This window comes from Fluviirhizobium alvei, assembly GCF_030551875.1.
In the GTDB taxonomy this organism is placed as follows: domain Bacteria; phylum Pseudomonadota; class Alphaproteobacteria; order Rhizobiales; family Rhizobiaceae; genus Rhizobium_E; species Rhizobium_E alvei.
Genome location: NZ_JAUOZU010000018.1, coordinates 57672 through 115342, shown reverse-complemented (window position 1 = coordinate 115342; position 57671 = coordinate 57672). Strand labels below are relative to the sequence as shown.

The window sequence follows — 57671 nt, the reverse complement described above, 5'->3', positions numbered from 1 at the left end:
CAACCGATTCATAAATCATGTTGAGGCCGGAGAGGCCGGCCATAACATTGAGGATGCCCTGTTCCCAGCCCGCCTGCATATCCGGCAGCTTGGAATCCGACATGCCGCCGGCAGCCCCGCCGGGCAGGCCATAGAACTGGTGCATCTGGGCACAACCCGCTGTCAGCAGGCCCTGCTCGCCCGAACCGCCCGACATGGCGCCGGTGCGCAGATCCGACACAAAGGGCCAAGTGCCGAAGATGGCCGGGAAGCCGGGCGACATGGCATTGACATAGACCACGCCCGCCAGGCATTCGGCAACGGCCTGCACAATGGCCGTTGCCAAAGGCGCCGGCGCTGTGGCGCCGGCCTGACCCGCTGACAGCAGCAGGACAGGCATGCCCTCGCGGATGCAATGTTCCATCGTCTGGCAGCTTTCGGTCGCGAACTTCATCGGCGGCACGACAAAGCAGTTCGAGTTCGACACGAAGGGCCGCGCCCGCCACTTGTCCTCGCCGCCGGCGATCATGTGCAGCATGTCGAAGCCATCGGCGACATGGCTCGGATCCGAGAAGCTGGTGCCGACATGCTTGGTCGTGCCCGCACAGCAGGCATAGAGCGTGTTCATGTCCATCAGCAGATTGTCGGTCACGTCGCGGCAAACCATCGCTCGCTGGAAGAAATGGATGTTGTCGAGGTGGTGGACGAGCTTGGAGGCCGCCAGCAAGTCATGTGAGGTCGATTCACGGTATTCGCGCTTCTCGACATCGACGATATGGACGGCGGCGCCGGCGGTACCGAAATAGGTGTTGGTGCCCGAAAGATGCATGTCATATTTCGGATCGCGCCCGAAAAGCGTGATGTTGCGGGCCGCTTTCGCCAGCATGTCCTCGACCAACGCACGCGGAAATCTCAGCCGTCCGTCATCGCCCAGTATGGCGCCAGCCTTCGTCATGATCTCGACGCCCGACTCGGGTGCCTGACTGAGACCGATGACCTCGAGCGCCTCAAGAGCTGCCTCATGGATGCGCTTGACGCCTGCCTCCGTCAGCGGCTTGTACTGGCCGCCCGGCAGACCGGGACGGATGGGGCGCAAATTTTCGGCAAGCGGTGCCGAGCGAGCGGCGACGCGGGCTGCGCGACCGCCGGATCGGCGGCTGACGGGGGAAAGTTCGTTCATGGCTGCTCCTCACCTCATCTGTTGGTCCCGCACCTCAAGGCGCAGGACATTAGCACTGTCTGCATGGGGACCTCCCCCTCATCCGGCCCTGCGGGCCACCTTCTCCCCAAGGGGAGAAGAGGCAAGACGCGACCCTTTCCTGCCTCCTCTCCCCCTGGGGAGAGGTCCGCCGAGCGCAGCGGAGGCGGGGTGAGAGCGTGACCCCCCGCCCTACATCCGCACCCGTTCCGCCTTGGGATCGTACATCGGCACGAGCGAGGCGGTGGCCGGCACACGCCGACCGGCAATTTCGATCTCATAAGACGAGGCAAGCAGATCCGCCTCGGTTTGACCTTCGCAGGGCACATAGCCCATGCCGATGGCACCACCGAGGAAATGGCCATAATTGCCGGACGTGATCGTCGAAACGATCTTGCCATCGCGGACCACAGCCTCGTTGTGGAACAGGAGCGGCTCCGGGTCGTTCAATCGGAACTGTACCATGCGGCGCTTGAGGCCCTCTTCCTGCACCCGAAGCACCGCATCGCGACCGAGAAAATCGCCCTTCTTCGTACGTACGGCAAAGCCGAGGCCCGCTTCCAGGACGTGATCCTCGTCGGTAATATCGTGGCCGAAATGGCGGAAGGCCTTCTCAATACGGCAGCTGTCGAGCGTGTGCAGGCCGCAGAGCTTCAGCCCATGGGCAATCCCTGCCTCCTCGATCGCCTCGAACACATGGGCGGTCTGATCGGACGAGACATAGAGTTCCCAGCCCAGTTCGCCGACATAGGTGACGCGATGGGCGCGGGCGAGGCCCATGCCCACTTCGATCTCGCGCGCGGTCCCGAACGGATGGTGCGCGTTGGAAAGGTCGTTCGGGCTGACGGACGCCATCAGATTGCGCGCCTTCGGCCCCATGATGCAGAGCACCGATTCCGCCGCCGTGACATCGGTGATCACGACGAACTCGTCGCCGGTCAGGTTCTTGCGCAGCCAGGCCAGATCGCGCTGCAGCGTGGCACCGGGCACAACGAGGAAGAAGGCCGTTTCCGAAAGCCGCGTCACGGTCAGGTCGCTCTCGATACCGCCGCGCCTGTTGAGCATCTGGGTATAGACGATACGACCGGCGGGCACATCCATCTGGTTGGCACAGAGCCGCTGCAGGAAAGCGAGCGCATCGCGGCCTTCGACACGGATCTTGCCGAAGCTCGACATGTCGAAAAAGCCCACACCGGTGCGGACCGCCATATGCTCGTCGCGCTGGTTCTCGAACCAGTTCTGACGCTTCCAGCTATAGCGATATTCGCGCTCCTGACCTGGCTTGGCAAACCAGTTGGCCCGCTCGTTGCCCGCAACCTCGCCGAAGACGGCTCCTCTCGCCTTGAGATGTTCATGCAGGGGCGAACGGCGGACACCGCGGGCCGTTGCCATCTGGCGGAAGGGAAAGTGATCGGCATAGAGCAGGCCAAGCGTTTCGGAGACGCGCTCACGCAGATAGGTGCGGTTCTTCTGGAACGGTTGCACGCGACGGATATCGACCTCCCAGAGGTCGAACGGCGGTTCGCCATCGTTCATCCATTGCGCCAGCGCCATGCCGGCACCGCCGGAGGAAACGATGCCGATCGAGTTATAACCGGCAGCGACCCAGTAGCCCTTCAACTCGGGTGCCTCGCCGAGATAGTAGCGATCATCGGGCGTGAAGCTCTCGGGCCCGTTGAAGAAGGTGTGAATGCCGGCCGTTTCCAGCATCGGCATACGGTTGACCGCCATTTCGAGGATGTGCTGGAAATGGTCGAAATCTTCCGGCAGCTGATCGAAACAGAAATCGGCCCGGATCGCTTCCCCCTTGGCCGGCCAGGGTTTGGCCTTCAGTTCGAAAGCGCCCACAAGCATCTTGCCGGCATCTTCCTTGTAGTAGGTCGCCTCGTCCGGCACGCGCAGCACCGGCAACTGCTTGAGCCCAGTGATCGGTTCGGTGACGATATAGAAATGCTCGCAGGCATGCAGCGGCACGGTCACGCCCGAATGAGCAGCGAGATTGCGGCCCCACATGCCGGCCGCATTGACGACATTGTCGGTTTCGATCGTATAGGTCTCGCCATCCTGCTCGCAGGTCACACCGGTGACGCGGCCATCTTTGGTGCTAACGCCGGTAACGATGACCCCTTCGATGATGGTCGCACCGTTCTGGCGTGCGCCCTTGGCCAAGGCCATGGCAATGTTGGCCGGATCGCACTGGCCATCGAGCGGCAGATGCACGGCCGCCTTGATATCCCCGACATTGAGATGCGGGTACATCTCCTTGACTTCCTGCGGCGAAATCTCGCGCACATCGACATTGAAGGCCCGCGCCAGCGATGCCTGACGGTAGATCTCCTCCTTGCGCTCGTCGGTCAGCGCAACCGTCATTGAGCCGTTCTGCTTCATGCCGGTGCCGATACCGGTTTCGGCTTCAAGCCGGACATAGAGATCGGCGGAATATTTCGCGAGCCGGGTCATGTTCTGGCTTGCGCGCAACTGGCCGATCAACCCGGCCGCATGCCAGGTGGTGCCGCAGGTGAGCTGCTTGCGCTCGAGCAGAACGACATCCGTCCAGCCGAGTTTCGCCAGATGATAGGCGACGGAACAACCCGAAACACCACCGCCGATGATGACCGCGCGGGCCTTGGAGGGAATGGGCTTTTTCATGCGCGCAGCCTTTCATTGGCGGGATCCCACAGCGGCTTGTCTTCCTGCACCACTGCCTTGAAACGATCCCCGAAGATTTCAACCTCGATTTCGGTACCCGGAACGGCCAGATCGGCACGCAACATGCCAAGCGCCACCGATTTGCCGATCCGGAAGCCCCAGTTGCCGGAGGTGGTTTCGCCAACCACCTTGCCATCGTGCCAGAGCGTCGACATGTAGGGCGCATCGCAATCGCCGGCATCGACCACGAGCGTCACGAAACGCTTGCTGACGCCCGCCTGCTTTTCGGCCAACAGGGCTGCCTTGCCCTTGAAACCATCCTTCGACCAGTCGACGAACCGTTCGAGCCCGCCCTGCAGGATCGTGTAATCGGTCGAGAGATCGCCCTTCCAGGCGCGGTAGCCCTTTTCGATGCGCAAACTGTCGAGCGCTTCCATGCCGAAAGGCTTGAGACCATGGGCCTGGCCGGACGCCCAGACAGCATCGAATACCGCTTCGGTATCCTCGACCTTGGTATGCAGTTCCCAGCCCAGTTCGCCGGCAAAGGACACGCGAACGAGTTGCAGCCAGCGACCGGCAATCTGGCACGACTGATGCGTGAGCCAGGGCTTGGTGAGATCGGCATCGGTGACAGCCGCCAGAATGTCGCGCGATTTCGGACCGGTCAGGATCTGGCAGGAGAACGCTACCGTCACATCCTCGATCGTAAAGGCGGCATCCTTCGGCATGTGCTTCTTGAGCCATTCGAAATCATGCCATTGCGCCGTTGCAGCCGTGATCAGGAAGAAGAAATCCTCGGTAATCGCCATCACCGACATTTCGGTGACGATGCGTCCCTTGTCATCGGAGAAGTAAGCGAGGCCGATCCGGCCCGGCTTCGGCAGCTTGCCGGTGATCAGACCCTTGAGCCATTCGTCAGCACCCGCGCCCTTGACGCGATAGCGGGAAAAGCCGGGGAGGTCGAGGATACCGGCGGCATCGCGCACCGCCAGGCATTCCTCCTCGATGCGCGGGCTCCAGGGGCCCTTGCGGGCCCAGGTCTGGGTGGCTTCTTCGGAAATGTCGTCACCCGGCTTGGCATACCACATCGCCCGTTCCCAGCCATTGTAGGGCTTGAACTGGGCGCCGAGCGCCTTGATGCGTTCATGGATTGCCGATTTCTTGCGGTCGCGGCCTGCGGGCCAATAATGCTTCGGAAAGTGCATCGCATATTCATGGCCGTAGATTTCCATGCCCTTGGCGACGCAATAGTCCTGATCGGTGTAATCGGTGTACCGGCGTGGATCGCAGGACCACATGTCCCATTCGGTCTCGCCATGCATGACCCATTCGGCCAGCACCTTGCCGGCGCCACCCGCCTGGCAGATGCCGAAGGTAAAGACGCAGGCCTCGAAGGCATTCGGCACGCCGGGCATCGGGCCGATCAGCGGATTGCCATCCGGCGCATAGGGAATCGGGCCATTGATCATCTTCGAAAGGCCCGCCGTACCGAGGATCGGCACCCGCTCGATCGCATCGTTCAGATACCATTCCAGCCGCTCGAGATCGTCCGGAAACAGCTGGAAGGAGAAATCCTCTGGCATCGGGTCGTCCTTGGTCACCCAATGCGCCTTGCAATTCTTCTCATAGGGGCCGAGATTCATGCCGTACTTCTCCTGGCGGAGATAGTAGGAACTGTCGACGTCGCGCAGGAGCGGCAGTTTGTGACCGGCCTCCTTCGACCAGGCTTCAAGCTCTGGAATCGTGTCGAACAGCATGTACTGGTGGCTCATCACCATCATCGGCACATCGCGACCGAACATCTTGCCGACTTCGCGGGCATAATAACCGGCAGCATTGACGACATATTCGCAGCGCACCTCGCCCTTCGGCGTCACGATCACCCACTCGTCATTCTCGCGGCGAACCGAAGTCACCGGGCAGAAACGGATGATCTTCGCACCGAGATCACGCGCACCCTTGGCAAGCGCCTGGGTGAGCTGGGCCGGATCGATATCGCCATCATAGGGATCGTAAAGCGCACCGGTCAGGTCATGCGTTTCGACGAAGGGATATTTGCTGCGGATTTCATCCGGCGACAGGATATCGAGATCCATGCCCTGGTAACGGCCCATGCCGACCACGCGCTTGAATTCCCGCAGCCGCTCGTTGGAATGGCCGAGGCGAACGGACCCAGTCACATGGTAGTTCATCGGATAATCGACCGCTTCACCGAGCGTGCGATAGAGTTCTGCCGAATAGCGCTGCATGTTCATCAGCGACCAGGACGCGGAAAAGGTCGGCACATTGCCGGCCGCGTGCCAGGTCGATCCCGCCGTCAGTTCGTTCTTTTCGAGAAGAAGGCAGTCGGTCCAGCCAGCCTTGGCAAGATGATAGAGGCTGGACGCACCAACCGCGCCGCCACCGATGATCACCACCCTCGCCGTACTCGGCAATTCAGACATACGAACCTCCCTTTCTCAGCCTGGCAATGAGCTTAATTCTACATTTGTGAAATTCCAACGAGTTTCACGGTCGCAACGCTGGCTGGCAAACAAAGGATATGAGGCCAATGCACAAAGAAATTTTGTGCGAAGACGGGACCACTATTGAAAATTGGCGATTGTCACAAAATAATCGACCCCTCAGCTTGGAATTTCTTCGTTTGTCTGGCGATGCGCGGCTTGGGAAAACGGTGCATCGACATTTTCGCGAGGGATAAAGCATGCGCTACGGTTTCATCGGTCTCGGCAATCTCGGCCAGCATCTGGCAGGCAGCCTTATCCGCGAGGGCTTTGACGTGACGGTCAACGATCTCGATCGCGGCAACGCCGAAGTGCTGATCGCCAAGGGCGCCAAATGGGCCGATGATGCCCAGTCGGTCGCCGAGGCGGTTGATCACGTGATCACCTGTCTGCCGTCGCCGAAGATTTCCGAAGCCGTTCTCACGGGACCGCGCGGCATTCTCGCCGGTTTGAAATCGGGCGGAACCTGGATCGAAATGTCGACCCTAGATCATAACGAAGTGGCCCGCCTGTCGGCAGTGGCCGCTTCGAAGGGCATTCGCATGATGGAATCGCCGGTCACCGGCGGCGTTCATCGCGCCGCAGCCGGCGATATCACGGTGATTGCCGGCGGCGACAAGGATCTCTTCGAACTGCATCGGCCTGCGCTCGAAGCCATGGGCGGCGAGATTTTCCATGCCGGACCGCTCGGCAAGGCAGCGATCATCAAGGTCATCACCAACATGCTCGCCTTCATCCATCTCCTGGCAACCGGCGAAGCGCTGATGCTGGCCAAGAAGGGCGGCATCGACCTCACGGATGCCTTCAACATCATCAAGGCTTCCTCAGGCAATTCTTTCGTCCACGAGACGGAGGGCCAGGTCATCCTCAACGGCTCCTACAACATCAACTTCACCATGGATCTCGCCGTCAAGGATCTGGGTTTTGCCCTTGGCTTCGGCAAGGAATTCGGCGTCCCCCTCGACCTTGCCGGCCATACGTTGCAGACCTTCATTCGTGGCCGCAGCACCTATGGTGGCGATGCCTGGTCTTCGAAGATCGTCAAGCTGCTTGAGGATGCGGTGGGGACGGATCTGCGGGCCCCGGGCTTCCCGGCGGAACTCTGACCCATGGTCGAAACGCTTGCCACTTTCGATTACGTGATCGTCGGCGCCGGCTCCGCCGGCTGCGTTCTCGCGGACTATCTGACGCGAAGCGGTCGACATTCCGTCGCGATCATCGAGGCAGGCGGATCCGACCGCAAGCTTTTCGTCCAGATGCCGCTCGGTTACGGCAAGACCTTCTTCGACCGGTCGATCAACTGGAACTATAGAACTGAACCGGACCCCGGACTGAACGGTCAGCAGGATTTCTGGCCGCGCGGCAAGATCCTCGGCGGGTCCGGCTCGATCAATGCCATGGTCTGGATCCGTGGCGATGCGCGCGATTTCGATGACTGGGCCAGCGAAGGCAACAGCGGCTGGTCCTATCGCGATGTCCTGCCGGTCTTCAAGGATCTGGAGGATAACGAGGCCGGTGCCGATACCTGGCGTGGAAAGGGTGGACCGCTTCATATTACCGACCAGAGCCGCCGTTGCCATCCGCTTGCCAATCGGTTCGTCGCGGCGGGTGTCCAGGCCGGGTTTCGCCATAACCGGGATTTCAACGGTGAGAGCCAGGAAGGCGTCGGCATCTACCAGATCAACACCAAGAGGGGTTTGCGCCATTCCGCAGCGCGCGCCTTTCTGCGCCCGGCACTCAAGCGAAAGAACCTGACGCTCTTCTCTGAGGTTCTGGCGACCCGCCTCGTTTTTGAAGGACGCCGCGTGACCGGCATCGAAGTGGAACGAGCGGGCATCCGCCAGTTCATCCGGGCACGGGGCGAGGTAATTCTGGCCGCCGGCGCCGTCAATTCGCCGCAGTTGCTGCAATTGTCGGGCATAGGGCCTTACGCGCATCTTGCCAGTGTCGGCATTGAACCGAGGCTCGACAGTCCGGCGGTTGGCCATCATCTTCAGGATCATCTCGGCATCAACTATGTCTTCCGGGCCAGGACACCGACTCTCAACCAGACACTCGGCCCCTGGTGGGGCAAGGCACGCGCCGGCATCGAATATCTGCTCGGCGGCTCTGGCCCTCTCAGCCTCAGCCTCAACCAGGGTGGCGGTTTCGTCAAAACGCGTCCGGAGGCCGAAAGGCCGAATATCCAGCTCTATTTCCAGGCCATCAGCACGCACGAGGCCAAGAAGGGCACTCGCCCGCTTCTCTATCCCGATCCCTATCCGGGTTTCGCGATCGGCCTCTCAAGCTGTCGTCCGAAGGCACGCGGCTCCATCCTGATCCGGTCGTCGGACCCTTGCGATGCACCGGCCATCCGTCCCAATGCCTATGGTGGCGAAGGCGATCTCGAGGATATGCTCGATGGCGTGAAACTGATCCGCCGGATTGTCAGCCAGCCGGCACTCTCCGAGATTACCGATGAGGAACTTGCGCCAGGCAAGGCAATCGTCAGCGACGAACAGCTGATCGATGATTTCCGCAGCCGTTCCGGTACCGTCTATCATGCCTGCGGAACCGCCCGCATGGGCAAGGACCCGCGCCAATCCGTCGTCGATGATCGTCTGCGGGTCCACGGCTTTTCCGGATTGCGGGTGGCGGATGCCTCGGTTTTCCCTTCGGTGGTTTCCGGCAATACCAACGCCCCCACCATGATGGTGGCAGCAAAGGCCTCAACCATGATCCTCGAAGAGGCCGACGGGCGTTGAAGCCGGCGGGCTGCAGGGCTGTTTTGCAAAAGCGCCGGACTTGTGCTTAGAGTCTGGCCCTATTGCAAATATCCCTCCGGCCAAAATGACCGATCACAATCCTTTTTCCGGCTATCAATTACCGCCCCTGGCCTGGTTGCGCGCCTTCGAGGCAGCCGCACGCCATCAAAGCTTCACGCTTGCGGCAACCGAACTCAACCTCACGCAGGCAGCCGTCAGCCATCAGGTTCGCACGCTCGAGAAGCATCTGGGCGTCACCCTGTTCAAGCGCTTGCCGCGGTCCCTGATGTTGACCGAAAAAGGTGCCGCCTACCTGCCGCCACTGCGCAACGCCTTCGACGAACTGGCAGCCGCGACGGCCGGCCTCTTTGGCCCGGTGGGAAAACGAACCCTGTCGATCCGCGCACCGATTTCCTTTGCTGCCCTGTGGCTCGCACCAAGGCTTGACGATTTCATCAGCCGCTGGCCCGATATCTCGCTGCGCATGTCGACCGTCGTCTGGGCTCCATCACTCAACGATGATCCGGCCGATGTCGATATCCGTTACGGAGATGGCAACTGGAGTGGTGCCCGATCGACCTTGCTGTTGCGGCAATCGGCAGTGGCCGTCTGTTCACCCGGCATGGCAACAGGCGAGACGGACCGCGACCGGCTGGCGAGCCTCTTCACCGGCAGGCCGCTGATCCATGTGACGGGCTACGACAATCTCTGGAAGAAGATGGCATCCGCCCATGACATCCACGTCCTGAACGCCACCAGCATCAACATCGATACTACCATCTCCGCGCTGGAAATGGCCGCTTCCGGCGTCGGCCCGGCAATCGTTCTTGAAGCGCTGGCCGAACCCTATATCCGCAAGGGCGCGCTTGAGCCTGCCATTTCAACGCGGCTCACGATCGACGAATCGCACTATCTCGTGCAGCCCGAGGGCCAGAAGCGGCTGACCGCTGAAGCGATGCTTTTTTCGGACTGGCTGAAATCGCAGGCGGCCGATCTCGTCTGATCATCGCTTTCATGATCCCGTTTCCGGATCGTCTGGCGGCCGCTGAACGGCCAGAAACGGCGGTCTTTCAGGCCATCTCCTTGATCCTGCTTCCGGAATTTCCGTTTTTCCGACACGAACGCGCACAAAAACAAATTTCCGTCAACCTATTCCAAATAAACGATAATTGTGATTATATTGAATGGATATTCAGCAAATACGGAGGCCGCGATGAACGAAATGATCAGGGACCTCACCATTCCCGCCGACTGGGATCGACGCGGATTGCCCGGATGGACCTACCATTCGGAGGCACTTTTCGAGCTCGAGAAGCAGCATATTTTTCGCGAACATTGGCAGATCGCCTGCCATGTGTCCGATCTGCCCGAGCCGGGAAATTACCTTTCTCTGGATATCGTCGGCGAACGGGCTTTGATCCTGCGCGGACAGGATCATGTTGTCCGCGCCTTCCACAACATCTGCAAACATCGCGGCTCCCGCTTGGTGGCGGACGAGAAGGGCGCCTGCCGCAATGCGCTGGTCTGTCCCTTCCATGGCTGGGTCTATAATCTTGACGGAACCCTGCGCGGTCCGGCCCGGCCCGACAGTTTCCCGCCGCTCGACAAGAAAGCCTTCGGCCTGACCGAGATCGATTGCGAGGTCTGGATGGGCTTCGTCTTCATCCGTTTCGAAAAGGGACCGCAGGCGAGCATTGCCGAAACCATGGCGCCCTTTGCCGAGGAACTGGCCCATTACAAGCCGGAGATCGCAATCCCAACTGCCGGAACCTGGACGCAACTGTCGCCGGTCAACTGGAAATCGGTGCGCGATGTCGACAATGAGGGCTATCACGTTGCCATGGCGCATCCGGCGCTGCAGGATCTCTATGGTTCGACCTATTATGACGAGCCGTTCGTCAACGGACTCTGCCGGTCATTTGCCACTTACAACCCGCATGCCGGCCGCCGCTGGAGCGTGCGCCAGTATGTCAAGATCACGGAAGAACCGGAACGGCTGCCGGAAAAGCTCAAGAAGGCCTGGATCTACTATGGCCTCTTCCCCAACACCGTGATTGCGGTGACACCGGAAACAATTCAGTTCTATCAGGAGTTCCCGCTCGCAAAGGACAAGACCCTGCTCCGGGGCGCTGTCTATCGCTATCCGGAAGAAACCCGTCGCCAGCGACTGGCCCGCTATCTCGCCGCCCGTATCGATCGCGATACCCAGGCCGAGGATGTACAGCTGACCATCTGGTCCAATGAGGCGATGGGCTCGAAGAATTACAGCCACTTCTACCTCTCGGATCTGGAATACGGCGTCCGCACCCATCATGACCATCTGCGCAATGTCCTGCCGGTGATGACGTTGGACAAGGCGCCGGAGGAAAAGGAAATGGCAACACTGAACGACAGGATGCGGCTGGCGAAATCAGGCTAGCCGAAATCGTCGGATGAGCCTTCACCCGACTTGTCGGCAGTGCGGAGCGTTTGCTACCAACCGCAATCGACGGATTGGAGAGCAGGATGGTTTCGTTCGGATTTGCGCTGGTGCGCCTCTTAAAAGGGCTGATCCGGGGGTTTCGAGACCCGGATTTTCGCGCCTTGCTCTTCGTTCTGGCGCTGGTGCTGCTCGGCGGCACCCTCTTCTATCATCAGGCGGAAGGCTGGAGCTGGGTCGATTCTCTCTATCGCTCGACGATGATCCTTGCCACCATCACGCCGGAAGGCTTCGTACTCACATCGGACATGGCGAAGCTTTTCACCGTCGTCTATGTGATCGCCGGTCTCGGCGTCATGATCAGCTTCGCGGTCACGCTCGGCCGGCATATTGCCCAGCCGAGCGCTATCCGCAAATATCTTTCCGAGAAGATGGACCCGTCCGACGAAGGCTGAGGTTGCCTCATCCCTTCCAGAGACCTTCGCGAACCAGTTCGTCCTGTGTCAGCCGGATGCTGCGATCGAGAATGTCTGCCATCTCGTCGATCTGGTTTTCGGAAATCGTCAGCGGCGGGCTCATCACGCACATGTTGATCAGCGGCCGCACAAGCAGACCCATTTCCTGGCAATGCTTGTCGATCCGCTTTCCGACTTCAAGATCGAGCGTCAAAGGATTGTTGGAAACCCGGTCGGCCACGCATTCGATGCAGGCCATCAGGCCAAGGCCGCGAACCTCCCCGACCAGCGGCAACGCCTCGAGCGCCTTTAGCCGTGACTGGAAATGACCGGAAATCGTTCGTGCCTGCTCCAGAAGCCCGTCTTCCAGAATATCGAGGTTCTTGAGCGCGACCGCACACCCGATCGGATGGCTGGAATAGGTCAGACCATGCGCAAACATTGCATCCGAATGGTTCGACTGCCTGAGATCGGAAAAGAGCCGCGACGCAATCATCACACCGCCGAGCGGAAAATAGCCGGATGTCACGCCCTTCGCGAAGGTGATCATGTCCGGCTTGATGCCGAAGACATCATCGGAAGCAAAGACCTGGCCGAGCCGCCCGAAGGCGGTGACGACTTCATCCGAAATATAGAGAATGTCATGCTCGGTGCAGAGCGCACGCATGCGCTTGAGATAGTCACCGGGCGGAACGATGACGCCGCCGGAGGCCTGGATCGGCTCGGCAACGAAGGCGCCGATCCGCTCTGCGCCAGTGGTTGCGATCAATGTGCGGAACTCCTCGACCAGACCGTCACAGAACGCCTCGACGCTCACGCCCGATGGCCGCCGGAACGGATTGGGCGATGAGAGCTTCAGCACAAGCTGGCTCGCGGAATCCATCCAGTCATGATCGCGCGGCCGCCCGTTGAGCGAAGCGGAAAGATAGGTCGAGCCATGATAGGCTCCCTCCCGCGAGACGATCAGTTTCTTTTCCGGTCGCCCCCGGACATTGTTATAGAACTGCATGAAACGCAGCGCGGTCTCGACCGCCGACGAGCCGCCGGTCGTATAGAAGACGTGGTTCATACCCTCGGGCGCATGGCCGGCGAGACGCTCGGCAAGAACCGCCGAGGGCGCATTCGTCGTGTACCAGGGTGAGTTGTAGGAGAGATCCATCGCCTGATCATAGAGAACCTGCGCCAGTTCCGGCCGGCGATGGCCGACATTGACGCACCACATGCCGGCAGGACCATCGATCAGCCGGCGCCCGGTGTGATCCGTCACGTAGATGCCCTCGCCGCTCTGGATCAGTCCGCGCGCTTCCGCTCCGATCGAACCCGAGGTCGGCCAGGGCTGCACCAGATGGCGGGTCGCAATATCCTCGATTGCAGCGGCGCCCGACGGACTGACATCAGCCTCTTCACGTATTGCCGCCATTTTCAATCCTCTCAAAAACGTTTCCAGACAGCCCAATCAATTGGGCGTAAACGGAAAATCAAAATTATTTTGAATATCCGTTCAATCAATATTGCAGAATTAGCTCTTGATTTCAATCCCGATTTGCGCTCATCCTAACAGCATAACAAGGGGAGAACGGCGCATGCACACCGAACTGTGGCAAGCTCCGGCGCGCACGATGCGTGAACGGTGTCCGATCTGATGGCGGCGGAGGCGATCAGCGTCCGAAACCGCTGGGACCTCTTTCGGGGCGGGTCTCTCACCGGCCTGCTTCTGATTTCGCCGACCTTTCTTTATGCGCTTGCGCTCCTTGCCCTGCCGATCCTGATCGTCTTTCTCTATTCTTTCTGGACACAGGATTATCTGACGATCGACCGCACCTTCACGCTTGCCAATTATGTGCGAGCGCTGACGGACCCGATCTATCGCGATCTTCTCGGCCGTTCGTTGTGGATCTCGCTGCTGGTCAGCCTTGCCACTGTCGTCTTTTCCTACCCGATCGCCTGGTACATTTCCTTCCACGGCGGTCGTCGAAAAGGCCTGTGGCTGTTTCTCGTCACCGTGCCCTGCTGGACCAGCTATCTCCTGCGCGTCATGGCCTGGAAGGTCATTCTCGGCTATCAGGGCGTCCTCAATTCCGGCCTGCTCTCGGTCGGCATCATCGACCAGCCGCTGACCTCTATCCTTTACAATTCGAATGCGGTTCTGATCACGCTCGTCCATTCCTGGGCAGCCTTTGCGATCCTGCCGATCTTCGTGGCGCTTGAGAAAATCGACCGCTCACTCGTTGAAGCCTCGCGCGATCTCGGCGATGGTGCGATCCGTTCCTTCCTGCGGGTGACTTTGCCGCTGTCGATGCCAGGGGTGATTTCTGCCTTCCTCATCGTAATGATCCCGACAGTCGGCGATTATGTCACGCCGAAACTGGTGGGCGGCAAGGATGGCGTCATGATCGCCTCTGCCATTGAATCGCAGTTCGGCAAGGGCAACAACTGGCCCTTGGGCGCGGCCCTGTCGGTTACGACGATGATCGTGGTCTCGCTGACCGCGGCCTTCTGCGTGCTGGCCTTCCGCGGCCTGGTCCGGAGGATCCGGTGATGCGGGGAACGATCGGCAACGCGTCACGACTTCTGCCGGCCTATGTCGGAATCTATCTTGTCTTTCTCTATCTGCCTGTGCTGCTGCTGCCGATATTCTCCTTCAACAACGCTGCCGCACCGACCCTGCCGCTCGCGGGCTTCACAACCAAATGGTACGCCTCGCTGTGGGGCAATTCGCAGATGCTGCAGGCAGCCACCAACAGCCTGATCGTCGGCATTTCGGTATCTTTGCTGTCGACCTTGCTCGGTATCCTCGCCGCTCGTGCCATCACCCGCCATCGCTTCATCGGCCAGCGACCGATGTCGGGGCTGATCATGGCGCCGCTCTTCCTGCCCGAGATCATCGTCGCGGTATCGCTTCTGACCATTCTGTTGTCGACCGGCATCGGAACCTCGCTGCTCTCGGTCATTCTAGGTCAAACCGTCTTCTGTCTGCCCTATGCGATGAGCGTGCTGATATCCGGCTTTTCCGGTTTCGACCGTTCGCTTGAAGAAGCCTCGCTCGATCTCGGCGAAACTGCGGCCGGCACCTTCCGCCGGGTCGTGTTACCCGTTGTGTCGCCGGCGATCATTTCAAGCCTTCTCGTCTCTTTCACCATTTCGCTCGACGAGTTCATTCTCGCCTTTTTCCTTTCGGGAACCCAACCGACACTGCCGGTCTATATCTGGGGTCAGTTACGGTTCGCCGCCAAATTGCCCGGAGTGCTGGCCCTCGGCACCATCATTCTCGCCATTTCAGTCATTCTGCTGGCCACGGCAGAAATTATCCGCCGCCGCGCCGAAAGCCGGATCGGCAGCGAAGGAGCCCTGACATGACCACCATGATTTCGATCGATACCGTCAGCAAACATTACGGAATCTATAAAGCCCTCGACGCGGTTTCGCTCGATATCGCCCAGGGAGAATTCTTCTCGCTGCTCGGCCCCTCCGGATGCGGCAAGACCACGCTTCTTCGCTCCATTGCCGGTTTCGAGACGCCCAGTGACGGCACGATCCGGATCGATGGGCAGGAGATGACTGGCACGCCGCCGAACAAGCGCCCGGTCAACATGGTCTTCCAGTCCTATGCCATCTTTCCGCATCTCAATGTCGAAGCAAACATTGCCTACGGACTGAAAAAGCTGCGGCTTTCCACCGAGGAAGAGCGTGCCCGTGTCGGCGCCGCGATCGAGCAGGTGCGTCTCGGCAATCTCGGCAAGCGCATGCCCAACGAACTGTCGGGCGGCCAGCGCCAACGTGTGGCGCTTGCCCGCGCGCTCGTCATGAAACCGAAAGTCCTGCTGCTCGATGAGCCCTTGTCGGCCCTGGACAAGAAACTGCGCGAGGAAATGCAGATCGAACTGCGCCTGTTGCAGAAGGCCGTCGGCATCACCTTCGTGCTGGTGACCCATGACCAGTATGAGGCGCTGGCCCTGTCCGATCGGATCGCCGTGATGTTCGATGGCAAGATCGCCCAGATTGCCACACCCAAGGAGATCTACCAGCGCCCCCTGACGCGGCGCGTGGCCGACTTTCTCGGCGGCATGAATTTCCTTTCGGCCCGCGTCACGGGCGAAAACGGCAACCGTCTGACGGTGGAAACGGCAAAATTCGGTGTCCTCAACATGGAGAAGCCATCCGGCTACCAGGGCAATGGCAGCCAGGCCACGATCGGCATCCGGCCGGAACGTCTGCGTTTGCTGTGGGAAGGCGAAACGGCAGAACACGAATTGACCGGCAAGGTCCACAACCGTGCCTATTTCGGCGAAACGACCCATCTCGAGGTCGCCGTCGAAGGGTTGGAGCGCACGCTGTCGATGATCGAAACCAACAATTACGGCGCCGATGACCTGCCGATCGGCGCCGAGATCCGGCTTGCCTACGACCCCGACGCCATGGTGCTGCTCGGCGAAGATCGGGCTGCCGAACGAATCGTCGCCTGATCGGTTGGTTCAACGCCCGTGAAGCCGCTTCCGCGTGTCCGATGGGCTCTCGCGAAACTGGGTCCGGTAGGATCGCGAAAAGGACGAGGCCGAATTGAAACCCGTCTGCGCCGCGATCTCTGCAAAGGTTGCGCGCGTCTCGATGACCTTTCGGCGCGCCGCGTTAAGCCTCAGCGCCAGATAATGAACATGCGGCGACACGCCGAAGGCATCGGCAAACAGGCTTTGCAGGTGACGCGCCGACACTTTGGCCCGGCGGGCCAGCCGCTGGAGTGACAGAGGCTGATCGACAGTCTCCTCCATCAGCCGGACAGCCTCGGTCAGACGGCGATCCATGGTCCCCGGACTGTTGTGAGGGCTCGGCAGCAGGTCACGCCCACCGCCATCACGCTCATAGATGAAGGATCGCGCGACCTCGAGCGCCATCGAATAGCCAAGGCGCCGGCGGACAAGTTCAAGCATCAGGTCGAGCGTCGGAATGGAGCCGCTGGTCGTCATCCGTCGGCGATCGATGACAAACCGCTCGCGCACGACATCGAGGGCGGGATAGCGTGCCGAGAATTCCTCGTTATCCTCCCAATGGACCGTGACCCGATGATCGGCAAACAATCCGGCCTCGGCCATCAGCCAACTGCCGGATTCGATGCCAACGATCAGCGACCGGTAGCGGGCGGTGCGGGACAGTGCCATTTTCATTGCGGTCGTCGCACTGCGACGCCAGTTGTAGCTCGAAACCACGAAAAGCGGTCGGGAATCCTTGTCGGCCTCGAACCTGCCATCGACCGGGATCTGGATCCCGGCGGTCGTTTCCACTGGCCCACCATCGGGACTCAGAAGCCGCCAGGAATAGAGCGGCTGGCCGGAAATGCGGTTTGCAGCGCGCAAGGGTTCGATGACCGCAGCAAGCAGTATGAGCGTTGTTTCCGGGAAGGCGAGAATGTCGATCTCGACCGTCTTGTCCTGTGATTCCAGCATGCAGCACTTTCCGATTATGTATGAAATATTGCCGATAATGAAAAGCATGGCAAGCAAACCTGCCTCTTAATTGCGCAATCGAATAACGGGAGAGGCCCATGCCGCTGAACATGAACCGCGAAGTTTTCATCACCTGCGCCGTCACCGGCTCCGGCGACACGGCCGGCAAATCACCCCATGTTCCGCGTTCTCCCAAGGAAATCGCAGCCTCGGCAATCGATGCTGCCAAGGCCGGTGCAGCCGTGGTTCACTGCCACGTTCGCGATCCTGAAACCGGCGCGCCCTCGCGTCTCAAGTCACTTTACAAGGAAGTCACCGACCGCATCCGCGATTCCGAAACCGACGTGGTGCTGAACCTGACCGCCGGCATGGGCGGCGACATGATTTTCGGCGATGTCGAACATCCATTGCCGCTCAAGGATATCGGAACAGACATGGCGGGTGCCACAGAGCGTGTCGCTCATGTCGCCGAATGCCTGCCGGAAATCTGCACGCTCGACTGCGGCACGATGAACTTCTCGCTCGGCGACTATGTCATGACCAACACGCCGTCGATGCTGCGTGCCATGGGCAAGATGATGACCGATCTCGGCGTCCGTCCGGAGATCGAAGCCTTCGATACCGGCCATCTCTGGTTCGCCAAGCAGCTCGTCGAGGAAGGCGTGATCGAGGATCCGGTTCTGATCCAGCTCTGCATGGGCATTCCGTGGGGCGCACCCGATGACCTCAACACCTTCATGGCCATGGTCAACAACGTGCCATCGAACTGGACCTTCTCCGCCTTCTCGATCGGCCGCAACGCGCTCGCCTATCCGGCCGCAGCCGTGCTCGCCGGCGGCAATGTCCGCGTCGGGCTTGAGGACAATCTCTATGTCGGCAAGGGCCAGCTCGCCACCAACGCGCAACTGGTCGAAAAGGCTGTGAATGTGATCGAGGGCATGGGTGCCAAAATCATCGGCCCCGAAGAAGTCCGCAAGAAGCTGAAGCTGACGAAGCGGTAATCTGGAGGGGATCTTACCCCTCACCAAGTTCATCCAGCCAATCGCCTTCGGCTCTTGGGGATGAACTATCCTCTCCCGCAAGGGGAGAGGTAGACAGCCATAAGCTCGGCCTCACTTGAGGCACCAGAGCGCCGCGAGTTTACCTCTCCCCTTGCGGGAGAGGATACGAAGGCCGGGAGAGCGTAGCGAACCCTTGGCCGAAGTTGGTGAGGGGTAAAGCGCCCTTCCAGACAAATTTGAAGGGTATGAACCAAAATGACCACGAAAATCCAGAAAGCAGCATGTATCGGCGGTGGCGTGATTGGCGGAGCCTGGGCGGCCCGCTTCGTGCTCGCCGGAATCGACACCAAGATGTTCGATCCGCATCCGGAAGCCGAACGGATCGTCGGCGAAGTCATGGCCAATGCCGAGCGCGCCTATGGCCTGCTCACCATGGCGCCGCTGCCCAAGAAGGGCAAGCTGACCTTCGTCAAGACGATCGAGGAGGCTGTCGAAGGCGCCGACTGGATCCAGGAAAGCGTTCCCGAACGCGTCGACCTCAAGCGGAACGTCATTACCCAGATCGACGCAGCCGCTGACCCTAAGGCGCTGATAGGCTCCTCGACATCCGGCATCATGCCGACCGAACTGCAGCGCGACATGAAACATCCCGAGCGGATGTTCGTCGCCCATCCCTATAATCCCGTCTATTTGCTGCCGCTCGCCGAACTGGTCGGCGGGGAAAAGACGGCTCCGGAAACACTGGAACTCGCCAAGGCGCGACTGGCACCGATCGGCATGAAGGGCGTCATCCTCAAGAAGGAAATCGAAGCCTTTGTCGGTGACCGCCTGCTCGAAGCCGTCTGGCGCGAAGGCCTGTGGCTGATCAAGGACGACATCTGCGATACCGAAACACTCGATGACGTGATCCGCTATTCGTTCGGCATGCGCTGGGCGCAGATGGGCATGTTCGAAACCTACCGCATCGCCGGTGGCGAAGCCGGTATGCGGCACTTCATTGCCCAGTTCGGTCCCTGCCTCTCCTGGCCCTGGACCAAGCTCACCGATGTGGTCGATCTCACCGATGAACTGATCGACAAGATCGCCAGCCAGTCCGACGCGCAGTCGGGCGCCTACGGTTTCCGCGAACTGGAACGGATCCGCGACGAAAACCTCGTCGGCATCATGCAGACGCTGAAGGGGTCCAATGGCGGCAAGGGTTGGGGCGCGGGTAAGCTGCTCTCTGAATTCGAAGCGCAGCTCTGGGCCAACGCACCCAAGCCGGAAGCCAAGGCCAGTGCCGACCTACTCAAGCTGCTTGAGCCGAAAGTGCATCCGTCCTGGGTCGATTACAACGGCCATATGACCGAGTTCCGCTATAACCAGTGCTTTGCCGATGCGGCCGACGCCTTCCTGCGCCTGATCGGCGTCGACATGGATTATGTCGCGGCAGGTCACAGCTACTATACGGTCGAAGCGCACAATCAGTGGCTCGACGAGGCCAAGCTGGGCGATGCGCTCTTTGTCGAAGCCCAGGTTCTGCCATCGGACGGCAAGCGCATCCACACCTACATGTGGCTGCGTCGCGCCTCTGACAACGCACTGCTCGCGACCTGCGAACATATGATGCTGCATGTCTCCTCCAAGGAAGGCAAATCGGTGCCGCCGCTGCCGGCAGTCCTTGAGAAGTTCAATCAGTTCGCCGATGCCCATGCCAGCCTGCCGGTTCCAGAAACAGCCGGTCGGACTGTGGGTCAACGGAAATAGGCTGGATCGCGCGCTGGGAACCCCTCATCCGGCCCTTCGGGCCACCTTCTCCCCAAGGGGAGAAGAGGGAGACCGGGTTCGGCCTCCAGGGGAAGTCTGGAGCATAGAGAACAAGCCGAGAGGGCGCGGCAACCGCCCTCTTCTCCCCTTGGGGAGAAGGTGGCCGAAGGCCGGATGAGGGGTTCCAACCCTGATCGGCAGAGATTTTGGGAGAACCACACCATGAATTTCGGACTGACCGAAGAACAGGACATGATCGTCAACACCGTGCGGAGCTTCGTGGAAACGGAGATCTATCCGCTCGAGGACGAAGTAGAAAAGCTCGGCTTCGTACCGCCGGAAATGGGACAGGAGATTGCCCGCAAGGTGAAGGATCTCGGTTTCTTCGGCTGCAACATGCCTGAAGATGTCGGCGGCGCCGGCCTCGATCACCTCACCTTCACGCTGGTCGAGCGCGAACTCGGCCGTGGCTCGATGGCGCTCACCGTTTTCTTCGGCCGCCCGTCTGGGATTCTGATGGGCTGCAATGACGAACAGCGCGAAAAGTACCTGATTCCGGCGACCAGGGGAGACAAGTTCGATGCGCTCGCCATGACCGAACCGGGCGCCGGCTCTGACGTGCGCGGCATGAAATGCTTCGCCCGCAAGGATGGCGACGATTGGATCGTCAACGGCACCAAGCATTTCATCAGCCACGCCAACATTGCCGATTTCGTCATCGTCTTCATCGCGACTGGCGAAGAACAGACGCCGAAGGGACCGAAGAAGCTGATCACCTGCTTCCTCGTTGATCGCGGCACACCGGGCTTCGAGATCCGCGACGGCTACAATTCGGTCTCCCATCGCGGTTACAAGAACTGCGTGCTGAATTTCGACGAATGCCGCCTGCCCTCTTCGCAGATCCTCGGCGAAGTACACAAGGGCTTTGACCTTGCCAATGACTGGCTCTATGGCACCCGCCTGACGGTGGCTGCCAATTGCGTCGGTCGTGCCCGCCGCGTGTTCGATTATTGCGTGCCCTATGCCGCCGAACGCAAGCAATTCGGCAAGCCGATCGGAGCCAACCAGGGCGTTTCCTTCAAGCTTGCCGACATGATCACCGAAATCGACGCCGCCGATTTCCTGACATTGCATGGCGCCTGGCTGCTCGATCAGAAAAAGCCGTCCAACCGCGAAATCGCCTCCGCCAAACTCTACGCCTCTGAAATGCTCGCCCGCGTCACCGACCAGGCGATCCAGATCTATGGCGGCATGGGCCTGATGGACGATCTGCCACTCGCCCGCTTCTGGCGCGATGCCCGCGTCGAACGAATCTGGGATGGCACCAGCGAAATCCAGCGCCACATCATCAGCCGTGATCTCCTCCGTCCGTTCGGAGCCTGACCATGACGGACGAAAGTGCGGGGCAGTTTGAAGAACCTGATGGACCTGCGGCACCACAGCTGCTGCAGGACCTGTTCCCCGCATGGCGATTTGACATACCGGCACCGTCGCGCCTCCTGCCCGACGTTGCCAAGATACGTCAGGCCCAGTTTTCCCTGCTGGAAGCTGGCTTCTTTCTCTCCAGGAGATGGCTCGGATGAAAACGCTCTCGCCCAATTCCCTTTCCCGCCTCATCCGCCCGAAATCGATTGCCGTCTTCGGCGGCAAGGAAGCCGGCCGTGTCGTCGAGCAGTCGAAGAAGATGGGTTACAAGGGTGAGATCTGGCCCGTGCATCCGACCAAGGATGAGGTGCATGGCTATAAATGCTACCGATCCGTCGCTGATCTGCCTGCAGCCCCCGATGCGGCCTTCGTCGGCGTCAATCGCATGCTGACAATCGACATCATGCGGCAGCTGCGCGACAAGGGTGCGGGCGGCGCCATCTGTTATGCCTCGGGCTTTTCCGAAGCCGTGGCGGAACTGGCCGATGGCCATGACCTGCAGGCGCAGCTCGTCGAGGCGGCTGGCGACATGGCTGTCGTTGGTCCCAACTGCTACGGCTTCATCAACATGCTCGATGGCGCGCTTCTATGGCCGGACCAGCATGGCATGGTGCGGACGGAGAAGGGCGTAGCGGTTCTGACGCAAAGCTCCAACATTGCCTGCAACATTTCCATGCAGATGCGCGGCCTGCCGCTCGCCTATCTGATGACTGCCGGCAACCAGGCGCAGACGGGTCTTTCTGCACTCGCCGTGGCAGCGCTTGAAGATCCACGCGTCACCGCCGTCGGTCTCCATATCGAGGGTTTTGATGATCTCGAGATGCTGGAACTCTTGGGCAAGCGGGCCCGCGAACTCAAGAAGCCCGTCGTCGCCCTGAAGATGGGCAAATCGGAAGCGGCCCAGAAAGCCACCGTCTCCCACACCGCCTCGCTGGCCGGCAATGACAAGGTCTCCGGCGCCGTGCTCGAGCGGCTCGGAATCGGTCGCGTCAGTTCGCTACCGGCCCTTCTGGAGACACTCAAGCTGCTGCACCTCGTCGGCCCACTCGCGACCAACGAAATCTCCTCGATGAGTTGCTCGGGTGGCGAAGCCTCCCTGATCGCCGATTCCGCCGTCGGCCTCGATGTGAATTTCCGCGATCTCAAGCCGGAACAGCTGCCGGTGCTGCGCGAAACGCTCGGGCAGATGGTGACGCTCTCCAATCCGCTCGATTACCACACCTTCGTCTGGGGCAATGGCGAAAAGCAGACGATTGCCTTTTCGGAAATGATGAAGGGCGGCTATTCCCTCAACCTCGTCATTCTCGATTTTCCCCGTTCCGATCGCTGCGATCCGGCCGACTGGATGACCACGGTCGATGCGGTCATTGCCGCCCACAAGGCAACCGGTGCCAATGCCGGTATCGTTGCGTCGATGGGCGAAAACCTGCCGGAAAACGTCGCCTTCCGTTTGCTGGACAATGGCGTTGTGCCCTTCATGGGCATCGATGAGGCCCTGGTCGCGGCCCAGACCGCCCATGCGATTGCCAAGGCCTGGGCGCGGCCCGAGCCCCTGCCGCTTCTGAAATCGGATGTGAGAGAGGGCGAAGCCAGAACATTCACCGAATTCCAGTCGAAGGACCTGCTCAAGGATTACGGATTGCCGGTACCGAAAGGTCGCCTGGTGGCCTCTGTCGATGAAGCCGTCGAAGCGGCAGCCGAAATCGGCTTTCCCGTCGTGCTCAAGGGATCCGGCATCGCCCACAAGACCGAGGCTGGCGCCGTCCGTCTCAACCTGACCTCGGCAGAGGCCGTACGGTCAGCCCATACGTCGATGCAAGACATTGCCGACGAATTCCTCATCGAGAAGATGGCGTCCCGACCGGTGGCGGAACTCATTATCGGTGCGTTGCGCGATCCGGTGGCGGGTCCGGTGCTGACGGTTGGCGCCGGCGGCATTCTTGTCGAATTGATGGATGACAGCGCTGTTATCACCCTGCCCGCGACCAAGGCTCAAATCGAAGAGGCCCTTGCGGGACTGAAGATCACGAAGCTTCTGACCGGCTATCGCGGCCAGGCAAAGGGCGACATGGAAGCACTGGTCGCAGCCATTGCCGCTGCAGCCGATTTCGTCATTGCCCATGCCGACTCGATCGAGGAACTGGACATCAATCCGCTGATGGTGCTGCCGGAGGGGCAAGGTGTTGTCGCGGCGGATGCGCTGGTGAGGATTAGGAGATAAGCAGGCTTGCTGAGGGAAAGTCACCCCTCACCAAGCGCGCCCATGCCTTCGACCTCCGGTCTCATCCGGGCTTGCTATCCTCTCCCGCAAGGGGAGAGGTAGGGTGCCACAAGCACCGCCCATTTAAGGCACTGTGGGCTCCACGGGTTTACCTTGCCCCTTGCGGGAGAGGATACGAAGGCCGGGTAAGCGTAGCGAACCCTGGCCGTAGTTGGTGAGGGGTAAAGCCCTCTAACAGGATAAGAGGGAGAACCGATATGACCGATACGCCCATCAAGACCCGCCGCGAAGGCGGTATTCTCGAAGTCACGATCGACCGGCCGAAGGCCAATGCAATCGACCTGATCACCTCCCGCATCATGGGAAAGATCTTTCAGGATTTCCGCGATGACGACACGCTCCGCGTTGCCATCATCACCGGATCAGGTCCCAAATTCTTCTGCCCCGGCTGGGACCTGAAGGCAGCAGCAGCCGGTGATGCGGTCGATGGCGATTACGGCGTTGGCGGTTTCGGCGGCATGCAGGAATTGCGTGATCTCAACAAGCCGATCATCGCCGCCATCAACGGCATCTGCTGCGGCGGCGGGCTCGAGATCGCCTTGTCGACGGATCTGATCCTGGCTGCGGACCATGCCACCTTCGCGCTGCCCGAAATCCGCTCCGGCACGGTGGCTGACGCCGCCTCGATCAAGCTGCCCAAGCGCATTCCCTATCATATCGCCATGGACATGCTGCTGACCGGCCGCTGGCTCGATGCGCAGGAGGCGCATCGCTGGGGCTTCGTCAATGAAATCCTTCCCGCCGACAAGCTGATGGAACGCGCATGGGAGCTTGCCCGCCTGCTCGAAAGCGGTCCGCCGCTCGTCTATGCCGCCATCAAGGAAGTGGTCCGGGAAGCCGAGGGCAACAAGTTCCAGGACACGATGAACAAGATCACTCGCCGGCAGCTGAAGACAGTCGACGTTCTTTACGGGTCGGAAGACAATCTCGAAGGTGCGCGCGCCTTTGCCGAAAAGCGCGACCCGGTCTGGAAAGGTCGCTGACCTTGAGCGGAAAGGTGATCAGGCGCGCAGAAGCCTGATGCCCTTGGCTTCGAAGCCAGCCAGCCGGCTGGCTTCGACTGTATTCGAAACCACCAACCCGGTGATCTGATCGCTTGCCACCACATTGGCCGGCGATGCGGCATCGAGCTTGTTGGATGTCAACAGGATCCAGGTCGATGCCGCCTGCTGCACGATCTGACGCTTGATCGCCGCTTCCTCGATATCGCCGGTCGAAAAACCCTCGGTCGGATGCGCGGCCGTCACCCCGAGGAAAAAGAGATCGGGCCGTAGCCGACCGATCGCCTCGGCTGTCATCGCCCCCACAGCCACCATCGAGTGTTTGTAAAGGCGGCCACCCAGCAGAATGACCTCCGCGGTGGGATGTTGCTCGAGTTCGGCAGCGATGGTTGGACTATGCGTGACCACGGTGAAGGCGAAATGGCGGGGCAAAATCCGCGCGAGCGCCGCATTCGTTGTTCCACCATCGAGAAACAGCATCTGCCCGGGAGAGACCAGCGTGACCGCGGCAGACGCCAGGCGCTGCTTTTCATCTGACTCGATCCGAGTACGCGTGGCAAAATCCGGCAGATCCGGTGAAATCGGCAACGCCCCGCCATGGACACGATTGAGCAGGCCTTCTGCCGCCAACTCCCTGAGATCGCGACGAATCGTGTCTTCTGACAGCATGAATTCTTCCGCGATCGCCTTCGCCACGATGCGGCCATCCCGCCGTAACCGGTCCATCAGCAGCGCCTTGCGTTCCGTGGTCAGCATCTTCCCTCCTTGACGAAGTCATGAAATTGCACGAATATGCACGAATAAATCTGAGATGACATGCGTATCGGGAATATTCGGGCAGTTACGGTGGATTTATCGGCGATACGCCTGGCGAACCTACCGAACCCGAATGGGCAAGGCAACCATTCAATGAAATTCGTGCAACTTCATGCAATCAGTCTATGACGGAAAGGAGAAGGCAATGGCGAGGCACTTTACCAACGAGGATCGCACCAGCACCTGGAATATCACCAAGGGTGGAGATCTCTGGGTCGTGGGGCAACAGGCTCACTTCCAGATCGATGGAACCGGAATCGATACCAACGGCTTTTCAAATACCAGGATCAAGATCTTCGGAGATTTAACGACCAGCAGCAACGATGAGTGCGGCATCAATGCCACTGGTGGCAAAACAAGCATCTTTGTTGGTGCCACATCGAACATCACAGTCAGCGGCGCAGCAGCAGTAGCCATTGGCGGCGATGGGAAGAACGTTTCGATCGTCAACCACGGCCACCTCGAATCCGGTGAGTGGGGAGTCAACCTCAACAATGGCGGCAACGTTTTCAACGATGGCACAATCCGTGGAGAGACAGGGATTGAAATTGCCTGCAAGGACCAGAACGCCGCTGGCAGAGTAACGAACGAAAGGCTTATCGATGCAGATAGTGTCGGCGTCGACATGACCGGACTTTCCAGCTCAGCGACGGATACCGCAGCTGGTGCCAAGACAACCGCGACGATGATCAACGGCGAGGATGGGATCATTCGGTCGGACAATATCGGGATCATCTTCAGAGGCACGGACGGCAATCGTCTGGTGAATGATGGCATCATTCGCGCGCCGCGCGCCATGATAGACGAAGATGTTTCCACCACCGTTATCAATCGCGGCAAGATTTTCGGAAACGTTCTCCTGGAAGGCGGGAACGACACATTCATCACCCGTGGCGGATCGATTGATGGCAAAGTCTATGGCGGCGCGGGAAGCGACACCTACATCATCACCGGGATCAGCCCCCTGCAGGGATTCCAGATCGTCGAAGGAATCTTCAAAGGTGTGGACACAGTCAAAAGCAGCGTCTCCTACACACTTGGTGACTACGTCGAAAATCTCGTGCTTCTTGGCAATGCACAGGAAGCCACAGGAAATGCGCTGGACAACAGATTGGTGGGCTCAAACAAGGAGAACACGCTCTCGGGCTACCAGGGAAATGACATTCTCGATGGACGCAAGGGTGACGACATCCTCCATGGTCACCTGGGCGATGACATCTTCGTCTTTTCCAGAGACTATGACCGCGACACTATTCTCGGCTTCGAAGATGGCGCCGACAAGCTCAAAGTCGAGGGCATGGACTCGATCTACGACTATTCTGCTTTTTCCACGAAGATCCACCAGGTTGGAGTAAATGTCGAGATCGATCTCGGCAATGGCGATGTCCTTATCCTGGAAGGTATGAGCAAGGCCAACATATCCGTCTCGGACTTCGAGTATTGAGGGGATCAGAACATGTTGATTTTGACAATCCTGAACCAGCAAGCCTTGCAGAACGTCCTGCGACCGCGACCCTTTCGCACCGCAATCTCGCGGATCGTGGAATGGCGGCGTTGGCAGCGTTTCAGAGCCGAGTTGAATGGCCTCGCCGCAAAGGATGACCACCTGCTGCGGGACATCGGACTTACCCGAAGGGATATTGCATTGGCAATGATTGCAGCCCATCCGACGGAAGGCTGGCAGATCATCATCAATGCGTACCGCAGGGCCCACTTACCAGGCGACACGAACGTTTTGACCGGAAGGCAGAACCGTCAAAATGCAATTTGTGAAACCGACTGGCACGGTATCCAAGGTCGGGTAAAGGCTTCAAGTCCCTGAAGAACCATCAGGCTGGGCGACCAAGACTAACCGCATCCTCTCGACGCGTTCGATCCACGCGGCGCCCATCCTGTAGGCCCGGAGCGCATCAATCGCGTCTTCGTTGTCGATGCGTGAACAGATGCGGTAGATCTCGAGCACATCGAGCGGCATCTCGCCGCGGCGGTTGAAAAACATCGCCGCGGCATAGCGGGCGCGTCCGGACCATTCCTCGCCGGCAGGCGTGAGAATAAGCCTCCAGTTGGCGACCTCCTCCGGATCCACCGCCCCGGGAATGGCTTGATCCGATGGCATCAGAGCAACCCTGGCGGATTGGCGCCGCGCCGGTCGAGTTTCAGGAACGGCCGCGGCACAATCCGAACCCGCTTCATCAGTTTCTGGTACTGAAGCTCGCGCAACACATAGATCTCGACCCACAGATCATCATTGCGGCTGATACCGAAAGGACGCGACAGGCTGGCAATCGCAATCGATTTCTTGAGGATGGGCGACCAGGTGGCAGCCGTCACTATCCCCACCTCCCGCTTCTGGCGATGATAAATCAGCGACAGCGGGCCTGCGACATTGCCGTCGACCTCCAGTCCGACGAGAACATGGCGGAGAGACCCGGTCCGGCGCGCCTCCATCATGGCATGGCGACCATTGAAATTCGGCTTTTCGAGATCGACCATCCAGTCGAGCCCGATCTCGTCGGGCAACCGCAACCGATCCTCGCGCAAGGCCGTCTCGGCAGTGACAAAATCGGCGTTGGCGACAATGAAACCCGCCTCGATCCGGGCCCGGTTGAGGGCCGAATAGCCGATCGCTCTCAGGCGATTGCGCTGGCCGCTCTGCCAGATCCGGTCCCAGAGAGACAAGGCCAGATCGGCAGACACGAACAGTTCGTAGCCGAGATCGCCGGTAAAGCCGGTCCGCGAGATCGTCACGGTTCCCGCTGCATGCGGAAAATCCGCCAGCTGGAATGGCCGCAGCTTTTCGACGCCATCGAAACCGGCATCCCTGAGAACCGCATAGGCACAGGGCCCCTGCAGCGCGAGCCCCGCAACAGCCTCCGTTTCATCGGTGATGCGGACATCGAACCCCACTGCGCTATCGAGCAGCCATGGTAGATGCCGTTCCTGCGAGCAGAGCCGGAACCGGTCCGGCGCCAGCCGGAAAAGCGTGCCATCATCCAGAACATGGCCCTCATCGTCGCACCAGGCGGTATAGTGGACGCGACCGGGCGCGAGCTTGCGGACATCGCGGAGCGTCAGCCGATTGAGGAAGGCTTCGGCCCCCGGCCCCTCGATGCGATACTTCGTCATCGGTGAAATATCGAAGAGGGCCGCCGTCGAACGGATGGCGAAATATTCGAGCTCCTCGTCGTAGAGCGAATGCGGTGCCTTGAAGCCGGACCAGGCATACCAGTCATTGGCATGCGCAAGCGCTTCCAGTCGCGGATGGAACGGCGTCTGGCGAAGCTCCTCGCCGATATGGCCATGCTGGATGGCCGCAAGATTGCGGGATCGTGCGGTCGGGATCATGAGCGCCTCCGCTTGAGAATTGCACGCGCGGCATTGCGGCCGGCAAGACCGGAAATGCCGCCGCCCGGATGGCAGCCGGCGCTGGCCAGAAACAGTCCGTCGATCGGCGTGAAATAATCCGAGAGGGCAAAGACCGGACGATTGAGAAGCATACGATCGGCCTGCAATTCGCCATGGTGCCAATGGCCGCCGGGCATGCGGTAGCGCGCCTCGATATCGGGCGGCACGAGCAGTTCGGACCCGACGATCCGTTGGCTGAGGCCAGGAACTGCCCGCTCGAGCACCTTGAGGACGTTCTCGAGGAAGGTTGCCCGCCCGGTATCCCAGCCTCCCTTGAGATCATAGGGCGCAAACTGCACGAGTGCGGAAAGCACGGCTCCGTTGCCCGCCGCCAAATGCGGATTGTGCAGGCTCGGGAAACTGAATTCCATAACGGGATCCGGCGAAAACGCACCGTATTTGGCGGGATTGAAGGCATTTTCCACCTGATTGACGGAAGGCGCGATCACCATTCGTCCACGCAGGTCATTCGGTGTGAGGCCGGCAATCTCCGGCAAACGATCAAGCGCCAGCGACAGGCGGGCGACGTTGCCCTTGCTACGGATTTTTCTGATGGCAGAGGAGAGACCGGTGTCGACTTCGCCCGGCGCGAGCAACCCCTGCAGCGCTGAACCGGGATGAATGGCCGCGATCAATTCGGTCGCGAATATCTCTTCACCATTTTCGAGCCGGACGCCTGAAACCCTGCCACCCGCCGTGAGAATGCGCGCCACCGGCGCAGAAAGCCGCACTGATCCGCCGGCGCGGGCAAAGGCCGCTTGCAATGACCCGGTCAGGGTCTGGAACCCACCCTTGGGCACCATCTGGCCCCCAATCAGCCCCGCCGCTTCACCAGTCAGCCGATAGTAGAGGCCGAGAAGAGAGGTCGGAGATCGAGGTCCGAGGTGAATTCCGAGCGTTGCATCGAACGCAAGCAAGCCCTTCAGCCGGTCATCGGTCAGATACTCGTCGGCAACGTCGGTCACATTCATCAGCAGCATGCGGGCGAAATCGCGCGCCGGTGCCCGCCCATGCCGGATCAGCTCGAAACCGGTGCCGGCGAGACCAAGCATTTCCATCGGGCCGATCGCGCCCGGTCGCGGCGGCGCTTTTGCCAGAAACCGCCTGAGGATGGAGGCCTGTCGCAGGAGCGTCTCCCGAAGCACCGAAAAGCGCTTTGCTTCTTCAGCATCGATGCCTTCCAGGCTCGCACCATAGGCGCCACGCAGGATGACGGGCGCCTTTCCCTCCGACAACAGCACGGTCGGGAGATTTTCCGAACCAAAACTGTCGGCGGAGATGCCAAGATCGCCAAGCGCTTCCCGCGAAAGCCGGTTGAGCATGTGGACTAGCCCGCCGGACCGGAAGCCGGGGGCGAATTCATGATCGCGCAGCGCGCCGCCGAGCGTATCGGACGCCTCGAGAAGCAGGGTACGGCGGCCTGCCTTCGCCATCAGGCCAGCGGCCACCAGACCGTTGTGGCCGCCGCCAATGATGATCGTGTCAAAGGATGTCATGGGCCGGGCTCATGTGATGACGGGATTTGCCGAGGTCACGGAGAATTTCAGCGGCGGCATTGTAGCCGGGCGCGCCCATCACGCCGCCTCCGGGATGGGTGGACGAACCGCAGATATAGAGATCGCGGATCGGGCTGCGATACTGGGCGTAGCCCGGTACCGGCCGATTGAACAGCAACTGGTCGAAGGTCAGTTCGCCTTGGAAGATATTGCCCTCGGTGAGCCCCACTTCCGCTTCGAGCTCGCGCGGGGTGCGCACTTCCATATGCAGGATGCGGTCGCGGAAACCGGGGGAATATTCGGCGATCTGGCTGATGACGGACTCGGCAAAACCATCCCGGTCCGCATCGGTCCAGTCGCGACCCTCGACCTTCGGCGGGCAATATTGCACGAAGCAGCTCATGAAATGCTTGCCGGGCTCGGCCATGGTCGGATCGAGCGTGGTCGGAATCATGGCATCAAGGAACGGATCGGCAGACCAGCGCCCCGCCTTCCAGTCGTCATAGGCGCGCTCGATCCGCTCCACCGTATCGGTAAAATGGAGATCGCCCTTGATGCAGCTGGATCCGGCCGGCAACGCCGGAAATTCCGGTAGGCCGTCGAGCGCGATGTTCACCTTGCCGGAGGAGCCGCGCATCTTGAAATGCTTGACGCGGTGGACGAAATCGTCGGGCAGTTCCTTTTCCTCGACCAGTTTCAGGAAGGTCCGCTTAACATCCGCATTGGAGATGACGCGATTGCCGTGCACCTCATCGCCATTGGCGAGCACCACGCCCTCCGCCTTGCCATTGCGAACGAGGACCTGGGAAACCTCGCTTTCGGTCAGGATGGTGCCGCCGGCCGCGCGGAAGGAGGCCGCGAGCGCCTGGGTGACAGCGCCCATGCCACCGCGCGCATAGCCCCAGGCGCCGACGGAACCGTCAACCTCGCCCATATAGTGGTGGAGCAGCACATAGGCCGTGCCCGGCGACATCGGGCCAAGCGCCGTGCCGATGATGCCGGACAGCGCCAGATAGGCCTTGATGACCTCGGTCTCGAAATACTCGTCGAGAAAATCCGAAATCGACATGGTCCAGAACCGCAGCGTCTCGGCCAATTGGCTCGGGCTGAACTCGCCGAACTTGCGGGCCAGGAAGAGCATTTCCGAAAGGTCGCGCGGCTTGAAGGAGAAGGGATCCGGAGCGGTGCGCAGGAGGAAGGGCTGGATCAGGCGGCACTGCCGCGTCACATCGCGGGCATAGCGCTCATAGGCTTCCGCATCGCGGGCAGAATAACGGGCGAATTCACGCCGATGCCGGTCGTGGTCGCGATAGGATGCGAGATAGCCGCCTTCCCGCGTCATCACCGCACCGCCTTCATAGGCGACGATCTGCAGCCCATGCCGCGGCAGTTCGAGATCGCGCATGATCTCCGGCCGGAACAGCGAGCAGACATAGGAACAGTTGGAATAGGCAACGCCCGGCGTCAGTTCGCGGCTGGTCGCAGCCCCACCAACCCAGGGGTTCTTTTCCACAACAACGACATCCAGCCCAGCGCGCTGCAGATAGCCGGCCGTTACCAGGCCATTGTGGCCACCCCCGATGATCACCGCGTCGTACCGCTTCATTCCGCTCTCCCGGTTCACCGGTAAAAACTGGCACGGAAAGCGCAATCCTGTCCAGAGATTTTGAATGAATATTCAGCAAGCATATTGCAATCTGCGGAATTCGTTATAGGATTTCATATCAAGGAACATGTTTTCCTGACCATTTCGGGGCCCGACATGACAGCGGAAATGCAGCGTGACGCCGAATATGACGACGAACATATGCGCTTTCTGGAGCTGATCTGGGGCGATGGATATCTGTCGCCGGGCGGGCCTTCGGAAGTGGAACGCATCCTCCATGGCATCGATCTTGCCGGTTTGCGCGTACTTGATCTCGGTTGCGGCTCGGGCGGCATCACCCTCTTCATCGCCGAGCGCTTTTCACCGCGTCACATGACAGGCTTTGATGTGGAAAGACCGGTGATCGAACGGGCCCGCGAACGTGCCGCGAAGGCGGGCCTGTCCGATCGCGTCGATTTCGTTCAGGCTGCTCCGGGCCGTCTGCCCTTCGACGATGGTGAATTCGACCTCGTCTTCTCCAAGGATGCGATGGTGCATGTTCCCGACAAGGACGCCGTCTTTGCCGAAATCTTCCGGGTGCTCAAACCCGGCGGTCGTTTTGCCGCCTCCGATTGGCTGATCGGCCACGACGAACCGCCCTCGCAGGACATGCTCAATTATATCGAGGCGGAAGGATTGAGCTTCGGCATGGCATCGCCCGCCCGCTATCGACAGGCGATGGCGAAAGCGGGATTTGTCGACATCAGGACCGAAAGTCGCAACGAATGGTACCGCAAGGAAGCCGCTGGCGAACTCGCCCAGCTGACGGGTCCGCTCTACGATCAGGCCGTCGCCCTGACCAGCCCCGCCTTCATTGACAAGAATATCCGCACCTGGACGGCCATGCAAAAGGTCCTTGACAGCGGCGAACATTGCCCCACTCACTTGGCCGCAACCAAACCAGGGGCAGGCTGAGATGGCTATGGTGCTTGCCCGAGAGACCAGGGAGATGGCGGCCAGTATGGGCACCGCGCGGGCAATCGAGAATGACAAGAAGAGCCGCAAGGCTTCCAAGGAAACACGTCAGCAGCAACTGATCGAGGCAACGATCGATTCGCTCGCCAAACGCGGCTATGCAGAAACCACGCTCGCGAATGTGGCCGATGGTGCCGGGCTTTCCCGCGGCATCGTCAATTTCCATTTCGAGAGCAAGGAAAACCTGCTGATTGCGACCCTGCAATCCATGGCAGACGAATATGCCAACCATTGGAACGCTGCCCTCTCCAAAGCGGCAGCCGACCCGGCGAGCAAGATCTGGGCGCTGGTTGCCGCCGATTTCGATCGTCGCATCTGCACCAAGCGCAAGCTCGCAGCCTGGTGCGCCTTCTGGGGTGAAGCCAAGTCGCGTCCCACCTATCAGGCGCTCTGCGGCGCCCGTGATCTCAAATACCAGGAAACATTCGAAAATCTCTGCGCCGAGATGAAGGCCGAAGCCGGATATGATTACGATCCGGAAGCGGCGTCGCTGGCCCTTTGCGCCACACTCGAAGGCCTCTGGTTCCGGCTGATGATGAATGACGGATTGTCGCGCGAGACGGCGCATGCGGCCGCCATCGCCAATCTCGTTGCCCTGTTCCCGAAACATATCGAACCAGGCGGGCCAAAGCCGCGCTAGAAAAAGCTGAAAAGGAGAGAGTGCATGACAAAGCCGAACCGGACCCGAACCCTCTTTGCATCCGTCTGCCTCTCGACCTTGGCCCTGTTTGGCCCAACAGCAGCCTCGGCCGCCGACCTGACCATCTTCGACTGGTCGGGCTACGAGGATCCGGCCTTCCATCCCGCCTATACCGCCAAACATGGCAGCGAGCCGGATTTCAGCTTCTTCGGCGATGAAGAGGAAGCGTTCCAGAAATTGCGCTCCGGCTTCAAGGCCGATCTCGCCCACCCCTGTTCGCAGAGCGTTGTGAAATGGCGTGAGGCCGGCCTGCTGCAGGAACTTGATCCCGCCAAACTGACCAACTGGAAGGATGTTCTGCCGGGCATTGCCAAGATGAACAACCTCATGACGTCATCGGATGGCAAGGCCTGGTTCCTGCCCTTCGAATGGGGCAATACGCTTGCCATCTATCGTAGCGACAAGGTCACGGATGCCGAGGTCGCGTCACTGAAAGCCTTCGCCGATCCCAAATTCAAGGATCGGGTATCGATCGGCGACAATGTCGATGATGCCTATGCCCTTGCGAGCCTCGCGATCGGCCTCAAGGACTGGACGAAAATGACCGACGCACAATTCGCCGAGGCCTCGGCCTTCCTGCGCGAGGTGCACAAGAATGTCCGGCTCTACTGGACGGAAAACACCGATCTCAGCCAGGCGATGGCGTCGGGCGAAGTGGATCTGGCCTGGGGCTGGAACGAGACCGGAACGACGCTGCAAAAGGACAATATTCCCGTCACCATGAAAAAGGACACCGCAGAAGGCCATTCGACCTGGGTCTGCGGCTATGTGCGCCTCAAGGACAGCAGCGCCACCGACGAAACCGCCTATGACTTCCTCAACGCGATCTCCAACCCGGACATTGCCACCTATATGGTGGATTCCTGGGGCTACGGCCATGCCAACGGCAAGGGCATGGCCGCGGTCGATCCCGCCATCCTGAAGGCAAAGGGCTACGACAACATCGACAAGTTCGTCGACAACACGCTCTTCCAGTCGCCGATGCCAATCGCGCTCCGCGAAAAGATGATCGCCGAATTCGAGAAGATCAAGGCCGGCTATTGATCATCGCCCGCAGGAAGACGAGGCCAGCGAACTGGCCTCGCTTCAACGCATGGCGGCGAGTTGATCGCAAAGACGACGCGTAATATCCGCCGACTTCCAGTTGCCCTTGAGATCCGCGCTCAGGCAACCTTCAGCCAGAGCCTTGTTGGTGGCGGCGCGGATATTGGCTGCCGCGTCCGACAGCCGGGAATCCGCGTACTTGCTACCGAGCCAGTCAAGCATGGCAGCGGCTGACAGAACGGTGCCATAGGGATTGGCGATGCCCTTGCCTGCGATATCGGGCGCCGAACCGTGCGCCGCCTGGAAGAACCCGTTCCGCTCCCCGAGTTCGGCCGAGGGGGCGAGACCCATGCCGCCGATCGTGGCCGCACCAAGATCGGAGATAATGTCACCGAACATGTTCTCCGTCACGATGACGTTGAAATGGCCCGGTCGCAGCACGAGATGCATGGTCATCGCATCGATGAGCACATGCTCGACCTCGATATCTGGATAGTCAGGCGCCACCTCGTCGAACACCGCGCGGAAGAAGGCATAGGATCGCAACACATTGGCCTTGTCACAGCATGTCACGCGCTTGACACCGTCCTTCGGCGCGCCGTTGGAAGCGCGTGCCAGCTCAAACGCCTTGCGGACGATCCGCTCCACACCCACCCTTGTCTGGACCAGGGTATCGACGGAAAGCTCGCCACGAAGCTGCACGCCTGCGCCGCGGGCGGCATAAAGGCCTTCGCTGTTCTCCCGCAGGATGATGTAATCGATCTCGCCGGCCTTCACGCCAGCGAGCGGGCATGTCACGCCTTCGAAGAGCCGGATCGGCCGGATGTTGGCGTAAAGATCGAGCTCGAACCGAAGGCGCAGGGTAAAGTCAAGCCCGGCTTCGGTCCCATCCGGATGGACGACACCCGGAATGCCACCAGCGCCATGCAGGATGGCATCGGAGCTTCGGCAGGCATCGAATGTTGGCTCCGGAAAACTCTCGCCCGTCTTGAGGAAATGCTCAGCCCCGGCCGGATATTCGCGGAAATTGAGCGGCGAGCCGTTGCCCAACGCTGCCTTCACCACTTCGACGGCAGCCGAGCAGACCTCCGGTCCGATACCGTCGCCATGGACGACCGCGATCTCATAGATCTCTTTCATCCCGGCCTCTTCAGATGCACTTGCCGCCATCGACATTCAGGTCGACGCCGGTGATCATGCTGGCTTCATCCGAGCACAGGAACGCTGCGGCATTGCCCATGTCGGCCGGCGTCGACAGACGACCGATCGGGATGGTCGCAACGATCCGTGCACGGCTTTCCTCGCTGTCGGAACCGATGAAGGTCGACAGGAGCGGCGTATCGCCGGCCACCGGATTGATGGCATTGACGCGGATGCCGAATGGCGCCAGTTCCACGGCCATGCCGCGCGTCGCTGCGATATCCCAGCCCTTGGAAGCGTTGTACCAGGTCAGATTTGGGCGGGGCGACACGCCGCCGGTCGACGCCACATTGAGAATGGCGCCATATCTTTGGGCCTTGAAATGCGGCACGACGGCGCGCGCGCCGTTATAGATCGAGCGAATGTTGACATTGAAAAGGCGATCGAAAAGCGCCTCGTCCATCTCTTCCATGGGCATCGGCAGCTGGCCGACGCCGGCGTTGTTGACCAGGATATGCAGGCTCCCGAAATGGGAGAGCGCGAGATCACGCGCCGCGATGAAACTGTCGAGGACGGCGACATCGCCGGAAATCGCTGCCACGGCATCGCCGAAAGCGGCTGCTACACGCTCCGCTGCCGCAAGATCGCGATCAACCAGAACGACGCGAGCGCCTTCTTCAACGAATTTGCGAACGATTCCCTCGCCGAATCCCGAACCGCCACCGGTAACGATGGCCACTTTGTTTGCCAGACGCATAAAGACTCCTCCATTTGCCCCAACATCCGACAAGTCGTCCGCATTTCACAGTCCGATTATCTGAACGCCCTTTTAGGTTTCTTTATTTGTGCCCGACCGGGTAACTGGTGAATATCGCGCTCGGAATTGGAATGGGAGGAGATCGCCATGACACTGAATTTCGACGCCAAGAAGCTGGCGGGCGACCTGTATGATGGCGGCTTCCGCCCGATGTTCATCGGCGGTCAGTGGGTCGCGGCCCAATCCGGTGAGGTAAGTGAAGCTTATAACCCCGCAACGGGCGAAGTGCTGGCGACTGTTCCGCTCGCCGGTGCGGCCGATGTCGATGCCGCCGTGGTTGCTGCCCGCAAGGCATTCGAAGGCCCGTGGTCGAAATTCACGCCGTATGAACGACAGGTGCTGCTCCTCAAGATCGCCGATCTCTTCGAAGCGAACTGGGAAAGACTTTCGGTCTCCGATACGCTCAACATGGGCATGCCGATCAGCCGGACAATTGCCAACAAGCGCCGCGTCATCGGCATGTTGCGGTTCTATGCCGGTATGGCAACTTCGCTGCATGGCGAGGTGATCGACAATTCGTTTCCGGGCGAGATCGTCAGCTTCACCCGCAGGGAGCCGATCGGCGTCGTCGGCGCCATCATTCCGTGGAACGCGCCAACGGCGGCTTCGATCTGGAAGATCGCGCCAGCGCTCGCGACCGGCTGCACGGTTATTCTGAAACCCTCTGAAGACGCACCGCTGACCCCGCTTCTCATCGCCAAGCTGATGCAGGAAGCCGGCGTCCCCGATGGCGTTGTCAATATCGTAACCGGCAAGGGCTCAGTCGCCGGAGCCCGGTTGGCCGAGCATCCGGACGTCAACAAGATCGTCTTCACCGGATCAACCGCGACCGGCCAGGCCATTGCCCGTGCAGCCGTCGGCAATCTCAAGCGGGTGTCGCTCGAACTGGGTGGAAAATCGCCCCTGATCATCTGCCGCGATGCCGATATCGAGCGCGCCGTGCCAATCGCTGCAATGGCCGTTTTTGCCCATTCCGGCCAGATCTGCATTGCAGGCTCGCGCCTGTTCGTCGCACGCGAAATCCACGATGAGTTCGTTGGAAAGGTCGCCGATTATGCCCGGTCGCTCCGCATTGGCCACGGCATCGAGGAAGACACTGATATCGGTCCGCTGATATCTGCCCGACAGGCAAAGGTCGTCGAGGGCTTCATTTCATCCGGCCAGAGCGAAGGCGCAAACCTGATGGCGGGCGGCAATCGTCTCTCCGGCCCCCTCTATGATGGCGGCAACTTCATCACGCCCACCGTGTTCGGCGGTGTGAAGGACGACATGCGGATCGCACGCGAGGAAATCTTCGGTCCCGTCATTTCCGCGATGCCTTTCGATACGATCGACGAAGTGGTCGAGCGGGCGAATGCCACTCCCTATGGATTGGCCGCCGGTATCTTCACCCAGAATCTCGGGCTCGCACACAAGCTCGTTCGCCGTATCAAGGCCGGTTCTGTCTGGGTCAACATGTATCACGCCATCGATCCCGCCGTTCCGTTTGGCGGCATGAAGATGTCCGGCTATGGCCGCGAGGGCGGGACCGAGCATCTGCACGAATATCTCGAAACCAAAGCGGTCTGGATCCAGACCGACTGACGGAAACGATCAGCTTTCGCCACGTAGATTGGTGCGGATCAGCGCAATCAGCTGCTCCGCATAGCGCTGCTGAACATAGCCGCGCGTGGTGATGATACCGACGGCGCGCCGCGCATTGGGGTTGTCGAGCGGAACCACGCGCACCCTCTTGTCGACATTGACCCCGAGCGCGATGCCCGGCACGATCGAAATCCCGAGGCCGGAACAGGCGAGCGCCAGCGCCGTCTGGGCATTCTCGACCTCATATTGAGCCTTGAGCTCGATCCCCTCCTCCTGGATGAGGCGGTCAACCAATCCGCGAACGGCTGTCTTGCGGTTCAGCATGATGAGAGGAAAGCGGGCCAGCGTTTCGAGCTTGATCTTCTTTTCCCCGCTATAAAGCTCCTCCGGGACGCAGGCGACCAACGGATCATCGATGATTGATTCGAACTGGAATTCGTTGAGATTGGGTACTTCAGGACCGATGTAGAATTCCACTTCCTGCTGTTGCAGCATCGCCAGCGCCGCCTGTGGCGGTGTTTCCTGCACTTCCACGATGCTACGCGGATAACGGAGCTTGAAGGTGGCGAGAATATCGCCCAGCCGGCTTGCGGCCAGCGTGGGAGCACAGGCGATCTGGATCTTGCCCTTGCGCCGCGCCGCCAGTTCCGTAAGCTTGTCGAGGCTGGCCTGTACATCTGCCATCGCCCGCCCGATTTCCTCGAACAGGGCCTGGCCTTCGCTGGTCAGGTTAACCCTTTGCGGCGTCCGGATGAAGAGTGAAATGCCGATCTGTTCCTCGAGATCCCGGATCTGCATGCTGACCGCAGACGGCGACCGGTTGCTCTCATCTGCCGCCTTGCGGAAACTCCCGAACTCAGCTGCAAGCAGGAAGGTCTGAAGCAATTTCAAATTGACGCTGGTCATGGTCTAACATTCTCGATGAAAATGACGGCCTTGAAAAGGCCGCCACCTGAAACAACTGGCACCAGAGATCCCGTCGAACCCCTGAGATCAAAAAAAGAAACCGTTTGCGACGGTCTGCGCAAACGGTTGGGGAAGTCAAGTTGGGAGGGGATCAATGGACGGCAGCAAACATGATTTTCTCTTCCGATGCGTCGGAAGCCATCATTTCCTCGACCACGCGGCCACGCTTGACGACGAGGATGCGATCGGAAACGGACATGACTTCCGGCAGGTAGGACGAGATGACGACAACGGCCATGCCCTGATCGGCAAGATCGTTGATCAGCTGGTGGATTTCGACGATCGCACCGACATCGACGCCGCGGGTCGGTTCATCGAAAATGATGAGTTTCGGTTTCTGGATCAGCGACTTGGCAATAACCACCTTCTGCTGGTTACCACCCGAGAGCTCGATCATACGCGCCCGGTCGTTTATCTGTTTGAGGCGCAACCGCGCGCCCCAATCGGCCACCAGTTCCTTGGCCCGGCTCATCGAGACGACCGACAGAGGATTGGCCGTTTCGGACAATTCGCCGATCTGCAGGTTTTCGCCGGCCGTCATGGTTTCGAAAAAACCGTCTAGCTTGCGATCTTCCGTCACATAAACGATGCCATCGAGCATGGCCGGACGCGGCACCCGATAGCGGACCGATTTGCCGAACAGGCGGATCTCTCCGCCGTGAAACAGGTTGCGCTTCATCACACCGGCGACAACCTTGGCCATCTCCGTGCGCCCGGCACCGACGAGGCCGAACATGCCCGTCACCTGGCCGGCAAACACCGAGAAGGAGGAGTTGCGGACAAGACCGGCGCAGGACAGGTTTTCAACCGACAGCACCTTCTCGCCATAACCGCGCGGCACGCGTTTCGCCGAGCCATGCAGCGTTTCGCTGAGATTGCGCCCGACCATCGCCTGGACGATCGAATTGCGCGTGAACTCGGACGCTGCACCGGTCGCGACGATCTCGCCATCGCGCATCACAGTGATCCGGTTGGCGACCTGCAGCGCCTCTTCCAGCGCATGCGTGATGAAGATGATCGCAACGCCGGCTTTGACGAGCCGGTCGACGAGATTGAAGAAATGGCGTTTTTCTTCCGGCGTCAGCGTTGCGGTCGGTTCGTCAAAGATGATGACGCGCGCCTTGTGATGGACGGCCCGGGCGATTTCCACCATCTGCTTGTGGGCCGCACCGAGCGTGCTGACCTGCGCCGTCGGATCGACCTGGAAGCCCATGCCAACGAGGAACTGCCGGGCCTGGATGTTCAGACCACGCAGACGGTTGAAGAACTTTTCCTCGCCGAGATAGAGGTTCTGGGCAACCGTCATGGCCGGAACCAGGTTGGTTTCCTGAAAGACCATTGCGATGCCGGCCTTCAGGGCTTCGGCGGGAGATCCGAAATCGACCTCCTTGCCATCGAAGAAATACTTGCCTTCCGTGAGTCGATAGACGCCCGACATGACCTTGGTCATGGTGGATTTGCCAGCACCATTTTCGCCGAGAAGCGCATGGATTTCGCCGGGCTTCAACGTGAAATCGACATTGCGAAAGGCGGCAACGCCTCCGAAAGCCTTGGTCGCATTCTTGAATTCGATGATGGTGCTCATCTCAGCCTCGCTCTCCGCTGGCAACGCCGGCGAGCTTCAGGATCTTCGAACCGCCTCGCGATGCGACGATCAGGTCATCGCCGATCTCGCAGGCAGACAGGATGCCATGAACCTTTCCGTCGGCGCGCGAGTGGTAGCTGGAAAGTGGTCGCATCTTGGGGTCGCAATTGACCACCAGTCCATAGGAGCGGGTGACGGCATAAGGTTTCAGGACACCCATCTGCTTCAGCTGGCTTCCCTGCATCGGCTCCTGGTACGAGTTCCACGAGCTGAGCGATGGCGCCATCCAGAAGGCTTCGGGCACTTCAGACAGCATCCGGTCGCGGAACCGGTCTTCCCTGAGAATGAATTCCACCAGCTGGTTACGGCAGGAATAGAAGGTCACCCAGTAACCGGCATCAATGGCAGGCGAAATCCGCGCCGGATAGGCCGGCAGATGCTCGAGCACATTCTCCTGCGCACCCGTTGCCAAATCGATCGCGATAATGCGATGGCGCCAGGCTTCCGAGACAAAGATGCGGTTGGAACCCGTGGTGGCAACACCGGCCGGCCAGGCAAGTCCATCCTTGACGAGATCGGCCTTGCCGCGCGCGAGATCGATCTTCCAGACGCTGCCGGTTGCACCTTTCTGCATCAGGTCCCGACGCCAGCCTTGTGCCCCAACCGTGGTCGAGCCATTGGTGGCCAGCAGGGTTTCGCTGTCGAGAAATGTGAGCGCGGTCACGCAGTTCAGCGTCTGCAATCCCGATGACTTGATCGACAAGCCATCGTGAGCCCCACCGCGAATGACGATGCCCTCGCCATCGAGCGCCAGCGCCGTCATGCCGCGCGCAGCGGCAAGCGCAGTAATAGCCTGCGGAAACGCTACCAGTTCCTCCATGGAACTGTCGGGCTGAACCAGCATCAGCTTGTTGCCGCTCGACGCCAGCAGACCCTTTCCGGTCGAAACGAGATTGTCGACCTCGAGAAGGTTGGCGACGGTCTCGGCTTCCTCAAGCCTCTGGTTGGGAAGCAACGGCCCGTCAAAGGTCGGAACCGTTACCGCCCAACTGCCACGACCGAGCATGCGGTCGAAGAAATCTCCAAACAGCCTCATGTGCGCTTCCCCCAGTAGGATTCGGTGCTGAACCAGGACTGGTCGGCATCGGGCAGCTTGAGCGTACCCATCCTGTTGTTGAAGATGCCGCACAGATAAAGAACGCCCTTGTGCTCGCGCATGGAGGTGATCATCGGATGTTTCTCGCCGGTCTGATCCCAGAAGCTTTCGAGGATCTCACCCTGTTCGTTGAAGCGAAGCACGCAACCGGTGTTGAGGTTCGGCATCAGCCAGGCATCTTCCGACACGCGGCGGGCCATGCGGCGACGGAAACCCGGCATTTCGAGCGACAGGTCGAGTGCGGGCGTCCGCATGCCCATGAGGGCGAGCCAGTAGGTGCCGTCCGAAGCGCGGTTGATATTGTCGGGATAGCCCGGCAACCCTTCGATGACCCGTTCCAGCTTCCCGGCCTTGGGGCCGGCAAAGTAGTAGCGATTGATACGGCAGGCCCAGCTTTCGGCGAAGAGCACCGATTGTCCGTCGAAGGATGTGCAGACGCCATTCGGGAAGACGAGGTTGGAAATCAGCGTCCGGGTCGAGCCCGTGGCTGGATCATGGACGATGATACGACCATTGCCACGGCTTTCCAAAGCATCGGCATACCAGTCGTGCATCTCGAAACGCACGGTGGCCTCCGAAAAGACGATACGGCCATCCGGCAGGATGTCGCAATCGTCTGCAAGCTTCATCGTGCTGTCGTCGACGACCGAGGTCAGGCTGCGGTTCGTCTCCGCAGTCAGAAGCTTGGCTTCGCCTGCGGGTGACACCTGATAGAGACCCATGCCGGCAACGCAGATGACGAGATTGTCGTTGCGATCGAAGGCCATGCCGAGCGGCGAGCCGCCGATATGGGCAAAAAGCTCGGAGCGGGTGTAATCCGGCGGATAGAAACGCAGGATTTCACCCTGGCGGCTGCCCGTATAGAGCCGGTCTTCCTTGTCGAAGATCACGTCTTCGGCACCGTCGAGAATACCGAGACCGATGACACCGACATCCTTGAGCCGATCATTGACGGCCATGGGCGTTCCGGGCGCAGTCGAAACGGCCTTCGACATCTTGGCAAAGGTCGGCGAAATATAGACGCTGCGCAGGATCTTGTGACGGTTCTTGACCCAACGGACATCGAGAAACACCGAGGCAAGCAGAACGAGACCGAGCATCAGCGCATTCACCGGGCCAGGCACCGCAAGCGTCAGCAGGCTGTTGGAAAGAATAAGAACGAAGACGACACCCATCAGCGCCTTGGCAACCGAGCCGCGGCCGCCACCGAGCGAGATGCCGCCAAGCACCGTTGCCGTGAGCGCCTGCAGTTCGAGCCCGGACCCGACATCCGAAGCCGCACTTCCGATGCGGGCGCAGAACAGGAAAGCCGCAAGCGACACCAGCATCGAACAGACCACATAGGCGCTGAACACGGTCATCCGCACATTGATGCCGGCATTGTAGGCCGAGCGCCGTGCGCCACCGACGGCGAAGAGGCGCCAGCCATAACGTCCGCGCGACAGCACAAGATGGACGATGATGGCAATGATGACGAAGAAGACGAAGGAAACCGGCATGCCAAGCAACTGGCCGAGGCCCAGCCAGTCATAGACCGGCGAATCCGGATAATTGGTGACCAGCGCGGTCGAGACCTGCGGGAAGATCATTTCGAAGATCGAACGGAAAATGATCAGGGTCACGAGCGTTGTCAGGAAGGCCCGCATGCGCAGAATGCCGATCATGAAGGCATTGATGGCACCGCAGGCAGCGCCAACGGCGAGCGTGGCGGCCAGGCCGACCCCGAAACTCCATTGGCCGACATTCATACCGTAAAGAGTAGCGAGCACGGCCAGGGCGAAGGTCGATCCGATCGAAAGATCGATGCCACCCGACACCATGACGATCGTCAATCCAAGGACGATAAGCCCAAGCTCTGCGGTCTGGCCGCTGAGATTGGTCAATGTCGTCAGATCGAAGAATCCGGGAACGATCGACCCGAATATCACGCACAGGAGAACCAGTGCGAAGAAGGGAATGACGCTATCGATCCATTTCTTGGCGAGGATCTCCCCGACCACATGGTCGGGGAGGAAGCGATAGCGCAATCGTACGAGGCTTTCGGCCATGCTCATTTGTTTATTCCGTCACTTGAAGTCGTCGAGCTTCCAGCAATTGCGGCCGGTCGCATTGTTCTTGTCGACGCGGGTGATCGGGCCGAAGAATATGGTCTTTTCGCTGCCCGCTTCACGCTCCGGATGCTGCAGCAGTTCGGAGATCTGCTGGGCGGAGATTTCACCCTGGATAGGGGCGTTGAAGTTGAAGATCACGTCGAGAAGACCGTTCTCGATGCTCTTGCAGCCTGTTTCCGAGCCGGCACCGTTGGTAACGATCGTGACTTGGTCCTGCTTGCCTGCCGCAACGACGGCAGCACCGGCGCCAACTTCAGCATTGTCCCAGATGCCCATGATGCCGCAGAGATCCGGATGCTGCTGCAGGACGGTTTCGGTGATCTGGCGCGCCTTTTCGCTCGAATAGTCGGCGGGCTGGTCGGAGACCAGTTCAAGCTCAGGATACTGCTTCAGGATCTCGTCGATGCCTGTCCGCATGTAGATGTTGGCGGCACCGGTCTGAACGCCCGCAAGCCACATGACCTTGTGGGACGGGGCATTCGGACCCGTGCAGGTCTTGGCAAGCTCGGTCATTTCCAGCTTGCCCATCTCGATCCAGTCGTTGCCGACATAGCTGTCGGTCTGGGTCGCGGACTGCATGTTGACCTGCAAAACCTTGATGCCGGCGCTCTGGGCCTGCTTCAGAAGACGCGCATAGGTCTGCACATCCGGGTTCTGGACAATGATCAGATCCGGCTTTTCAGCGATCGCACCCTGCATGGCGCGGATGCCGGCATTGGTATCGCCGTTCGGATCGCGAACTTCCAGCGTGAAGCCGTAGCGGGCCGCATGACGCTGCCAGACGACGACCCAGGCCTGGTTGAGGTCCATACCCTGCGAGATCGGCACGAAGATGACCTTCTTGCCCTTGACGGCGTCGAGATAGGCCTGGCGACCCACCTGATCGGTTTCCTGAGAAACCGCTGCCATGGGGGCAGAAAGAAGCGTAGCGGCACTGAGGCCAGCCACCAGAATTTTCTTGAGAATCGTCATAGTTTCCTCCCTGTTGACGTCTCGGTTGTCAGATATCGCCGCTCTGCGAGGTCTGCTCGTCACGCGGATTGATGATCGCGTCGATAGCCAGCGCGCTCAAAAGAATGACGCTCTTGATGAGGTTCTGGCTCGTGTAGCTGAAATTCAGGATTGTCATGCCGTTGGTCAGGATGCCGACCAGAATGGTGCCGACCACGACATTGCGCACGCCACCCTGCCCGCCGGAAAGGCCGATCCCGCCAAGCACGACGACCAGCAGCACATCGTAGATGAGGCTTGAGCTGTAGAGCGTCGTGTTGATGCCGGTAACGAGGCCCGTCATGATCAGGCCGGCTGTAAAGGCGATCAGGGCACTGATGACATACTGGGTCACGATGATGGGTCGCGTGGGAAGCCCCATTGTGCGCGCGGCATTGGGATTGTCGCCAGCAGCATAGACAAGACGTCCGAAGCGGGTCTTGCGGAGAAAGACGCCCATGACGAGAGTGACCACGCCGAAAATGATGACAGATGCCGGAATGCCGAGCACGGTGCCGGATCCGACCCATTTCAGCCATGCCACATTGTTCGGCGCATAGAGGACGTCGGAGGCAAAAACGAAACGGCCGGCACCATAGACGCTCGAGGCGATGGCGAGCGTCGCAAAGATCGGCGGGATTTCGGCAAAGGCGATCATGATGCCGGTGAAAAGGCCGATCAACGCCACGAGCAGCGCGCCCAGCAGAACGGCGAGCGTGAAATCGATGCCCCAGGAGGTAATCCAGATCGAGAAGGCAACGCCGACGACCATGACCGCGACCATGGTCAGATCGATTCCGCGACCGACAACGATGAAGCCCATGCCTACCGCAAGTGTGCCGAGAATGGAGACATTCTTGAGCAGGGCGATGATGTTGCCTTCCGAGAGGAACTTGTCGAGCACCACGGAAAAGACCAGGAACAGCGCCACGGAAATGCCGACAACAACGGCTTCCTGGCTGATCTTGATTTTCCTGCCTGTCGTACGGTCCGTTGATACGGATTTGCTGCCGCCAACCAAATGCGCCTCCCTGGGCAACGGTCATACCGTCTGCCCCTCCTCCACGCTGACGCGCGGATCCTGTCCTCCTTGCTCGACCTCAGCCGAGCCCTCGAAGGCAAACATCATCCTTCGACCGGATGAGCGCAATTTCGTTTTTCTGACGCACTGTGCAGTTCGGGTTGGCGAAGCGGCTCGATTGCTTTCGTTTGTCCGCTCCAGAATCCAAACGCCCCGCAACCGAAGGTGCGGGGCGTGTGTCAGGCCATCCGTTGGCTTGCTAAAGCAATAGCGAAGCGGTCAGTTTTCAGAACTCCTCCCAGGAGTCGCCTGTTTTCAAGGCCGCATTTCCATTGAAGGCCTGCGCGACCTTAGCGGTCATCGCACGGGCAGGAGACGACATCGGACGCGACTGGCTTGTAACCAGAGCCGGAGCCGCTGGTCTTGCAGGTCGGCGACGCGTAGTGGCACTACCAATGTTGAATTGTCCCAGCAGGCTGAACAGCTGTTCTGCTTCCCGCGCCAGACTATGGGCAGCCGCTGTGGTCTGCTCGACCATCGCGGCGTTTTGCTGGGTTCCCTGGTCCATCGTGTTGACGGCCTGGTTGATTTCCTTGAGCCCGGTCGCCTGCTCCTTGGACCCTTCCACGATCGCGGAAACATTCTCATCGACCTGTACCACCTGGGAGACGATTTCTTTCAGCGCCTTTCCGGTATTGCCCACCAGTTCGACACCACTCTTCACATGCTGGTTGGAGGTATTGATCAGATCCTTGATCTCCTTTGCCGCCTTTGCCGAACGCTGCGCCAGTTCGCGCACTTCCTGCGCCACGACGGCAAAGCCCTTTCCGGCCTCTCCGGCACGAGCGGCTTCCACGCCTGCATTCAAGGCCAAGAGGTTGGTCTGGAAGGCGATTTCATCGATCACGCCGATGATATTGGCAATTTCGCCGGCCGATTGCTCGATCTTGCCCATCGCTTCCACCGCATTTCCGACCACCGTGCCGGAATGCTCGGCATTTTGCTTGGTCTGACGCACGAGGCTTCCCGCTTCTTGCGCACGATGGCTTGAATCGGCAACCGTGGTGGTGATTTCCTCCAGCGCTGCTGCCGTTTCCTCGACCGACGCCGCCTGCTGTTCGGTCCGCTTCGAAAGATCGTTGGAAGCCGACTGGATTTCCTGCGATGCCGCTGCGATTGCTTCCGCGTTTTGTGTGATATTCTCGAGCGCTGATGCGAGTTTGCGGGCGGTCTGGTTGAAATCGACCCTAAGTTTCTCAAGCGCGGGCAGGAACGGTGAATTCAGTTCCTTGGTCAGATCGCCTTCGGACATGGCATTGAGCGATGCCGCCAGTTCCTCGACATTGCGGACCCGTTCCGAAACGTCGCTGGCGAACTTCACGACCTTGAAGACTTTGCCATTCATGTCGAAAATCGGGTTGTAGGAGGCCTGAATGTAAACCTTCGCGCCGCCCTTGCCGATCCGCATGAATTCGTCAGCCACGAATTCGCCAGACGCAAGCCTGGTCCAGAAACGGCGATAGTCCTCGCTTGCAGTATATGCCGGCTCGCAGAACATCGAATGGTGCTTGCCCTGGATTTCCGCCAGCTGGTAACCGAGCGTCTTGAGGAAATTTTCGTTCGCTGTCAGGATTTCGCCCTTGGGTGTGAATTCGATGACGGCCTGGGCACGGGAGATTGCATCCAGCTTTCCGGCATCCTCGGCCGCCTTCAGTTTCTGAGCCGTGATGTCCGTGGCAAACTTGACCACCTTGTAGGGCTTTCCACCGCTGAATACGGGATTGTAGGAGGCCTCGATCCAGATCTCGCTGCCGGATTTTGTGATCCGCTTGTATTGACGGCGATCAAACTCACCACGTGCCAGTTTTGCCCAGAATTCCTTGTAACTTTCCGAGTTGACTTCTGCCGGATCGACGAAGATCCGGTGATGTTTTCCAATGATTTCCGCCAGTGGATAGCCCAGCGCGCTACAGAAATTCTCATTTGCAGCAATGATCGTGCCATCGAGTTTGAATTCGATGATTGCCTGCGATTTGCTCATAGCTTCGAGAACGGCTTTCGCATCTCCGCCGCCAAAACCAAACATCTTATCCTCCAAAATTGTTTTCCTGCTTGCCGATCCGGACGGACAGCGATCGTTCCACAACGTCGACAGTGCAATAATTCGGATAAAAAAATTTACGATCTGTGAACATTTCCCAATAATTGCATTTTTATTGCGCGATTTGCATTTTTCTTGCCGTATCTATTGGCAACGGCAATTCAGGATTTTGCTCAGACAAGGTTCCCACAATCTTGCGTGGCCATGATATCATTTATGGACACACCGGAAGAACTTCACCTCCGATTCGCGGAAACAGAGTCACCAGTAGAGACCCATGCTATCCGGAACTGGCGTGGCGTTTCGGTACAATTTTCACGTCTGAAACTGCCGACCGAATATGAGTTCCAGTGGGATGGCAACTGTCATTACCTTGCCCATCACGATCTGATTCTGGCTGATGGCGAGATGGAGGTTCTTGGCGAAAAGCCGATCGCCGCAAAAGATCTTCGTGACAAGATGACCTATGTGCCGAAAGGGCAGACGATCAACGGTTGGGCGGCACCGGCGGACCGCATGAATGCTTTCACCGTGGTATCTTTCGACCCGGCAGCCATGGAAGAAGAGCTTGCCGCCGAGTTCAACGGCCCAAACCCAGTACCTCACATCTACTTTCAGGATGTTGAACTGGGCGCGACCATGCGCAAACTCGCGCGAATGATGGGGGACGAGCGTAAGCCCGCTTCCAAAGCCTACGCCGAGACGCTCGGTCTCACGGCTGCACTGGAAATGTTCAGGCTTTCACACGAAGCCACATCGCAGATCTTCACCGCAGGCCGTTTAACTGCAGCGCAAATCCGATTGCTCCACGACTATATCGACCAGAACCTGGCACAGGATATTGGATTGGATGAACTCGCTTCTCTATGCGGGTTGACACGTTTTCATTTTGCGCGCGCCTTCAAGGCGAGCTTCGGCGAGCCGCCCTATCAATATCTGATGCGAAAGCGCATCGAACTTGCCCGCCAGTTACTATTGACCACCAAGCATCCGGTTGCCGAGATCGCTGCAGCAACAGGCTTCAATGGCGCATCCCAGTTCGGCCGGGCTTTTCGCGATCTGGTTGGACAATCCCCATTGGCATTTCGCCGTAACGCCTGAAATTTTCCTGCGGCACGAAGGGCAGATCACCGCCGATCCGGCATTCAACTCTCTTGAAGCGGCGAGACCGACAAGGATCGCTTCAGGCATCCAAGGGTGAAACTTGAGCGCGAATGCCGGACGCCCGGGATCTTATAGAGCTTCTTGCCAAGGAAATCGGCATAACCCTGCGTTCCTTCCACCGCCACCTTGATGAAATAATCATATTCGCCCGTAGTCAGATAGACTTCGAGAACTTCCGGCATGGCGGCCATGGCGCGACCGAAATTGGCGACCGCCTCGTCATCATGGCGATCGAGCGTCACCTCCAGCAACACCGTTTCCTTTACGCCCAGAAGGCTCTGGTCGAGCACGGCTGTGTAACCCGAGATGAAACCATCGGCTTCCAGCCTGCGGACGCGCTGCCAGCAGGGCGCAGCGGAAAGCCCAACCTTTTCAGCAAGTTCCGCGTTGGTCAACCTGCCATTCTCCATCAGAGCAGCCATGATTCTGCGATCGATACGGTCCGGGGTTCGGTTCGACGCCATTAAAATAACCTTTTGCCATGCAGCCAATATGAGAAATAAATATTCGCACATGGCGAATTTGCCAAGATACTTCGATAACACATTTGGCAGAAGGGACAATAACCTCTTCCTGACAAGAGGGAGGCTTGTATGGACGAATTGATCTGCTTTACGACCGGTAATCCCTACGATCTCGTTGCACGCGCCCTCGATATCCTGCGGACCATGGGTTTTTCGCTTCTCTCGCTATCTGTGGAGGGCGAGGATTGCGAAACCTACCGGGTGAACATCCATTTCCGACCCGCCGGGCCCTTGTCGTCGGACACGCTTCGTCTTCGCATGGCCAGAATCGACGGGCTCGAACTGCTACCGTCCACCGCCTGGCAAAATCGCACCCTGCCCGAAAGAACGGCCAGGCTCTGCAATACGAACTGACCCGACCCTGATACGCATTTGAAGCCTTTCAACGCCCAGCCGTGAGGTTCCCATGACCGCCCGCAAACCGCTGTCGCTCACCGTTCCGGAACCGGAGGTACGGCCCGGCGATCAACCGGATTTTTCACGCGTCAAAATCCCCCGGGCTGGCGCCATACGCCGACCGCCGGTCGACGAAGATCCCGAAAACATGCGTGATCTGGCATTCGGGATCATCCGCGTTCTGGATCGCGAAGGCCAGGCGGTCGGGCCCTGGGCGCCCGATCTCGATGGCGATGCCCTCCTTGCCGGCTTGCGCAACATGATGACCCTGCGCGCTTATGATGCCCGCATGCTGCTGGCCCAACGGCAGGGCAAGACATCCTTCTACATGCAGCATCTCGGGGAAGAGGCCATCAGTTGCGGCTTCCAGACCGTTCTGGAGCCTGGGGATATGAACTTCCCCACCTATCGACAGGCAGGCCTCTTGGTGACGGCAGGCTACCCGCTCGTGCAGATGATGTGCCAGGTCTATTCGAATGACGGCGACAGTGCGCGGGGGCGACAGTTGCCGGTCTTTTATTCCTCGAAGGAACATGGCTTCTTCTCGATCTCCGGCAATCTTGCGACCCAATATATTCAGGCGGTCGGATGGGCCATGGGATCGGCGATTTCGGGTGACAGCAAGATTGCCGCCGCCTGGATCGGTGACGGCTCGACTGCCGAAAGCGATTTCCACGCCGCGCTCGTGTTCGCCTCGACCTACAAGGCGCCGGTCGTCCTCAATATCGTCAACAACCAGTGGGCCATTTCGACATTTCAGGGCATCGCGCGTGGCGGCTCCGGAACATTTGCTGCCCGCGGCCATGGTTTCGGCATCCCGGCGCTCCGCGTCGATGGCAACGACTATCTGGCGGTTCAGGCAGTCGGTCACTGGGCCGCGGAACGGGCACGCCTCAACCTCGGCCCGACGCTTGTCGAATATGTGACCTATCGTGTCGGCGGCCATTCGACATCGGACGATCCGTCCGCTTACCGGCCGAAACAGGAAAGCGATGCCTGGCCGCTTGGCGATCCCATTTTGCGCCTCAAGACCCATCTGATCGGTCTAGGCCTGTGGTCCGAAGAGCGCCATGTACAGGCGGAAGCCGAAATCCTCGAAAGCGTGATTGTGGCACAGAAGGAGGCCGAGGCCATCGGCACCCTCAACAGCGGTCGCCGCCCCTCCCCGCGTGACATGTTTCTCGATGTCTATGCCGAAATGCCGCCGCACCTTGTCGAACAACGCCAGCAGGCGGGGTACTGAACCATGCCGAAAATGACCATGATCGAAGCCATCCAGAATGCGCTGGACCTTGCGATGGGACGTGATGAACGCGTCATCGTCATGGGCGAGGATGTCGGCTATTTCGGCGGGGTCTTCCGCTGCACGGCCGGTCTGCAGAAGAAATACGGCCGCACCCGTTGCTTCGACACGCCGATCAGCGAACTCGGCATCGTCGGCGCCGCTGTCGGCATGGCCGCCTATGGCATGCGGCCCTGTGTCGAAATCCAGTTTGCCGACTACATGTATCCCGCCTACGACCAGATCGTATCGGAAGCCGCCCGCCTGCGCTATCGTTCGGCGGGCGAATTCACCTGCCCGCTCGTCGTCCGCATGCCCACAGGCGGCGGCATCTACGGCGCCCAGACCCATAGCCAGAGCCCGGAAGCCCTGTTCACCCATGTCGCCGGCCTCAAGACGGTCATTCCTTCCAATCCCGCCGATGCCAAGGGATTGCTGCTTTCAGCGATCGAGGATCCCGACCCGGTGATCTTCCTGGAGCCCAAGCGTCTCTATAATGGCCCCTTCGATGGCCACCATGACCGACCGATCGTCTCCTGGAAGAAGCGGGACGATGGCGAGGTTGCCGAGGATTATTACCGCATCCCCCTCGGCCAGGCCGCCATTCATCGATCCGGAAGTGCGCTGACCATCGTGACCTATGGCACCATGGTCCATGTCGCGGCAGCGGCAGCGGACGAGGCCGGAATCGATGCCGAAATCATCGATCTGCGCACGCTCGTGCCACTCGACAAGCCGCGCATCATGGAATCGGTACGCAAGACCGGTCGCTGCATTGTCCTGCATGAGGCGACTTTCACCTCCGGTTACGGTGCCGAACTCGCCGCCCTGATCCAGAAAGACTGTTTCTACCATCTCGAAGCACCGGTCGAACGCGTGGCAGGCTGGGATACGCCCTATCCACATGCGCAGGAATGGGACTATTTCCCCGGCCCCGCGCGCGTCATCGAAGCGATCAACCGTGTGATGGAGGCCTGACATGAGCATTCATACGATCCGATTGCCCGATGTTGGCGAAGGCGTCGCCGAGGCCGAACTGGTCGAGTGGCATGTTGCCGTCGGCGAACTTGTGCGCGAGGACCAGATCGTGGCCGCCGTCATGACCGACAAGGCGACGGTCGAAATCCCCTCCAATGCCGAAGGCCGCGTCATCTGGCTCGGTGGCACGGTGGGCCAGACGCTCGCGGTCGGCTCGGATCTGATCCGGATTGATCTGAGCGGCGCCATGCCGCCAGAAGGCGAGAGTGAAGAACAAACGGCGCAGCAGCCACTTGTGGTCGACGTCGCGCCGGAGGAACCGGCACCGGTCGCGATCAAGACCGAAGCGGAAAACATCCGCCCCCAGCCTACCCGACCCTCGCCGACAAACGTGCAGGAGTTTTCACGACCGCTCGCTGCACCCTCCGTGCGGGGACGCGCCCGCAACGCCGGGGTCGATCTGAAACTGGTGCAGGGCACGGGTCCCGCCGGCCGCATTCTGCATGAGGATCTCGATGCCTATCTGGCAGGCAGCCGCAGACAGACACAGGCGGCGGCAAAGAGTACGGCTGTCCGCGAGATACCCGTCATCGGCCTTCGGCGGAAAATCGCCGAACGCATGGCCAACGCCAAGAGACGCATTCCCCATATCACCATCGTCGAAGAAGTGGATGTGACCGCACTTGAGGAACTGCGCGAGAAGCTCAATGGCAGCCGCAAACCGGACCGCCCGAAACTGACGATCCTGCCATTCCTCATGGCAGCGCTGGTGAAAGCCGTTCAGGAGCAGCCGGCCCTCAATGCCCATTTCGATGATGACGAGAACATCATCCGCCAGCATGAAGCCGTCCATATCGGCATCGCCACGCAGACGGCGTCCGGTTTGATGGTACCGGTGGTCAGACACGCGGAATCGCTGTCGCTCTGGCAATCGGCCAGTGAACTGGCACGCCTTGCGGAGGCCGCGCGCAACGGTCAGGCCAAACGGGAGGAACTGACAGGCTCGACGATCACCATCACCTCGCTCGGACCGCTGGGAGCCATTGCCACGACGCCGATTATCAATCATCCGGAAGTCGCAATCCTTGGCGTCAACCGCATGGAAATTCGGCCGTCCTGGGATGGATCGGCTTTCGTCCCCCGCAAGAAGATGAACCTGTCGGCTAGTTTCGATCACCGGGTTATCGACGGCTGGGACGCAGCCGTTTTCGTCAGGAAGATGAAGGACCTGATCGAAAACCCGACCCTGATGTTTGTGGAGACCTGAGCCATGGAAGAACTGAGCTGCAAACTTCTAGTCGTCGGGGGTGGTCCCGGGGGTTATGTCGCCGCGATCCGCGCGGGCCAACTGGGTGTGGACACGATCCTGGTCGAACAGGAGGCGCTTGGCGGCACCTGCCTCAATATCGGCTGCATTCCGTCAAAGGCGCTCATCCATGCCGCGGATGAGTTTTACCATGTCAGAAGTGCCGCCGATGGCCCATCGCCGATCGGCATTAGCCTGTCCAAGCCTGAAATCGAGTTCGGCCGCACGATCGACTGGAAGGACGCAATCGTCAAGAAGCTGACGGGTGGAGTGGGCGGCCTGCTTCGCAAGGCCAAGGTCCGGCAACTCACCGGGCGGGCGCATTTTCTTGATGGCAAAACAGTCGAAGTGCGTACCGAACAGGCCCGCACCCGCATCAAGGCCGAAGCGATCGTCATTGCCACCGGCTCCGAACCGGTTGAACTGCCCAACCTGCCTTTCGGCGGCAAGGTCCTGTCTTCGACCGAGGCCCTGTCCCTGCGCGAGGTTCCAAGGAGACTCGTCATCGTGGGGGGCGGCTATATCGGGCTTGAAATCGGCACCGCCTACCGCAAACTTGGTAGCGACGTCACGATCGTCGAAGCGGGAGCACAGATTCTCCCGGTCTATGACGCCGAACTCACCCGCCCCGTCAGCGATCGCCTGAAGAAGCTCGGAATAACCGTCATGACCTCGACCGAGGCCGTCGGGCTTAACTCGGACCAGACGGCGCTTCTGGTCCGCACGAATGGTCAGGACGTTTCATTGCCGATGGATCACGTGCTGGTCACGGTCGGCCGCCGGCCCCGGCTGTCCGGGTTTGGCCTCGAAGATTTGCAATTGTCCATGAATGGCCGCTTTCTCAAGATCGACCGCCAGTGCCTGACATCGATGCGCGGGGTCTATGCCATCGGCGATGTGACCGGCGACCCAATGCTGGCGCACCGCGCCATGGCGCAGGGAGAACTCGTGGCCGAGATCGTGGCAGGTCGCAAAATGCTATGGGACAAGCGGTGCATTCCCGCCGTCTGCTTCACCGACCCCGAACTCGTCACCGCTGGCCTGTTGCCGGAGGAGGCGCGATCGGCGGGCATCGATACGGTCGTTGGCCTGTTTCCATTTCGCGGCAATGGTCGTTCTTTGACACGGGAACGCGAGGATGGGTTCGTGCGGATCGTTGCGCGAAAAGACGATCATGTGATTCTCGGTATCCAGGCGGTTGGCGCCGGGATATCGGAACTGGTGAACGGCTTTTCTCTCGCACTCGAAATGGGTTCGCGCCTTGAGGATATTGCCGAGACGATCCATGCCCATCCGACCGCAGGAGAAGCCTTCCAGGAGGCAAGCCTCGTTGCACTCGGACGGGGCCTTCATATCTGAGCACGACCGGACAACTCCCGGCCATCGCGATTATGGCGCGTCAGGAATGGCGGGCCGCTCGCGGGACATGTCTGCGAACGCCGATTTGGTGGCAGCCTGGCGGCGCCGTTCGCGAAATCGGTGAAATTGCGTGTCGGCGATGACGCCTGCCAGAATGACGGTACCCATGACCGCGAAATTGAGTGAGGAGGGTATGCCGAGCAGGTTGACGAGATTTTGCAGCACCTGCAGCAGAATGACCCCCAACACAACGCCGACGATAGAACCCTCCCCGCCCCTGAGCGAAAATCCGCCGAGCACGGCGGCTGCGATGGCGTAAAGCTCATAGAAATTGCCATGCGAGGATGGCTGCACCGACTTTGTGTACATGGCGAAGAAGACAGCCGATATGCCGGTCAGAACCATGCACAGAACGTAAGCTGCGACAATCACGAACCGGGTGTTGATCCCGGAATAACGGGTCGCCTCCTCGTTCTTGCCGACCGCCAGTAGATGGCGGCCAAACACCGTGCGGTGCAGGAGAAACCACGCTACGATCGCGCAAAGGGCAAAGGCAACGACCGAATGAGGTACACCCGCCGTCCGGCCGATGAAAAGGAATTCGAGGGTTGGAAGATCCGTCCCAAAACTGAAGCCCGCCGTACCGTCCTTGGTATAGAAACGCGCAATTCCACGATAGATCAGAAGGCCGCACAGGGTAACCACGAACGGCTGCAGTTTGAGCCGCGTGATCAGAAAACCGTGCAGCAAGCCGATGACCACCGATAAGGCCAGCACGATGACGAAAGCGATGGGCCAGGGCACGCCGTAGGACGCGATCAGATCGATGAAGATGACACCGAGCAAGGCGATTACCGAGCCGATCGACAGTTCTATTCCCGCTGTCACGATCACGAAGGCTTCCGCAACCGAAAAAAGACCGAACAGCCCGATCAGATTGGCGGTATTGGCCAGATTGATCGGAGAGATGAACCGCGGATTGACGAGCGTAACGATTGCGCCGACGGTGAGCACAAGAACCGCAAGGCCAATATCCTTCTTCTGCATGCAGATCTCCTATTCCACTGCCAGCCGCAAAATCGCTTCTTCCGACATTTCCGCGCGGGACAGGATGCGGGAAATGGTGCCGCGGCGCATCACGGCGACGCGCGTCGATACGCCCATGACTTCCTCCATGTCGGAAGAGATCATCAACACCGCCGCACCGGCCTCCGCCAGGTCGCGCATCAGCCGATAGACTTCGGCTTTTGCCCCGACATCGATGCCGCGCGTCGGCTCATCGAGAATGATCAGCCTCGGTTTCAGGCCAAGCCATTTGGCCAGCACCGCCTTCTGTTGATTGCCGCCCGACAGTTCGGCGACCGGCCGGTCAAGCCGGTGTGCCCTGATCGAAAGGCGCGCGCGAAAATCCTCCGCAATCGCCGTCTCCGCCTTGCGGTCGACGAAACCCGCTTGCGCGATCGATGCGAGGCTGGGCATGACAATGTTCTGGGCGAGCGAGAAATCGAGGAAGAGACCTTCCGACTTGCGGTCTTCCGGAACGAGGCAGATCCCGGCTGCGATTGCGGCAGGCGCGGATCCCGTTTCGATCCGCTTGCCATCGACCTCGACTTGCCCACCGCGAACCGGATCGATACCGAAAAGCGCGCGCGCAAGTTCGGTTCGCCCCGCACCCACCAGCCCGGCGACCCCCAATATCTCTCCACGCCGCACTTCGATATCGACCGCGACGTCAGGATAGGCTTGGGTTCGCAACGCTTTCGTTCGAAGCACGACAGGCCCGGCCTCCGTCTCCGGTGCTGAATAGAACTGCTTCAGGTCGCGCCCGATCATCAGGCGCACCATCGCGTCCCTGGTGATGTCTGCCTTGGGCAACTCGCCGGCATTGCAGCCATCGCGGAGACCGACCACCCTGTCAGCAACCGCTTCGACTTCCGCAAGCCGATGCGTGATGAACAGAATGGCGACGCCCTCTGCCCGCAACCGTCGCACCACATCGAGCAGCCTTTGCGTTTCGGCCAGCGTCAGGCTTGACGTGGGCTCGTCCAGGATGAGCAGGCGCACGTTGGTCGACAGGGCCTTGGCAATCTCCATCAGCTGCTGGTCGGCGAGGGAGAGTTCGGAAGCAGGCGTAGATGGCGAAAAGCGCGCGCCCAGCATCTCGAGCAGGGGCCGGACACGCTCGATCATCGCAGCCTGATCAATGAAGCCAAACGGGCGGCGGCGCAACTCGCGCCCTAAAAGCACATTGCCGGCCACATCGAGATTGG

The 57671-nt window shown here is 59.9% G+C and carries 48 protein-coding genes (2 of these 48 cut by a window edge); 26 read left to right on the top strand and 22 right to left on the bottom strand.

The features are described from left to right. The 3 genes from Q4481_RS21515 to Q4481_RS21505 form a co-directional block, all read right to left on the bottom strand. On the bottom strand, positions 1 to 1159 hold the 5' portion of the coding sequence (locus Q4481_RS21515; protein WP_304378472.1) for a trimethylamine methyltransferase family protein. 380 nt of this gene lie to the left of the window's left edge; only the first 1159 of its 1539 coding nucleotides appear in the window; the start codon lies at positions 1157 to 1159; the stop codon falls past the left edge of the window. 210 nt (positions 1160 to 1369) lie between these two features. Beyond that, positions 1370 to 3826, bottom strand: a complete 2457-nt coding sequence (locus Q4481_RS21510; RefSeq protein WP_304378471.1) for a GcvT family protein — start codon at positions 3824 to 3826, stop codon at positions 1370 to 1372. After that, on the bottom strand, positions 3823 to 6270 hold the full coding sequence (locus tag Q4481_RS21505) for a GcvT family protein (RefSeq protein WP_304378470.1): 2448 nt from the start codon (positions 6268 to 6270) through the stop codon (positions 3823 to 3825). The genes Q4481_RS21510 and Q4481_RS21505 overlap by 4 nt, the downstream gene beginning before the upstream one ends. 260 nt (positions 6271 to 6530) lie before the next feature. Between Q4481_RS21505 and Q4481_RS21500 the strand changes: the two genes are divergently transcribed. The 5 genes from Q4481_RS21500 to Q4481_RS21480 all read left to right on the top strand — a co-directional run bounded on the left by Q4481_RS21500 (position 6531) and on the right by Q4481_RS21480 (position 11948). Next, a complete protein-coding gene (locus Q4481_RS21500) occupies positions 6531 to 7436 on the top strand; it encodes an NAD(P)-dependent oxidoreductase (RefSeq protein ID WP_304378469.1) in 906 nt (301 codons plus the stop codon). Between the two features lie 3 nt (positions 7437 to 7439). After that, positions 7440 to 9074 (top strand): GMC family oxidoreductase, encoded by a 1635-nt coding sequence (locus tag Q4481_RS21495; protein ID WP_304378468.1) that lies wholly within the window; start codon positions 7440 to 7442, stop codon positions 9072 to 9074. Between the two features lie 85 nt (positions 9075 to 9159). After that, positions 9160 to 10077 (top strand): LysR family transcriptional regulator, encoded by a 918-nt coding sequence (locus Q4481_RS21490; RefSeq protein WP_304378466.1) that lies wholly within the window; start codon positions 9160 to 9162, stop codon positions 10075 to 10077. Between the two features lie 210 nt (positions 10078 to 10287). Further along, positions 10288 to 11493, top strand: coding sequence for an aromatic ring-hydroxylating oxygenase subunit alpha (locus Q4481_RS21485; RefSeq protein ID WP_304378465.1), 1206 nt, complete (start codon positions 10288 to 10290; stop codon positions 11491 to 11493). A gap of 86 nt (positions 11494 to 11579) precedes the next feature. Then, positions 11580 to 11948: a potassium channel family protein gene (locus Q4481_RS21480; RefSeq protein ID WP_304378464.1), complete on the top strand. Its 369-nt coding sequence runs from the start codon at positions 11580 to 11582 to the stop codon at positions 11946 to 11948. Between the two features lie 7 nt (positions 11949 to 11955). Here Q4481_RS21480 and Q4481_RS21475 read toward each other — a convergent pair whose 3' ends face one another. Further along, positions 11956 to 13368: an aminotransferase gene (locus tag Q4481_RS21475; protein WP_304378463.1), complete on the bottom strand. Its 1413-nt coding sequence runs from the start codon at positions 13366 to 13368 to the stop codon at positions 11956 to 11958. 222 nt (positions 13369 to 13590) lie between these two features. Here Q4481_RS21475 and Q4481_RS21470 point away from each other — a divergent pair, with 222 nt between their 5' ends. The 3 genes from Q4481_RS21470 to Q4481_RS21460 are packed head-to-tail and all read left to right on the top strand — an operon-like array spanning position 13591 to position 16411. Then, positions 13591 to 14487: an ABC transporter permease gene (locus tag Q4481_RS21470; RefSeq protein WP_377353350.1), complete on the top strand. Its 897-nt coding sequence runs from the start codon at positions 13591 to 13593 to the stop codon at positions 14485 to 14487. After that, complete coding sequence (locus tag Q4481_RS21465; RefSeq protein WP_304378461.1) at positions 14487 to 15305, top strand: ABC transporter permease; 819 nt, start codon at positions 14487 to 14489, stop codon at positions 15303 to 15305. Before Q4481_RS21470 ends, Q4481_RS21465 begins: the two co-directional genes overlap by 1 nt. 5 nt (positions 15306 to 15310) lie before the next feature. Further along, positions 15311 to 16411 (top strand): ABC transporter ATP-binding protein, encoded by a 1101-nt coding sequence (locus Q4481_RS21460; RefSeq protein WP_304378490.1) that lies wholly within the window; start codon positions 15311 to 15313, stop codon positions 16409 to 16411. Positions 16412 to 16420: 9 nt separating this feature from the next. Here the strand turns inward: Q4481_RS21460 and Q4481_RS21455 are convergent, their stop codons facing one another. Beyond that, a complete protein-coding gene (locus Q4481_RS21455; protein WP_304378460.1) occupies positions 16421 to 17386 on the bottom strand; it encodes a GlxA family transcriptional regulator in 966 nt (321 codons plus the stop codon). A gap of 98 nt (positions 17387 to 17484) precedes the next feature. On the opposite strand from Q4481_RS21455, the gene bcoG reads away from it, so the two are divergent. From bcoG to Q4481_RS21425, 6 genes are all read left to right on the top strand, one after another. Then, positions 17485 to 18387 carry a 3-dehydrocarnitine:acetyl-CoA trimethylamine transferase BcoG gene (gene bcoG / locus Q4481_RS21450; protein WP_304378459.1) on the top strand — a complete coding sequence of 301 codons (903 nt, stop codon included), beginning with the start codon at positions 17485 to 17487 and terminating at the stop codon, positions 18385 to 18387. Positions 18388 to 18642: 255 nt separating this feature from the next. Next, positions 18643 to 20133 carry a carnitine 3-dehydrogenase gene (locus Q4481_RS21445; RefSeq protein ID WP_304378458.1) on the top strand — a complete coding sequence of 497 codons (1491 nt, stop codon included), beginning with the start codon at positions 18643 to 18645 and terminating at the stop codon, positions 20131 to 20133. Between the two features lie 222 nt (positions 20134 to 20355). Further along, entirely contained in the window at positions 20356 to 21516 is a 1161-nt protein-coding gene (locus tag Q4481_RS21440) for an acyl-CoA dehydrogenase family protein (RefSeq protein WP_304378457.1), read from the top strand. Between the two features lie 2 nt (positions 21517 to 21518). Beyond that, on the top strand, positions 21519 to 21716 hold the full coding sequence (locus tag Q4481_RS21435) for a hypothetical protein (RefSeq protein WP_304378456.1): 198 nt from the start codon (positions 21519 to 21521) through the stop codon (positions 21714 to 21716). Next, positions 21713 to 23779 (top strand): acetate--CoA ligase family protein, encoded by a 2067-nt coding sequence (locus tag Q4481_RS21430; protein ID WP_304378455.1) that lies wholly within the window; start codon positions 21713 to 21715, stop codon positions 23777 to 23779. Before Q4481_RS21435 ends, Q4481_RS21430 begins: the two co-directional genes overlap by 4 nt. A 257-nt stretch (positions 23780 to 24036) precedes the next feature. Further along, positions 24037 to 24822 carry a carnitinyl-CoA dehydratase gene (locus Q4481_RS21425; protein ID WP_304378454.1) on the top strand — a complete coding sequence of 262 codons (786 nt, stop codon included), beginning with the start codon at positions 24037 to 24039 and terminating at the stop codon, positions 24820 to 24822. 18 nt (positions 24823 to 24840) lie between these two features. Here the strand turns inward: Q4481_RS21425 and Q4481_RS21420 are convergent, their stop codons facing one another. Next, a complete protein-coding gene (locus Q4481_RS21420) occupies positions 24841 to 25596 on the bottom strand; it encodes a DeoR/GlpR family DNA-binding transcription regulator (protein WP_304378453.1) in 756 nt (251 codons plus the stop codon). Between the two features lie 205 nt (positions 25597 to 25801). Between Q4481_RS21420 and Q4481_RS21415 the strand changes: the two genes are divergently transcribed. Continuing rightward, complete coding sequence (locus Q4481_RS21415) at positions 25802 to 27100, top strand: calcium-binding protein (RefSeq protein WP_304378452.1); 1299 nt, start codon at positions 25802 to 25804, stop codon at positions 27098 to 27100. Positions 27101 to 27112: 12 nt separating this feature from the next. Continuing rightward, on the top strand, positions 27113 to 27478 hold the full coding sequence (locus Q4481_RS21410) for a DUF1127 domain-containing protein (protein ID WP_304378451.1): 366 nt from the start codon (positions 27113 to 27115) through the stop codon (positions 27476 to 27478). Here Q4481_RS21410 and Q4481_RS21405 read toward each other — a convergent pair. From Q4481_RS21405 to Q4481_RS21390, 4 genes are read right to left on the bottom strand one after another with little or no spacing between them, the layout of a single operon-like run. Further along, positions 27467 to 27772, bottom strand: coding sequence for a hypothetical protein (locus tag Q4481_RS21405; protein ID WP_304378450.1), 306 nt, complete (start codon positions 27770 to 27772; stop codon positions 27467 to 27469). The two genes, Q4481_RS21410 and Q4481_RS21405, sit on opposite strands and share 12 nt — an antisense overlap. Next, on the bottom strand, positions 27772 to 29001 hold the full coding sequence (locus Q4481_RS21400) for an aminomethyl transferase family protein (protein WP_304378449.1): 1230 nt from the start codon (positions 28999 to 29001) through the stop codon (positions 27772 to 27774). Before Q4481_RS21400 ends, Q4481_RS21405 begins: the two co-directional genes overlap by 1 nt. Then, positions 28998 to 30557, bottom strand: a complete 1560-nt coding sequence (locus Q4481_RS21395) for a phytoene desaturase family protein (protein ID WP_304378448.1) — start codon at positions 30555 to 30557, stop codon at positions 28998 to 29000. Before Q4481_RS21395 ends, Q4481_RS21400 begins: the two co-directional genes overlap by 4 nt. Continuing rightward, entirely contained in the window at positions 30544 to 32163 is a 1620-nt protein-coding gene (locus tag Q4481_RS21390; RefSeq protein ID WP_304378447.1) for a phytoene desaturase family protein, read from the bottom strand. The genes Q4481_RS21395 and Q4481_RS21390 overlap by 14 nt, the downstream gene beginning before the upstream one ends. 156 nt (positions 32164 to 32319) lie before the next feature. On the opposite strand from Q4481_RS21390, the gene Q4481_RS21385 reads away from it, so the two are divergent. The 3 genes from Q4481_RS21385 to Q4481_RS21375 are packed head-to-tail and all read left to right on the top strand — an operon-like array spanning position 32320 to position 34921. Beyond that, positions 32320 to 33117, top strand: a complete 798-nt coding sequence (locus Q4481_RS21385; protein WP_304378446.1) for a class I SAM-dependent methyltransferase — start codon at positions 32320 to 32322, stop codon at positions 33115 to 33117. Positions 33118 to 33151: 34 nt separating this feature from the next. Further along, positions 33152 to 33817: a TetR family transcriptional regulator C-terminal domain-containing protein gene (locus tag Q4481_RS21380; protein ID WP_304378445.1), complete on the top strand. Its 666-nt coding sequence runs from the start codon at positions 33152 to 33154 to the stop codon at positions 33815 to 33817. A 24-nt stretch (positions 33818 to 33841) separates the two neighbouring features. Continuing rightward, positions 33842 to 34921, top strand: a complete 1080-nt coding sequence (locus Q4481_RS21375) for an extracellular solute-binding protein (RefSeq protein WP_304378444.1) — start codon at positions 33842 to 33844, stop codon at positions 34919 to 34921. A gap of 42 nt (positions 34922 to 34963) precedes the next feature. On the opposite strand, the gene Q4481_RS21370 is transcribed toward Q4481_RS21375, so the two are convergent. Further along, positions 34964 to 36061 (bottom strand): isocitrate/isopropylmalate dehydrogenase family protein, encoded by a 1098-nt coding sequence (locus tag Q4481_RS21370; RefSeq protein WP_304378443.1) that lies wholly within the window; start codon positions 36059 to 36061, stop codon positions 34964 to 34966. Between the two features lie 10 nt (positions 36062 to 36071). Further along, positions 36072 to 36818 (bottom strand): glucose 1-dehydrogenase, encoded by a 747-nt coding sequence (locus tag Q4481_RS21365; protein WP_304378442.1) that lies wholly within the window; start codon positions 36816 to 36818, stop codon positions 36072 to 36074. 147 nt (positions 36819 to 36965) lie between these two features. Between Q4481_RS21365 and Q4481_RS21360 the strand changes: the two genes are divergently transcribed. Beyond that, complete coding sequence (locus tag Q4481_RS21360) at positions 36966 to 38462, top strand: aldehyde dehydrogenase family protein (RefSeq protein WP_304378441.1); 1497 nt, start codon at positions 36966 to 36968, stop codon at positions 38460 to 38462. A gap of 9 nt (positions 38463 to 38471) precedes the next feature. Here Q4481_RS21360 and Q4481_RS21355 read toward each other — a convergent pair whose 3' ends face one another. The 7 genes from Q4481_RS21355 to Q4481_RS21325 all read right to left on the bottom strand — a co-directional run bounded on the left by Q4481_RS21355 (position 38472) and on the right by Q4481_RS21325 (position 48377). Next, on the bottom strand, positions 38472 to 39368 hold the full coding sequence (locus Q4481_RS21355; protein ID WP_304378440.1) for a LysR family transcriptional regulator: 897 nt from the start codon (positions 39366 to 39368) through the stop codon (positions 38472 to 38474). Positions 39369 to 39519: 151 nt separating this feature from the next. Next, on the bottom strand, positions 39520 to 41013 hold the full coding sequence (locus Q4481_RS21350) for a sugar ABC transporter ATP-binding protein (protein ID WP_304378439.1): 1494 nt from the start codon (positions 41011 to 41013) through the stop codon (positions 39520 to 39522). Position 41014: 1 nt separating this feature from the next. Next, the gene (locus tag Q4481_RS21345; RefSeq protein ID WP_304378438.1) at positions 41015 to 42109 is read right to left on the bottom strand and encodes a YncE family protein; all 1095 of its coding nucleotides are present in this window, start codon (positions 42107 to 42109) and stop codon (positions 41015 to 41017) included. After that, the gene (locus Q4481_RS21340) at positions 42106 to 44223 is read right to left on the bottom strand and encodes an ABC transporter permease (protein WP_304378437.1); all 2118 of its coding nucleotides are present in this window, start codon (positions 44221 to 44223) and stop codon (positions 42106 to 42108) included. The genes Q4481_RS21345 and Q4481_RS21340 overlap by 4 nt, the downstream gene beginning before the upstream one ends. 12 nt (positions 44224 to 44235) lie before the next feature. After that, a complete protein-coding gene (locus tag Q4481_RS21335) occupies positions 44236 to 45252 on the bottom strand; it encodes a sugar ABC transporter substrate-binding protein (RefSeq protein WP_304378436.1) in 1017 nt (338 codons plus the stop codon). A gap of 28 nt (positions 45253 to 45280) precedes the next feature. Then, positions 45281 to 46291 (bottom strand): ABC transporter permease, encoded by a 1011-nt coding sequence (locus Q4481_RS21330; protein ID WP_304378435.1) that lies wholly within the window; start codon positions 46289 to 46291, stop codon positions 45281 to 45283. 286 nt (positions 46292 to 46577) lie between these two features. Beyond that, positions 46578 to 48377: a methyl-accepting chemotaxis protein gene (locus Q4481_RS21325; RefSeq protein WP_304378434.1), complete on the bottom strand. Its 1800-nt coding sequence runs from the start codon at positions 48375 to 48377 to the stop codon at positions 46578 to 46580. Positions 48378 to 48608: 231 nt separating this feature from the next. On the opposite strand from Q4481_RS21325, the gene Q4481_RS21320 reads away from it, so the two are divergent. Then, complete coding sequence (locus tag Q4481_RS21320; RefSeq protein WP_304378433.1) at positions 48609 to 49493, top strand: helix-turn-helix domain-containing protein; 885 nt, start codon at positions 48609 to 48611, stop codon at positions 49491 to 49493. A gap of 44 nt (positions 49494 to 49537) precedes the next feature. Here the strand turns inward: Q4481_RS21320 and Q4481_RS21315 are convergent, their stop codons facing one another. After that, positions 49538 to 50020, bottom strand: coding sequence for an Lrp/AsnC family transcriptional regulator (locus Q4481_RS21315; protein WP_304378432.1), 483 nt, complete (start codon positions 50018 to 50020; stop codon positions 49538 to 49540). Positions 50021 to 50149: 129 nt separating this feature from the next. Here Q4481_RS21315 and Q4481_RS21310 point away from each other — a divergent pair, with 129 nt between their 5' ends. Genes Q4481_RS21310 through lpdA form a run of 5 tightly spaced genes read left to right on the top strand, consistent with a single transcriptional unit; the run spans position 50150 to position 55401 of the window. Next, positions 50150 to 50434, top strand: coding sequence for a hypothetical protein (locus Q4481_RS21310; RefSeq protein WP_304378431.1), 285 nt, complete (start codon positions 50150 to 50152; stop codon positions 50432 to 50434). 52 nt (positions 50435 to 50486) lie between these two features. Beyond that, a complete protein-coding gene (locus tag Q4481_RS21305; protein WP_304378430.1) occupies positions 50487 to 51719 on the top strand; it encodes a 3-methyl-2-oxobutanoate dehydrogenase (2-methylpropanoyl-transferring) subunit alpha in 1233 nt (410 codons plus the stop codon). A gap of 3 nt (positions 51720 to 51722) precedes the next feature. Next, positions 51723 to 52736, top strand: a complete 1014-nt coding sequence (locus Q4481_RS21300; RefSeq protein WP_304378429.1) for an alpha-ketoacid dehydrogenase subunit beta — start codon at positions 51723 to 51725, stop codon at positions 52734 to 52736. Between the two features lies 1 nt (position 52737). After that, complete coding sequence (locus Q4481_RS21295) at positions 52738 to 54003, top strand: dihydrolipoamide acetyltransferase family protein (RefSeq protein WP_304378428.1); 1266 nt, start codon at positions 52738 to 52740, stop codon at positions 54001 to 54003. Positions 54004 to 54006: 3 nt separating this feature from the next. Continuing rightward, complete coding sequence (lpdA, locus tag Q4481_RS21290; RefSeq protein WP_304378427.1) at positions 54007 to 55401, top strand: dihydrolipoyl dehydrogenase; 1395 nt, start codon at positions 54007 to 54009, stop codon at positions 55399 to 55401. A 30-nt stretch (positions 55402 to 55431) separates the two neighbouring features. Here lpdA and Q4481_RS21285 read toward each other — a convergent pair whose 3' ends face one another. Together Q4481_RS21285 and Q4481_RS21280 are read right to left on the bottom strand one after the other, a co-directional pair. Further along, positions 55432 to 56448 (bottom strand): ABC transporter permease, encoded by a 1017-nt coding sequence (locus Q4481_RS21285; protein WP_304378426.1) that lies wholly within the window; start codon positions 56446 to 56448, stop codon positions 55432 to 55434. A gap of 9 nt (positions 56449 to 56457) precedes the next feature. Then, positions 56458 to 57671, bottom strand: the 3' portion of a protein-coding gene (locus Q4481_RS21280) for a sugar ABC transporter ATP-binding protein (protein WP_304378425.1). The gene runs 286 nt beyond the window's last position; only the last 1214 of its 1500 coding nucleotides appear in the window; the start codon falls outside the window, past its right edge; the stop codon is at positions 56458 to 56460.

Coding starts and splice junctions, on each gene's coding strand:
- Q4481_RS21510 (WP_304378471.1), bottom strand. CDS start 3,826: ATGAAAAAGCCCATTCCCTCCAAGGCCCGCGCGGTCATCATCGGCGGT.
- Q4481_RS21505 (WP_304378470.1), bottom strand. CDS start 6,270: ATGTCTGAATTGCCGAGTACGGCGAGGGTGGTGATCATCGGTGGCGGC.
- Q4481_RS21500 (WP_304378469.1), top strand. CDS start 6,531: ATGCGCTACGGTTTCATCGGTCTCGGCAATCTCGGCCAGCATCTGGCA.
- Q4481_RS21495 (WP_304378468.1), top strand. CDS start 7,440: ATGGTCGAAACGCTTGCCACTTTCGATTACGTGATCGTCGGCGCCGGC.
- Q4481_RS21490 (WP_304378466.1), top strand. CDS start 9,160: ATGACCGATCACAATCCTTTTTCCGGCTATCAATTACCGCCCCTGGCC.
- Q4481_RS21485 (WP_304378465.1), top strand. CDS start 10,288: ATGAACGAAATGATCAGGGACCTCACCATTCCCGCCGACTGGGATCGA.
- Q4481_RS21480 (WP_304378464.1), top strand. CDS start 11,580: ATGGTTTCGTTCGGATTTGCGCTGGTGCGCCTCTTAAAAGGGCTGATC.
- Q4481_RS21475 (WP_304378463.1), bottom strand. CDS start 13,368: ATGGCGGCAATACGTGAAGAGGCTGATGTCAGTCCGTCGGGCGCCGCT.
- Q4481_RS21470 (WP_377353350.1), top strand. CDS start 13,591: ATGGCGGCGGAGGCGATCAGCGTCCGAAACCGCTGGGACCTCTTTCGG.
- Q4481_RS21465 (WP_304378461.1), top strand. CDS start 14,487: ATGCGGGGAACGATCGGCAACGCGTCACGACTTCTGCCGGCCTATGTC.
- Q4481_RS21460 (WP_304378490.1), top strand. CDS start 15,311: ATGATTTCGATCGATACCGTCAGCAAACATTACGGAATCTATAAAGCC.
- Q4481_RS21455 (WP_304378460.1), bottom strand. CDS start 17,386: ATGCTGGAATCACAGGACAAGACGGTCGAGATCGACATTCTCGCCTTC.
- bcoG (WP_304378459.1), top strand. CDS start 17,485: ATGCCGCTGAACATGAACCGCGAAGTTTTCATCACCTGCGCCGTCACC.
- Q4481_RS21445 (WP_304378458.1), top strand. CDS start 18,643: ATGACCACGAAAATCCAGAAAGCAGCATGTATCGGCGGTGGCGTGATT.
- Q4481_RS21440 (WP_304378457.1), top strand. CDS start 20,356: ATGAATTTCGGACTGACCGAAGAACAGGACATGATCGTCAACACCGTG.
- Q4481_RS21435 (WP_304378456.1), top strand. CDS start 21,519: ATGACGGACGAAAGTGCGGGGCAGTTTGAAGAACCTGATGGACCTGCG.
- Q4481_RS21430 (WP_304378455.1), top strand. CDS start 21,713: ATGAAAACGCTCTCGCCCAATTCCCTTTCCCGCCTCATCCGCCCGAAA.
- Q4481_RS21425 (WP_304378454.1), top strand. CDS start 24,037: ATGACCGATACGCCCATCAAGACCCGCCGCGAAGGCGGTATTCTCGAA.
- Q4481_RS21420 (WP_304378453.1), bottom strand. CDS start 25,596: ATGCTGACCACGGAACGCAAGGCGCTGCTGATGGACCGGTTACGGCGG.
- Q4481_RS21415 (WP_304378452.1), top strand. CDS start 25,802: ATGGCGAGGCACTTTACCAACGAGGATCGCACCAGCACCTGGAATATC.
- Q4481_RS21410 (WP_304378451.1), top strand. CDS start 27,113: ATGTTGATTTTGACAATCCTGAACCAGCAAGCCTTGCAGAACGTCCTG.
- Q4481_RS21405 (WP_304378450.1), bottom strand. CDS start 27,772: ATGCCATCGGATCAAGCCATTCCCGGGGCGGTGGATCCGGAGGAGGTC.
- Q4481_RS21400 (WP_304378449.1), bottom strand. CDS start 29,001: ATGATCCCGACCGCACGATCCCGCAATCTTGCGGCCATCCAGCATGGC.
- Q4481_RS21395 (WP_304378448.1), bottom strand. CDS start 30,557: ATGACATCCTTTGACACGATCATCATTGGCGGCGGCCACAACGGTCTG.
- Q4481_RS21390 (WP_304378447.1), bottom strand. CDS start 32,163: ATGAAGCGGTACGACGCGGTGATCATCGGGGGTGGCCACAATGGCCTG.
- Q4481_RS21385 (WP_304378446.1), top strand. CDS start 32,320: ATGACAGCGGAAATGCAGCGTGACGCCGAATATGACGACGAACATATG.
- Q4481_RS21380 (WP_304378445.1), top strand. CDS start 33,152: ATGGCGGCCAGTATGGGCACCGCGCGGGCAATCGAGAATGACAAGAAG.
- Q4481_RS21375 (WP_304378444.1), top strand. CDS start 33,842: ATGACAAAGCCGAACCGGACCCGAACCCTCTTTGCATCCGTCTGCCTC.
- Q4481_RS21370 (WP_304378443.1), bottom strand. CDS start 36,061: ATGAAAGAGATCTATGAGATCGCGGTCGTCCATGGCGACGGTATCGGA.
- Q4481_RS21365 (WP_304378442.1), bottom strand. CDS start 36,818: ATGCGTCTGGCAAACAAAGTGGCCATCGTTACCGGTGGCGGTTCGGGA.
- Q4481_RS21360 (WP_304378441.1), top strand. CDS start 36,966: ATGACACTGAATTTCGACGCCAAGAAGCTGGCGGGCGACCTGTATGAT.
- Q4481_RS21355 (WP_304378440.1), bottom strand. CDS start 39,368: ATGACCAGCGTCAATTTGAAATTGCTTCAGACCTTCCTGCTTGCAGCT.
- Q4481_RS21350 (WP_304378439.1), bottom strand. CDS start 41,013: ATGAGCACCATCATCGAATTCAAGAATGCGACCAAGGCTTTCGGAGGC.
- Q4481_RS21345 (WP_304378438.1), bottom strand. CDS start 42,109: ATGAGGCTGTTTGGAGATTTCTTCGACCGCATGCTCGGTCGTGGCAGT.
- Q4481_RS21340 (WP_304378437.1), bottom strand. CDS start 44,223: ATGAGCATGGCCGAAAGCCTCGTACGATTGCGCTATCGCTTCCTCCCC.
- Q4481_RS21335 (WP_304378436.1), bottom strand. CDS start 45,252: ATGACGATTCTCAAGAAAATTCTGGTGGCTGGCCTCAGTGCCGCTACG.
- Q4481_RS21325 (WP_304378434.1), bottom strand. CDS start 48,377: ATGTTTGGTTTTGGCGGCGGAGATGCGAAAGCCGTTCTCGAAGCTATG.
- Q4481_RS21320 (WP_304378433.1), top strand. CDS start 48,609: ATGGACACACCGGAAGAACTTCACCTCCGATTCGCGGAAACAGAGTCA.
- Q4481_RS21315 (WP_304378432.1), bottom strand. CDS start 50,020: ATGGCGTCGAACCGAACCCCGGACCGTATCGATCGCAGAATCATGGCT.
- Q4481_RS21310 (WP_304378431.1), top strand. CDS start 50,150: ATGGACGAATTGATCTGCTTTACGACCGGTAATCCCTACGATCTCGTT.
- Q4481_RS21305 (WP_304378430.1), top strand. CDS start 50,487: ATGACCGCCCGCAAACCGCTGTCGCTCACCGTTCCGGAACCGGAGGTA.
- Q4481_RS21300 (WP_304378429.1), top strand. CDS start 51,723: ATGCCGAAAATGACCATGATCGAAGCCATCCAGAATGCGCTGGACCTT.
- Q4481_RS21295 (WP_304378428.1), top strand. CDS start 52,738: ATGAGCATTCATACGATCCGATTGCCCGATGTTGGCGAAGGCGTCGCC.
- lpdA (WP_304378427.1), top strand. CDS start 54,007: ATGGAAGAACTGAGCTGCAAACTTCTAGTCGTCGGGGGTGGTCCCGGG.
- Q4481_RS21285 (WP_304378426.1), bottom strand. CDS start 56,448: ATGCAGAAGAAGGATATTGGCCTTGCGGTTCTTGTGCTCACCGTCGGC.